This window comes from Mameliella sp. LZ-28, from assembly GCF_012274245.1.
Classification (GTDB): Bacteria; Pseudomonadota; Alphaproteobacteria; order Rhodobacterales; family Rhodobacteraceae; genus Antarctobacter; species Antarctobacter albus.
Genome location: NZ_JAANYX010000035.1, coordinates 1 through 55,533 on the forward strand (window position 1 = coordinate 1; position 55,533 = coordinate 55,533).

55 protein-coding genes and 1 pseudogene (1 of these 56 only partly in view) are annotated in these 55,533 nt (G+C 67.4%); 24 read left to right on the top strand and 32 right to left on the bottom strand.

Features of this window, described 5'->3' with window-relative positions; translation table 11 throughout:
• The 4 genes and pseudogenes from glyA to G9Q80_RS22245 all read left to right on the top strand — a co-directional run.
• Positions 1-357 (top strand): annotated as a pseudogene (glyA, locus tag G9Q80_RS22230) (serine hydroxymethyltransferase); the annotation flags it as partial.
• A gap of 89 nt (positions 358-446) precedes the next feature.
• Positions 447-983, top strand: a complete 537-nt coding sequence (locus tag G9Q80_RS22235; RefSeq protein WP_198549995.1) for an RNA 2'-phosphotransferase — start codon at positions 447-449, stop codon at positions 981-983.
• Between the two features lie 75 nt (positions 984-1,058).
• Complete coding sequence (locus G9Q80_RS22240; RefSeq protein ID WP_074622722.1) at positions 1,059-1,466, top strand: (R)-mandelonitrile lyase; 408 nt, start codon at positions 1,059-1,061, stop codon at positions 1,464-1,466.
• A 145-nt stretch (positions 1,467-1,611) separates the two neighbouring features.
• Positions 1,612-2,508, top strand: a complete 897-nt coding sequence (locus G9Q80_RS22245) for a DUF817 domain-containing protein (RefSeq protein ID WP_088715711.1) — start codon at positions 1,612-1,614, stop codon at positions 2,506-2,508.
• On the opposite strand, the gene G9Q80_RS22250 is transcribed toward G9Q80_RS22245, so the two are convergent.
• Genes G9Q80_RS22250 through G9Q80_RS22260 form a run of 3 tightly spaced genes read right to left on the bottom strand, consistent with a single transcriptional unit; the run spans position 2,438 to position 4,490 of the window.
• Positions 2,438-3,337, bottom strand: coding sequence for an EamA family transporter (locus G9Q80_RS22250; protein WP_088715710.1), 900 nt, complete (start codon positions 3,335-3,337; stop codon positions 2,438-2,440). The two genes, G9Q80_RS22245 and G9Q80_RS22250, sit on opposite strands and share 71 nt — an antisense overlap.
• Before the next feature lie 57 nt (positions 3,338-3,394).
• Complete coding sequence (locus tag G9Q80_RS22255) at positions 3,395-4,294, bottom strand: fatty acid desaturase (protein ID WP_088715709.1); 900 nt, start codon at positions 4,292-4,294, stop codon at positions 3,395-3,397.
• Positions 4,287-4,490, bottom strand: coding sequence for a DUF2061 domain-containing protein (locus G9Q80_RS22260; RefSeq protein WP_074622719.1), 204 nt, complete (start codon positions 4,488-4,490; stop codon positions 4,287-4,289). Before G9Q80_RS22260 ends, G9Q80_RS22255 begins: the two co-directional genes overlap by 8 nt.
• Before the next feature lie 106 nt (positions 4,491-4,596).
• Here G9Q80_RS22260 and G9Q80_RS22265 point away from each other — a divergent pair, with 106 nt between their 5' ends.
• Positions 4,597-5,460 carry a helix-turn-helix domain-containing protein gene (locus tag G9Q80_RS22265; RefSeq protein ID WP_074622718.1) on the top strand — a complete coding sequence of 288 codons (864 nt, stop codon included), beginning with the start codon at positions 4,597-4,599 and terminating at the stop codon, positions 5,458-5,460.
• Positions 5,461-5,538: 78 nt separating this feature from the next.
• Positions 5,539-6,264 carry a hypothetical protein gene (locus tag G9Q80_RS22270; protein ID WP_133066424.1) on the top strand — a complete coding sequence of 242 codons (726 nt, stop codon included), beginning with the start codon at positions 5,539-5,541 and terminating at the stop codon, positions 6,262-6,264.
• A gap of 22 nt (positions 6,265-6,286) precedes the next feature.
• Here the strand turns inward: G9Q80_RS22270 and G9Q80_RS22275 are convergent, their stop codons facing one another.
• A complete protein-coding gene (locus G9Q80_RS22275) occupies positions 6,287-7,333 on the bottom strand; it encodes an aldo/keto reductase (protein ID WP_088715707.1) in 1,047 nt (348 codons plus the stop codon).
• A 155-nt stretch (positions 7,334-7,488) separates the two neighbouring features.
• On the opposite strand from G9Q80_RS22275, the gene G9Q80_RS22280 reads away from it, so the two are divergent.
• Both G9Q80_RS22280 and G9Q80_RS22285 read left to right on the top strand, forming a co-directional pair.
• Positions 7,489-8,085, top strand: a complete 597-nt coding sequence (locus G9Q80_RS22280) for an ImuA family protein (RefSeq protein WP_088670241.1) — start codon at positions 7,489-7,491, stop codon at positions 8,083-8,085.
• A gap of 79 nt (positions 8,086-8,164) precedes the next feature.
• Positions 8,165-9,400: an MFS transporter gene (locus G9Q80_RS22285; RefSeq protein ID WP_088715706.1), complete on the top strand. Its 1,236-nt coding sequence runs from the start codon at positions 8,165-8,167 to the stop codon at positions 9,398-9,400.
• Here G9Q80_RS22285 and G9Q80_RS22290 read toward each other — a convergent pair.
• A complete protein-coding gene (locus G9Q80_RS22290) occupies positions 9,388-10,665 on the bottom strand; it encodes an MFS transporter (RefSeq protein WP_088715705.1) in 1,278 nt (425 codons plus the stop codon). The genes G9Q80_RS22285 and G9Q80_RS22290 overlap by 13 nt on opposite strands.
• 189 nt (positions 10,666-10,854) lie before the next feature.
• Here G9Q80_RS22290 and metG point away from each other — a divergent pair, with 189 nt between their 5' ends.
• Positions 10,855-12,567 carry a methionine--tRNA ligase gene (metG, locus tag G9Q80_RS22295; protein ID WP_088715704.1) on the top strand — a complete coding sequence of 571 codons (1,713 nt, stop codon included), beginning with the start codon at positions 10,855-10,857 and terminating at the stop codon, positions 12,565-12,567.
• 9 nt (positions 12,568-12,576) lie between these two features.
• Here the strand turns inward: metG and G9Q80_RS22300 are convergent, their stop codons facing one another.
• The gene (locus G9Q80_RS22300; protein WP_168246582.1) at positions 12,577-13,530 is read right to left on the bottom strand and encodes a quinone oxidoreductase family protein; all 954 of its coding nucleotides are present in this window, start codon (positions 13,528-13,530) and stop codon (positions 12,577-12,579) included.
• Positions 13,531-13,616: 86 nt separating this feature from the next.
• Between G9Q80_RS22300 and truB the strand changes: the two genes are divergently transcribed.
• Positions 13,617-14,528, top strand: coding sequence for a tRNA pseudouridine(55) synthase TruB (gene truB / locus G9Q80_RS22305; protein ID WP_088715702.1), 912 nt, complete (start codon positions 13,617-13,619; stop codon positions 14,526-14,528).
• Positions 14,529-14,629: 101 nt separating this feature from the next.
• On the opposite strand, the gene G9Q80_RS22310 is transcribed toward truB, so the two are convergent.
• Both G9Q80_RS22310 and G9Q80_RS22315 read right to left on the bottom strand, forming a co-directional pair.
• The gene (locus G9Q80_RS22310) at positions 14,630-15,460 is read right to left on the bottom strand and encodes an alpha/beta fold hydrolase (protein WP_088715701.1); all 831 of its coding nucleotides are present in this window, start codon (positions 15,458-15,460) and stop codon (positions 14,630-14,632) included.
• Positions 15,460-16,137 (bottom strand): haloacid dehalogenase type II, encoded by a 678-nt coding sequence (locus tag G9Q80_RS22315; protein WP_069208755.1) that lies wholly within the window; start codon positions 16,135-16,137, stop codon positions 15,460-15,462. Before G9Q80_RS22315 ends, G9Q80_RS22310 begins: the two co-directional genes overlap by 1 nt.
• A 212-nt stretch (positions 16,138-16,349) precedes the next feature.
• Here G9Q80_RS22315 and G9Q80_RS22320 point away from each other — a divergent pair, with 212 nt between their 5' ends.
• The 9 genes from G9Q80_RS22320 to G9Q80_RS22360 all read left to right on the top strand — a co-directional run bounded on the left by G9Q80_RS22320 (position 16,350) and on the right by G9Q80_RS22360 (position 25,236).
• Positions 16,350-16,778, top strand: coding sequence for an FKBP-type peptidyl-prolyl cis-trans isomerase (locus G9Q80_RS22320; RefSeq protein WP_043141858.1), 429 nt, complete (start codon positions 16,350-16,352; stop codon positions 16,776-16,778).
• A gap of 78 nt (positions 16,779-16,856) precedes the next feature.
• Positions 16,857-17,963, top strand: a complete 1,107-nt coding sequence (locus tag G9Q80_RS22325; protein WP_088715700.1) for a hypothetical protein — start codon at positions 16,857-16,859, stop codon at positions 17,961-17,963.
• 63 nt (positions 17,964-18,026) lie between these two features.
• Complete coding sequence (gene pcaD, locus G9Q80_RS22330; protein ID WP_088715699.1) at positions 18,027-18,818, top strand: 3-oxoadipate enol-lactonase; 792 nt, start codon at positions 18,027-18,029, stop codon at positions 18,816-18,818.
• 1 nt (position 18,819) lies between these two features.
• Positions 18,820-19,536, top strand: coding sequence for an alpha/beta fold hydrolase (locus tag G9Q80_RS22335; protein ID WP_088715698.1), 717 nt, complete (start codon positions 18,820-18,822; stop codon positions 19,534-19,536).
• Between the two features lie 11 nt (positions 19,537-19,547).
• Positions 19,548-20,879 carry a lyase family protein gene (locus G9Q80_RS22340; RefSeq protein WP_088715697.1) on the top strand — a complete coding sequence of 444 codons (1,332 nt, stop codon included), beginning with the start codon at positions 19,548-19,550 and terminating at the stop codon, positions 20,877-20,879.
• Between the two features lie 113 nt (positions 20,880-20,992).
• Positions 20,993-22,081: an alcohol dehydrogenase catalytic domain-containing protein gene (locus tag G9Q80_RS22345; RefSeq protein ID WP_088715696.1), complete on the top strand. Its 1,089-nt coding sequence runs from the start codon at positions 20,993-20,995 to the stop codon at positions 22,079-22,081.
• A gap of 109 nt (positions 22,082-22,190) precedes the next feature.
• Positions 22,191-23,426 (top strand): mandelate racemase/muconate lactonizing enzyme family protein, encoded by a 1,236-nt coding sequence (locus G9Q80_RS22350; protein WP_088715695.1) that lies wholly within the window; start codon positions 22,191-22,193, stop codon positions 23,424-23,426.
• A 57-nt stretch (positions 23,427-23,483) separates the two neighbouring features.
• Positions 23,484-23,819, top strand: a complete 336-nt coding sequence (locus tag G9Q80_RS22355; protein ID WP_043141849.1) for an ArsR/SmtB family transcription factor — start codon at positions 23,484-23,486, stop codon at positions 23,817-23,819.
• Positions 23,806-25,236, top strand: a complete 1,431-nt coding sequence (locus tag G9Q80_RS22360; protein WP_088715694.1) for an amidase — start codon at positions 23,806-23,808, stop codon at positions 25,234-25,236. The genes G9Q80_RS22355 and G9Q80_RS22360 overlap by 14 nt, the downstream gene beginning before the upstream one ends.
• 3 nt (positions 25,237-25,239) lie before the next feature.
• On the opposite strand, the gene G9Q80_RS22365 is transcribed toward G9Q80_RS22360, so the two are convergent.
• A complete protein-coding gene (locus G9Q80_RS22365) occupies positions 25,240-27,141 on the bottom strand; it encodes an acyl-CoA synthetase (RefSeq protein WP_088715693.1) in 1,902 nt (633 codons plus the stop codon).
• Between the two features lie 210 nt (positions 27,142-27,351).
• On the opposite strand from G9Q80_RS22365, the gene G9Q80_RS22370 reads away from it, so the two are divergent.
• The 3 genes from G9Q80_RS22370 to G9Q80_RS22380 all read left to right on the top strand — a co-directional run bounded on the left by G9Q80_RS22370 (position 27,352) and on the right by G9Q80_RS22380 (position 29,601).
• The gene (locus G9Q80_RS22370; RefSeq protein ID WP_088715692.1) at positions 27,352-27,654 is read left to right on the top strand and encodes a DnaJ family domain-containing protein; all 303 of its coding nucleotides are present in this window, start codon (positions 27,352-27,354) and stop codon (positions 27,652-27,654) included.
• A gap of 93 nt (positions 27,655-27,747) precedes the next feature.
• Positions 27,748-28,941 (top strand): class I SAM-dependent methyltransferase, encoded by a 1,194-nt coding sequence (locus tag G9Q80_RS22375; RefSeq protein WP_088715691.1) that lies wholly within the window; start codon positions 27,748-27,750, stop codon positions 28,939-28,941.
• A gap of 3 nt (positions 28,942-28,944) precedes the next feature.
• Entirely contained in the window at positions 28,945-29,601 is a 657-nt protein-coding gene (locus tag G9Q80_RS22380) for an SOS response-associated peptidase (protein ID WP_088715690.1), read from the top strand.
• 9 nt (positions 29,602-29,610) lie between these two features.
• Here G9Q80_RS22380 and G9Q80_RS22385 read toward each other — a convergent pair whose 3' ends face one another.
• From G9Q80_RS22385 to G9Q80_RS22460, 16 genes are all read right to left on the bottom strand, one after another.
• A complete protein-coding gene (locus G9Q80_RS22385) occupies positions 29,611-31,806 on the bottom strand; it encodes a type I secretion protein (RefSeq protein ID WP_088715689.1) in 2,196 nt (731 codons plus the stop codon).
• Positions 31,807-31,887: 81 nt separating this feature from the next.
• Positions 31,888-32,976, bottom strand: coding sequence for a methylglyoxal synthase (locus G9Q80_RS22390; protein ID WP_088715688.1), 1,089 nt, complete (start codon positions 32,974-32,976; stop codon positions 31,888-31,890).
• 3 nt (positions 32,977-32,979) lie between these two features.
• Positions 32,980-33,780, bottom strand: coding sequence for a bifunctional hydroxymethylpyrimidine kinase/phosphomethylpyrimidine kinase (locus G9Q80_RS22395; RefSeq protein ID WP_088715687.1), 801 nt, complete (start codon positions 33,778-33,780; stop codon positions 32,980-32,982).
• An 8-nt stretch (positions 33,781-33,788) separates the two neighbouring features.
• The gene (locus G9Q80_RS22400; protein ID WP_088715686.1) at positions 33,789-34,484 is read right to left on the bottom strand and encodes an SDR family NAD(P)-dependent oxidoreductase; all 696 of its coding nucleotides are present in this window, start codon (positions 34,482-34,484) and stop codon (positions 33,789-33,791) included.
• A 75-nt stretch (positions 34,485-34,559) separates the two neighbouring features.
• Positions 34,560-35,489: a 3,5-dioxohexanoate:acetyl-CoA acetone transferase gene (gene kce / locus G9Q80_RS22405; RefSeq protein ID WP_088715685.1), complete on the bottom strand. Its 930-nt coding sequence runs from the start codon at positions 35,487-35,489 to the stop codon at positions 34,560-34,562.
• Positions 35,490-35,504: 15 nt separating this feature from the next.
• Positions 35,505-36,437 (bottom strand): 3-hydroxyacyl-CoA dehydrogenase, encoded by a 933-nt coding sequence (locus tag G9Q80_RS22410; RefSeq protein WP_088715684.1) that lies wholly within the window; start codon positions 36,435-36,437, stop codon positions 35,505-35,507.
• Between the two features lie 29 nt (positions 36,438-36,466).
• Positions 36,467-37,231 (bottom strand): hydroxypyruvate isomerase family protein, encoded by a 765-nt coding sequence (locus tag G9Q80_RS22415; protein ID WP_088715683.1) that lies wholly within the window; start codon positions 37,229-37,231, stop codon positions 36,467-36,469.
• Positions 37,228-37,878: a 3-oxo-tetronate 4-phosphate decarboxylase gene (gene otnC, locus G9Q80_RS22420; protein WP_088715682.1), complete on the bottom strand. Its 651-nt coding sequence runs from the start codon at positions 37,876-37,878 to the stop codon at positions 37,228-37,230. Before otnC ends, G9Q80_RS22415 begins: the two co-directional genes overlap by 4 nt.
• Complete coding sequence (gene otnK, locus G9Q80_RS22425; protein ID WP_088715681.1) at positions 37,875-39,140, bottom strand: 3-oxo-tetronate kinase; 1,266 nt, start codon at positions 39,138-39,140, stop codon at positions 37,875-37,877. Before otnK ends, otnC begins: the two co-directional genes overlap by 4 nt.
• 118 nt (positions 39,141-39,258) lie before the next feature.
• The gene (locus tag G9Q80_RS22430) at positions 39,259-39,531 is read right to left on the bottom strand and encodes an amphi-Trp domain-containing protein (RefSeq protein WP_074622692.1); all 273 of its coding nucleotides are present in this window, start codon (positions 39,529-39,531) and stop codon (positions 39,259-39,261) included.
• 18 nt (positions 39,532-39,549) lie between these two features.
• Positions 39,550-40,854 carry a metallophosphoesterase gene (locus tag G9Q80_RS22435; RefSeq protein ID WP_232788237.1) on the bottom strand — a complete coding sequence of 435 codons (1,305 nt, stop codon included), beginning with the start codon at positions 40,852-40,854 and terminating at the stop codon, positions 39,550-39,552.
• Between the two features lie 39 nt (positions 40,855-40,893).
• Positions 40,894-41,580 (bottom strand): histidine phosphatase family protein, encoded by a 687-nt coding sequence (locus G9Q80_RS22440; protein WP_088715680.1) that lies wholly within the window; start codon positions 41,578-41,580, stop codon positions 40,894-40,896.
• Positions 41,573-42,646, bottom strand: coding sequence for an HprK-related kinase B (locus G9Q80_RS22445; protein ID WP_088715679.1), 1,074 nt, complete (start codon positions 42,644-42,646; stop codon positions 41,573-41,575). Before G9Q80_RS22445 ends, G9Q80_RS22440 begins: the two co-directional genes overlap by 8 nt.
• Positions 42,643-43,524 (bottom strand): GAK system ATP-grasp enzyme, encoded by an 882-nt coding sequence (locus G9Q80_RS22450; RefSeq protein ID WP_088715678.1) that lies wholly within the window; start codon positions 43,522-43,524, stop codon positions 42,643-42,645. The genes G9Q80_RS22445 and G9Q80_RS22450 overlap by 4 nt, the downstream gene beginning before the upstream one ends.
• Positions 43,517-45,148 carry a phosphotransferase gene (locus G9Q80_RS22455; RefSeq protein WP_088715677.1) on the bottom strand — a complete coding sequence of 544 codons (1,632 nt, stop codon included), beginning with the start codon at positions 45,146-45,148 and terminating at the stop codon, positions 43,517-43,519. Before G9Q80_RS22455 ends, G9Q80_RS22450 begins: the two co-directional genes overlap by 8 nt.
• Entirely contained in the window at positions 45,135-45,590 is a 456-nt protein-coding gene (locus G9Q80_RS22460) for an NUDIX domain-containing protein (RefSeq protein WP_088715676.1), read from the bottom strand. Before G9Q80_RS22460 ends, G9Q80_RS22455 begins: the two co-directional genes overlap by 14 nt.
• Before the next feature lie 71 nt (positions 45,591-45,661).
• On the opposite strand from G9Q80_RS22460, the gene G9Q80_RS22465 reads away from it, so the two are divergent.
• Positions 45,662-46,843, top strand: a complete 1,182-nt coding sequence (locus tag G9Q80_RS22465) for a GAK system CofD-like protein (protein WP_043141797.1) — start codon at positions 45,662-45,664, stop codon at positions 46,841-46,843.
• Positions 46,844-46,851: 8 nt separating this feature from the next.
• Here G9Q80_RS22465 and G9Q80_RS22470 read toward each other — a convergent pair whose 3' ends face one another.
• The 7 genes from G9Q80_RS22470 to G9Q80_RS22500 form a co-directional block, all read right to left on the bottom strand.
• Positions 46,852-47,859 (bottom strand): phosphotransferase family protein, encoded by a 1,008-nt coding sequence (locus tag G9Q80_RS22470; RefSeq protein WP_088715675.1) that lies wholly within the window; start codon positions 47,857-47,859, stop codon positions 46,852-46,854.
• Positions 47,856-49,070 (bottom strand): acyl-CoA dehydrogenase family protein, encoded by a 1,215-nt coding sequence (locus G9Q80_RS22475; protein WP_088715674.1) that lies wholly within the window; start codon positions 49,068-49,070, stop codon positions 47,856-47,858. The genes G9Q80_RS22470 and G9Q80_RS22475 overlap by 4 nt, the downstream gene beginning before the upstream one ends.
• A 108-nt stretch (positions 49,071-49,178) precedes the next feature.
• Positions 49,179-49,466, bottom strand: coding sequence for a hypothetical protein (locus tag G9Q80_RS22480; RefSeq protein ID WP_088715673.1), 288 nt, complete (start codon positions 49,464-49,466; stop codon positions 49,179-49,181).
• Between the two features lie 60 nt (positions 49,467-49,526).
• Positions 49,527-50,504: a TAXI family TRAP transporter solute-binding subunit gene (locus tag G9Q80_RS22485; RefSeq protein WP_157903847.1), complete on the bottom strand. Its 978-nt coding sequence runs from the start codon at positions 50,502-50,504 to the stop codon at positions 49,527-49,529.
• A gap of 35 nt (positions 50,505-50,539) precedes the next feature.
• On the bottom strand, positions 50,540-52,654 hold the full coding sequence (locus G9Q80_RS22490; protein ID WP_088715671.1) for a TRAP transporter permease: 2,115 nt from the start codon (positions 52,652-52,654) through the stop codon (positions 50,540-50,542).
• The gene (locus tag G9Q80_RS22495; RefSeq protein ID WP_088715670.1) at positions 52,644-54,317 is read right to left on the bottom strand and encodes a sulfatase-like hydrolase/transferase; all 1,674 of its coding nucleotides are present in this window, start codon (positions 54,315-54,317) and stop codon (positions 52,644-52,646) included. The genes G9Q80_RS22490 and G9Q80_RS22495 overlap by 11 nt, the downstream gene beginning before the upstream one ends.
• Positions 54,318-54,413: 96 nt before the next feature.
• Positions 54,414-55,334 carry a LysR family transcriptional regulator gene (locus G9Q80_RS22500; protein WP_069208724.1) on the bottom strand — a complete coding sequence of 307 codons (921 nt, stop codon included), beginning with the start codon at positions 55,332-55,334 and terminating at the stop codon, positions 54,414-54,416.
• A gap of 122 nt (positions 55,335-55,456) precedes the next feature.
• Here G9Q80_RS22500 and G9Q80_RS22505 point away from each other — a divergent pair, with 122 nt between their 5' ends.
• Positions 55,457-55,533, top strand: the 5' end (the start) of a protein-coding gene (locus tag G9Q80_RS22505) for a SulP family inorganic anion transporter (RefSeq protein WP_088715669.1). The gene runs 1,696 nt beyond the window's last position; 77 of the gene's 1,773 nt are visible here — the first part of the coding sequence; its start codon is at positions 55,457-55,459; its stop codon lies beyond the right edge, outside the window.

The following is a 55,533-nucleotide window of genomic DNA, read 5'->3' on the forward strand; positions in this document are numbered from 1 at the left end:
GACACGGTCACGCATGGCACCGACACGCATGTGGTGCTGGTCGACCTGCGGCCCAAGGGCGTCAAGGGCAACGCCACCGAAAAGGCCCTGGGCCGGGCGCATATCACCTGCAACAAGAACGGCGTGCCCTTCGATCCGGAAAAGCCGACGGTGACCAGCGGCATCCGCCTCGGCAGCCCGGCGGGCACCACCCGCGGCTTCGGCGAGGCCGAGTTCCGCCAGATCGCGGACTGGATCATCGAGGTCGTCGACGGCCTGGCCGCCAACGGCGAGGACAACAACGCCGCGGTCGAGGAAAAGGTCAAGGCTGAGGTCGACGCCCTCTGCAAACGGTTCCCGATCTACCCCGAGCTCTGAACGCGCACGCAGGCCGGGGATCACCCCGCCGCCCTAGGTCAGGAAAACCGCCGTGGACTTCTCCACGGCGGTTTTTCATATCCATGGACATGGCAAGCGACCGCGACATATCGAAATTCCTCTCCTACGTGCTGCGCCACGCCCCGCAGGAGATCGGGCTCACGCTCGACGCGGGCGGCTGGGCGACGATCGACGACCTGCTGGACCGCGCGCCCATGCCCCTCACCCGCGCGCGGCTGGAGCAGGTCGTCGCCGCCTCCGACAAACAGCGCTTCGCGCGCTCCCCGGATGGCAGCCGTATCCGCGCCAACCAGGGCCACTCGATCCCGGTCGATCTGGGCCTGACGCCGCTCGCCCCGCCCGAAACGCTCTATCACGGCACCCATCCCGGCGCGCTCGACGCGATCCTGGCCGAGGGTCTGCGCCCCATGTCCCGCCATCACGTACACCTGTCCCCGGACGTCGAGACCGCCAAAAAGGTCGGTGCCCGCCGCGGCAAGCCGGTCATCCTTGCCGTCGCCGCCGGAGAGATGGGCCGCAGCGGCATGCTGTTCTTCCGGTCGCTGAACGGTGTCTGGCTTGTGGACCATGTCCCGCCCACACGGCTCGAACGCCTGCCGGACTGAGACCATCCGCCCGGGCTTCCCCCGCACCCGGAATCGCCTAGGGTAGGCATGTCGCCAACAACCACGAGGCTCACCATGCAGATCCATCGCGCCGGTTCCCGCCCTTCCGTCACGCCGAACCCCGACTATTTCACCGGCACCGTCCGCTTCGATCCCGTCATCGCGGCGCCGGACCCGGCCCGCGTCCACGCCCTGATCGTCACCTTCGAACCGGGCGCCCGCACTGCATGGCACACCCACCCGCTTGGCCAGACCCTGCACATCCTCTCCGGCCTCTGCCTTGCGCAGAAAGAGGGCGACCCGGTGCAGGAACTCCGCCCCGGCGACACGGTCTGGTTCGCCCCCGGCGAGAAACACTGGCACGGCGCCGCCCCCGATGTCGCCATGTCCCATCTCGCCATCCAGGAGGCCCAGGACGGCGGCGCCGCCGACTGGCTGGAAAAGGTCACGGACGCCGATTACAGCGGCCCCCGCGCCCCCTGACGCCCCGCCCCTGGCTTCTTCTTGGCCAAAATACACCCGGGGGAGTCGACCGAAGGGAGACGGGGGCAGCGCCCCCGCTCCCCAGCAGCCAAAAGGTCAGGCATCCCTGACTGGCGTGCCCTCCCCCAAGGGGCCACAAGACGCCATGATCACGACCAGACGCCTCGAACGCGCGCTCGGGGATTTCACCCGCGCGCATCTCCCCACCGGCCTTGCCGATCTCCTGATGTTCCTGCTCAAGCAGGGCTGGGCCTGCCTCTTCGGCTTCCTGATGCTGGGCGGGCTGATCCTGTCGGACCGCATCTGGCAGGACGACTGGGCACTTCATCGCTACGACGGGCTCTTCCTCTATGCCCTCACCCTGCAGCTCTCCTTCCTTGCGCTGAAACTCGAAACCCTGACCGAGGCCAGGGTCATCCTGCTATTCCACCTCACCGGCACGGCGATGGAACTGTTCAAGGTCAACGCAGGAAGCTGGGCCTATCCCGAGGACGCGCTTCTGAAGATCCACGGCGTGCCGCTCTTCTCCGGCTTCATGTACGCGGCGGTCGGCAGCTACATGGCTCGGGTCATCCGCATCTTCGACATGAAATTCGCGCCCTACCCACCGTTCTGGACCAGCGTGACGCTGGCCGTGGCGATCTACGTCAATTTCTTCGCCCACCACTACCTGCCCGACGCGCGCTATGTCCTGATGGCCGCCACGGTGCTGCTCTTCGCCCGCACCCGCGTCTGGTTCACGATCAACCGTACCCGCCGCTGGATGCCGCTGCCCGTGGCCGCTTTCCTCACCTCGATCTTCCTCTGGATCGCCGAGAACGTGGGCACGAATACCAACACATGGCTCTACAAGGGCCAGACCACCCTCGACCTCGTGCACCTGTCCAAGATGGGCTCGTGGTATCTTCTGCTTTACGTCAGCTTCACCACCGTGACGCTGGTCCTGCGCGACGCGCTCTCGCGCGCGCCGCTCACAGCCCCAGAACCAGAACCAGGATCGAGGCCGTCAGCACCGCGATCCCCAGCACCTCCCGCCGCGTGACGGTTTCCCGAAAGAACAGCACCGAGGCCGCCAGCGACAGGATCAGCTCCACCTGGCCCAGCGCGTAGACATAGGCCGCCTTCTGCAGCGTGAAGGCGGTGAACCAACCCATTGTTCCGGCCATCGAGGTCAGCCCCAGCCAGGCCGCCCGGCCTCGCGCGGCCCAGACGGCGGCAATCTGCCCCGGCTCGCGCCAGCGCAGCCAGAACGCCATGCCCAGGGTCTGCATGGCCGTCACGCAGACCAGCGAAAGGGCCGCGCGCAGCACAGGGTCCTCGCTGGGCACTTCCAGCGTCGTGGCGCGATAGCCCACGCCCGCGACGGCAAAGAAAAAGCCCGACCCGACGCCCAGCAGCACCGCGCGGCTGCGCAGCCCGCGCCACAGCCCCGCCGCATCCGGCGTCTTGGACAGCATCAGCACGCCCACCAGCCCGATCCCGATCGCCAGCCAGCCAAGTGGAGAGATCGCCTCGCCCAAAAGGACGAACCCCATCAGCGCGGTCTGGATGACCTCGGTCTTCTTGAAGGTGATGCCCACGGCGAAATTGCGCTCGCGGAAGGCCAGGACCACCAGCACGGTGGCCAGGATCTGCCCCAGTCCGCCGACCACCGCCCAGGGCCAGAAGGCAGGCGCGGGCATGGGCAGGCTGGTCCCGGTCAGGCCCAGGTACAGCAGCAGCACCACCAGTCCCGCCGGCATGGCATAGGCAAACCGCGCAAAGGTGCTGCCCGTGGCGCTGATGTCGCCCGTCGCCAACAGCTTGTGCAGCATGAAACGCGCGGTCTGAAAGGTGGCCGCGCAAAGGGTGGCAATGATCCAGAGGTCCATGCCGCCATTAGCGGCAGCGGGCCGGCAGGTGCAAGCGCAACCCGCCCCGGGACAGGGTCAGCCCCGCGGCCAGAGCGGGTGCGGCACCGGGTCCTTGGCACGCAGGAAATAGCGCCGGAACACCTCGCCGTAAGAACGATAGCGGTAGTCGCCGTTGCGCGACAGGTAGCGCTGCGGGTTGCGGCGGTACATCACCGGTAGCCGATACCAGGGCACCATCGCGTGCATGTGGTGCACCACATGCAGGTTGTTGTTGAGAAAGATCAGCGCCAGCGGCCCGCGATCCTCGATGATCACCGTCCGCCCCCGCGCGTCCTCATGCGCGCGGTGCTCCAGGAAGGTGCGGATCTTCAGGATCGCCAGCGCCGCATAGGTGCTGAGCAGGAAGGCCCAGGCCGGCATCCGCCCCAGCGCCAGCATCCACCAGACCACTACACCCACCGCCGGCACATGCAGCGCCCACCCCAGCAGCACCCGCCGGTCCCCGCGCCTCGCCGCGCGCAGGTCCGACAAGGTAAAGACCAGTGTCCCCAGCAAGGGCCCCAGCAACATCCGCCCTGCCAGCGTGTTGTTCACCCGCATCACCATCCGCGCCGCGCGCGGCAGGCGGTGCCAGACCTTGGGGTCCAGGAAATTGCTCTCGGGGTCGTCGTAGGGATCGGTCAGGATCGAGTCCCGGTGATGCGCCAGGTGCGTGTCCTTGAACCGCAGGTAGGGCACCACCAGCGACAGCGCCGGAAACACCAGCGCCCCGTTCCAGAACCGCGACCGGAACGGATGCCCGTGCAGCATCTCATGCGTCAGAGAGGAATGCAGCGCCGCGCCCAGCGTCACCAGGATCATGCCCAGCGGCAGCCAGACCGCCGCCGCCCATGTCGTCCCCAGTGCCCAGAGGGCATAACACCCCGCCAACAGCAGCAGCGTCGGCCATTCCAGCCCGCGCAGCCGCTCAGACATGCCGGCCCCAGCGGATACCCGACCAGACGCGCTCGTAGACCAGGTAGGACAGAAAGCCGATCACGGCGTTCACCACCGCCATCCCGCCCCCGACCGCCAATGAGCCGGTAAAGGCCAGGCCCACCCCCGCCATCGACACCAGTCCCAATGCCGTCCACAGTACGGATTTCACAAGCGTGCGCGCCCGCGTTTCCATAAAACCTCCGAATGTTCTGAACTCGGGGCCAGGGTAACGGACGCGTGAGCGGGGTGGCATCCTGTCTATGGTTCACATTTCTCGCGTCATGTGATAAAAATCACCAATGAGCAAAATTATCGACAAGCGGGTGCGCGCGGACCTGCTGCGCAAACGGCTGACAGAGGCGATGCAGCGGGCGGGGTCGAACCAGACCGCGCTGGCACGGGCCGTGGGCGTCGACCGCTCGACCATCTCGCAACTGCTCAAGGACACCGGCGCGCGCCTGCCCAATGCCCAGCTTGTCGGCTCCTGCGCGCAGGCGCTCGGCGTGTCGTCGGACTGGCTCCTGGGCCTCTCGGATCGACCGGAATCCGCCGCCGACCTGCTGGCCACCTCCCTGACCCTGACAGAGGCGCCCCGGGCGCTGGTGGACGAACAGATCTTCCGCTGGCACCGCGAGGCGGAGGGCTACAAGATCCGCCACGTTCCCGCCGCGCTGCCCGACATGCTCAAGACGCGCGCGGTGCTGGAATGGGAATACGGGCCGCATCTGGGCCGCACCACCGAACAGGCGATCAACGCGTCCGAGGACCGGCTGGACTGGATGCGCGCCTCGAAATCCGACTATGAAATCGCCCTGCCCCTCTACGAGGTCGAAAGCTTCGCCGAAGGCGTGGGCTATTACGCCGGCATTCCGGCCGATATTCGCCGCGTGCAACTGGCGCAACTGGCGGACCTCAGCGCCACGCTCTACCCCCGGCTGCGGATCTATCTCTTCGATGCCCGACGGCTCTACTCGGCGCCGGTCACGGTCTTCGGGCCGCTTCTGGCGGTGCTCTACATGGGCCGCAACTACCTGGCCTTCCGCGACACCGAACGCGTGACCGCCATCACCCGTCATTTCGACCACCTGGTGAAAGAGGCCAGCATCACCGCCCGCGCCCTGCCCGACCATGTCAGGGCGCTGGAGGCAAAGGTGAGGGGATAGGGGCAACACCCCGGCCCGAAGTCCGCCAGCACCATAATTCCGCCGCATTCAACATTACCCTGAAGGGGCGCAAACGGGTTGAACGATGTCCTGCCTTTTGCGCGGCCCAGGTCTTTGAAAAAGACGTTCCAGGAAAGTTGGGAAGGCAGAATGCGAAAGGCCCCTCATCCAGACACCCCATCAGCAGACGCGTATTGTGACGGGTCCGCCGATCCGGATCTTCTGGCAATTCGAACGATGCTGGACCAGCATGAGGACACGCAATCACCGTCGGAACAACCGGCCCGGCAAAGGCGTCGCCGGCGCAGCATCCCTCAAGGATCACCTGCGCAGGATCATGCGCCTGCGGTCGCGGCAGGGGCCCAGCCGTCCGAACGCAGCGGCAAAAAAGGACCTCCGCTGCAATGGCTCCGCACGCGGGCCCGGGCTTTCCTGCGGCGCCCGGACGCGCCAAGGATCCTCTCGCTGCTGCTCCTGCTGACGCTTGTCATCCTGAAACCGGGCTTCGTGGTCTTTCTTGCGGTGATGAGCCTCGTGGCCGCGCTCGTGCTCTACTTTTCCATTGGCCCCGACCGCGTCCAGGCCTGGGTTGCCGGCCGGTACGACCGCCTGCGTGACCGCGACCCGGATGCCGCGGACCGGCTGCGCAAACGTGCGGCCGCCGCCAGAAAATGGCTTGCGGTAGTGATCGACAAGCTGCCCGAAAGCTGGACTGCGGGACTTTACCTTCCGGATTTCGACGCCCCGGCAGAGCCGCATGCCAAGTTGGAACGCGATCCCTTCGAGCGGCTGGCCCGGCAATGACGCGCCGCCCGGAGGGGCCGTCTCAATAGGGCATCGGATGCGCCTTGTGGACCTCGTCCAGGCGCGCCAGCAGGTCGTCGGAGAGCACCAGGTCGCTGGCCCCCAGCAGGTGGTCCAGCTGCTCCATCGTGGTCGCGCCAAAGATCGAGGACGCCACGAAAGGCCGCCGCGCCGACCAGGCCAGCGCCATGTGCACCGGGTCCAGGTCAAACTCCCGCGCCACGCCAAGATAGGCCTCGACCGCCTCGAAGACACGCGGGCTCAGCCGCCCGCCCATCGTCTCGTTCAGCGACATGCGCGAGCCCTCGGGCACCGCGCCGCCCTGGTACTTGCCGGTCAGGAACCCGGCGCCCAGCGGCGAGAAGGGCAGCAGGCCCACATCCTCGTAGACCATCAATTCCGCAAGGTCGGTGTCCGCCAGCCGGCAGAGCAGCGAGTATTCGTTCTGGATCGAGGCCACGCGCGGCCCGCCCACGCGCTCCGCCGCCTCCAGCCACAGCGCCGTGCCCCAGGCGCTTTCGTTCGACAGGCCAAAGGCGCGGATCGTGCCCCGCTCGACCTCGGCCTGCAGCGCGTGCAGGCAATCCTCCATGTCCGCCACCACCTGCGCGCGGGTCCAGCCCGATTGCGAGGGGTCATAGCGCCAGTTCTTGCGGAACATGTAACTGCCCCGGTTCGGCCAGTGGAACTGGTAGAGGTCGATGTAATCGGTCTTGAGGCGCTTGAGCGAGGCCTCGACCGTGTCACGGATCGTCTTCGAGGTGATCGGCGCCCCGTCGCGCGCCATGCTGCCCTCGCCGGAATGCTTGGTGGCCAGGATCCATTCGGATCGGCGGCCAGAGGCGGCGTTCCAGTCGCCGATGATTTCCTCTGTCCGGCCATAGGTTTCGGCCCGGACCGGGTTCACCGGGTACATTTCGGCGGTGTCCATGAAATTGATCCCGGCCTCCAGCGCCCTGTCGATCTGGCGGTGGGCCTCTGCGGGCGGGGTCTGGTTGCCGAAGGTCATCGTGCCCAGGCACAGTTCGGACACCATCAGGCCGGTGCGGCCCAGCGGGTTCATCTTCATGGGAAAGGCCCTTGTCTGAAATCGTCGGTCGGGCGCCAAGATGACAGGCCCAGCCGGGATGGCAAGGGGCACCGGTCCCGGCGCTTTTCCGTCGGGCAATCCGAACTCCACGCTTGAGAACAAAATGGGAACACGCTAATCTTGCCCTCATGACGATGGCCTCTGCCCTGCTCACGCGCCGCCCCCATGCGCCGCCCCCCGCGCTGGTTCTGTGGCGTGACATCCTGCTGCCGCATGCCCGCGTGCACGAACTCTGCGGTCAGGCCCGGCGCACGCTGGCGCTGCATGTCGCGGCACAGGCGGGCGGGCCGGTGATCTGGATCACCCGCCGCCACAGCCCGGATCAGCTCAACCCCTGCGGCATGCAGGCGATCCTGCCCCCGGGAGAGGTGATCTTCGTCGCCACCGACCGCCCCGTCGACAGCCTCTGGGCGATGGAAGAGGCGCTGCGCAGCGGCGCGGCGCCACTGGTGGTCGGGGACCTGGCAGAGCCGCCCCCCATGACCCCTGTGCGCCGGCTGCACCTTGCGGCAGAGGCCGGGGCGGGCATGGGGCACTGCCGTCCGCTGGGGCTGATCCTGACGCCGGGCGCGGGCGGCGCGCCGGGGGTCGAAACGCGGTTTCGCTGCGATCCCGTCCATGCACCGGACCAGACCGCCTGGCGCATAGACCGGCTGCGCGCCCGGATGCAGCCGCCCCGGACATGGCGTCTGGAGGCGGGAAAGCTGCACGACTGGCCCACCCCCGGCTGAGCGGAGGCCACGGCCGAAACGACAAGAATATGTCGCGAAGCCACCTGACTTCTGCCGCCCGAGCGGGCAGAAACACGACATGCGCCTGTTCATCTCCTTTGCCTCGCTCTTTCTTTCGGTCATCCTGCTACAGCTTTCCTCGGGCAGCGTCGGCCCGCTCGACGCGCTGTCCGGGCTGGCGCTGGACTTCACGACCACGCAGATCGGCCTCTTGGGCTCGGCGCATTTCGCCGGGTTCTTCATCGGCTGCTGGTGGGCGCCGCGCCTCATGGGATCGGTGGGCCATTCACGCGCCTTCGCCGCCTTCACCGCCCTGGGCACCATCGGCATCCTGGGCCACATCCTGGTCGAAAACCCCTATGCCTGGGCCACGCTGCGGATCGGCCAGGGGCTCTGCGTGGCGGGCTGTTACACGGTGATCGAGGCCTGGCTGCACGCCAAGGTCACGAACGAGACCCGGGGCCGCGCCACCGGCGCCTATCGCCTCGCCGACCTCGGCGCCTCGCTGAGCGCGCAGCTGATGATCTCGATCCTGCCGCCGGCGCATTACGTCAGCTACACGCTGCTGGCGCTGCTCTGCACCGCCGCCCTGCTGCCGCTGACGCTGAGTCGCCTGCGCCCGCCGGAAACCCCCGATGCCCCGCGCCTGACACCGGGCCTGGCCTGGGCGCGTTCACCGCTGGCGGTGGCCGGGGTGCTGGTGGCCGCGCTGTCCAGTTCCTCGTTCCGGATGGTTGGCCCGCTCTACGGCACCGGCGTCGGGCTGGAGACCGCGCAGATCGCGTTCTTCCTGGCCTCCTTCGTGGCGGGCGGGGCGCTGGCGCAATACCCGGTCGGCTGGCTGGCCGACCGCTATGACCGGCGCTGGGTGCTGGTCTGGCTGTCGGTCGCGGCCATCGCCAGTTGCACGCTGACCGCGCTGGCCACCGGCCTGCCCACCCTCGGGATCATGCTGACCGCCGCCATCTTCGGCCTGACCACCTTTCCGATCTTCTCGATCGCCGCCGCGCATGCGCATGACTTTGCCGCCAGCGACGAACGCATCGCGCTTTCGGCGGCGCTGATGTTCTGGTTCGCCGTCGGCGCCATCGCCGCGCCCTGGTTCGCCTCGGCCCTGATCGAGCTTTACGGCCCGCCCGCGCTCTTTGTCATGATCGCGGCGGGGCACGCGCTGCTGGTGGTCTTCGGCCTGGTCCGGATGCGCAAGCGCCGCGCCACGGAAACCCGCACCCGCTACATCTACACGCCCCGCTCGACCTTCCTTGTGGGCCGCCTGCTGTCGGGCATCCGCGAACGCTCCAATCAGGAGGACTGAGCCTCCGCCCGCTCGCCCTCTGCCTCTGCCTCTGCCTGGTCGATGGCCCAGGCGCTGGCCGCTTCCAGAGCCACCGGGGACGAGGTCGGCAGGATGCCGAGGTAGCTGTCGGTCTCGTCCACCGGGACACCGGCCCGCTGCGTCATGCGGTACAGCGCGTACAGCCCGATGGCACCAAAGGTGCCGGACATGAACAGCCAGAAGGCCCCGGGCCCAAAGACCTGCATCGCCCAGCCCGTCGCCAGCGGCCCCGCGATGGCCCCCAGTCCAAAGGTGAACACCAGCCCGCCCGAGGCCGCCGCCATGTCCTCGGCATCGAGGAAGTCGTTGGTATAGGCCAGGAACAGCGCATACAGCGGCGCCGACACGCCGCCTGCGAAAAAGGCCGCGCCGGTCAGCAGCCAGAACCCGCCACCGGAAAACCAGCCGGCCACGGCGGCAACCCCGCCGATCACCGCCGCCCCGAAAATCAGCTTGCGCCGGTCCACCCGGTCCGACAGCCAGCCAATGGGGTATTGCAGGAACAACGCCCCTGCAAAGAGCGTCGCGATGAAGGTTGCGATCTGGTTCGTGCTCAGCCCGATCTCGGTGCCATAGACCGCCCCCATGCCGGATTGCGTCGCATAGACCGTGCCCAGCAGGAAGATCCCGACCGTCCCCAGGGGCGAGCTGACAAAGAGCCGGTGCAGCGGCATCGGCCGCGCCACCTCTGCCGCCGGCACCGGCACCGCCGACAGCAGGATCGGCGCAAAGGAGATGGACACCAGGATCGAGGCACCGATGAACAGCACCGAGGTCGCCGCATCCCCCAGCGTCAGCAGCCCCTGCGCCCCGATCAGCCCCAGCGTCTGCGCGATCATGTAGGCCGACAGAACCTTGCCGCGGGTCTCGTTGGTGGCGGCATTGTTCAGCCAGCTTTCGGCGGTGACATAGACCCCCGACATGCAGAACCCGACGACGATCCGCAGCACCGTCCAGACCCAGGGATCGGCGGCCAGCGGAAAGGCGATCAGCCCCGCCGACATGAAACTGCCCAGCGCCGCAAAGACCCGGACATGGCCCACCCGGCGGATCATGCGCGGCGTTAGCTGCGCGCCCGACAGGAACCCCACGAAATAGCCCGAGGTGACAATGGCCAGTTCCGCCGCCGAAAACCCCTCGATCCCGCCGCGCAGGCCGATCAGGGTGAAATGCATGCCATTGCCCAGCATGATCAGGACAATGCCGACAAGCAGGGCCCAGACCCCTGAAATCACCGAGTTCATGCGATGTCCTTTCGTGCTGTGCGGGATGGCGGTTCCGCTCCGCGCCGCCTCGCACGCGGCAGGCCGCGCTTCCCGTGCCGCACCGCCGTCTTTCGGCCCGTTTGCGACAAAGCGGGGGCGCCCTCTGGTCCTCGGGCCTCTTGGCCGCTAAACCGGGCGCAAACCCCGCATCTGACAGAAGCGCACATCATGGCCCGACACCTTATCACCTCTGCCATTCCCTACATCAATGGCATCAAGCACCTGGGCAATCTCGTCGGCTCGCAATTGCCCGCCGACCTCTATGCCCGCTACCTGCGCGCCCGCGGACACGAGGTGCTGTATCTCTGTGCGACCGACGAACATGGCACCCCCGCCGAACTGGCCGCCGCAAAGGCGGGCAAGCCCGTGGCCGACTACTGCGCCGAGATGTGGGAAGTGCAGTCAAAGCTGGCCGAGGGCTTCCGGCTGTCGTTCGACCACTTCGGGCGCTCCTCGTCCGAGCAGAACCGCAAGCTGACCCAGCATTTCGCCAAGGTTCTGGACGACAACGGGTTGATCCGCGAAGTGTCCGAGACCCAGATGTACTCCAAGGCGGACGGCCGCTTCCTGCCCGACCGCTACATCGAGGGCACCTGCCCCAACTGCGGCTTCGACTCGGCCCGCGGCGACCAGTGCGACAACTGCACGAAACAGCTCGACCCGGTCGACCTCATCAACCCGCATTCGACGATCTCCGGCTCGACCGACCTGGAAATGCGCGAGACGAAACACCTGTATCTGCGCCAATCCGCGATGAAGGACCAGATCGAGGAATGGATCGACACCCGTGTCGGCTGGCCCGTCCTGACCACCTCGATCGCCAAGAAATGGCTGAACGATGGCGACGGGCTGCAGGACCGCGGCATCACCCGTGACCTCGACTGGGGTGTGCCGGTGCAAAAGGGCGACGATCCCTGGCCCGGCATGGAGGGCAAGGTCTTTTACGTCTGGTTCGACGCGCCCATCGAATACATCGCCTGCGGGCAGGAATGGGTCGACGCGGGCAAGGGCGATGACTGGGAACGCTGGTGGCGCACCGACAAGGGCGCGGACGACGTGCGCTATACCCAGTTCATGGGCAAGGACAACGTGCCTTTCCACACCCTGTCCTTCCCGGTGACGATCCTGGGCAGCGGCGAGCCCTGGAAGCTGGTCGACTACATCAAGTCCTTCAACTACCTGAACTACGACGGCGGCCAGTTCAGCACCTCGCGCGGGCGCGGTGTCTTCATGGACCAGGCGCTGGACATCCTGCCCGCCGACTACTGGCGCTGGTGGCTGCTGAGCCACGTCCCCGAAACCTCGGACAGCGAATTCACCTGGGAGAGCTTCCAGTCCGGCGTGAACAAGGACCTTGCCGACGTGCTGGGCAACTTTGCCTCGCGCGTGACCAAGTTCTGCCGCTCGAAGTTCTCCGAGGCGGTCCCCGAGGGCGGCACACCTGGCGCGGCCGAGGCAAAGCTGATCGCTGACCTGACCGCCAAGGTCCGCGAATACGAGACCCACATGGAGGCCATCGAGATCCGCAAGGCCGCCGCCGCCCTGCGCGCGGCATGGGTGCTGGGCAACGAATACCTGCAAGAGGTCGCCCCCTGGACCACCTTCAAGACGGACCCGGACCAGGCCGCCATGCAGATCCGGCTGGCGCTGAACCTGATCCGGCTCTACGCGGTGATCTCGGCGCCCTTCATCCCCGACGCCTCTGCCGACCTTCTGAAGGCCATGCACGCCGAGGATGCCGACTGGCCCGATGACGTCGAGGCGGCTCTGACCGCCCTGCCCGTGGGTCATGCCTTCGACGTGCCAGACGTGACCTTCCGCAAGATCACCGACGCCGAGCGCGAGGAATGGCAGGAACGCTTCGCGGGCAAGCGGGACTGACAACAGGGGTCAGGGGCATATCACCAGTTTGCCCCTGACCTCTCCCTGCCCGGTCCGCCGCAGCGCTTCGGGCACCGCGTCCAGTGGCAGGACCGCTTCCAGATGCGGCGCGATGCGCCCCTCCACGGCCATGCGCAACACGCGTTCGGTCAGGGCCCGCCCCGAGGGCACCATCAGCATCCCGATGGACTTGCCCGCCAGCCGATAGGCGAAACCGCCAAACACCAGCGACAGCAGCACGCCAACCTCGCCGCCCACGGCGCGGTAGCGCCCGCCCGGCGCCAAGGCCCGCGCAATCCGCCCCGGTCCGCGTGTCGCCACCATGTCAAGAATGCGGTCCCAGCACGCGCCGGTCCCGGCAAAGTCGGCCTCTCTGTAATCCATCGCGGCATCGACACCGAGGGTCTTCAGCCATGCCACCTTGCCCGCGTTGTCCACCACGGTCACATGCGCCCCGGCGGCCTTCGCCAATTGCAGTGCCATCGTCCCGGATCCGCCACCCGCGCCGTTGATCAGCAACCGTGTCCCCGCGTTCAATCCCTCGGTCCCGGCCACGGCGATTCCCCCGGCCTGCGGAAGGCAGGCGGCGATCACGTCCGACAGCGCCTCCGGCACGGTCACCGCATGGTCCGCTGGCACGCAGACATATTCGGCGAACCCGCCCCGCGTCATGACGAAATCTCCGGCAACGCGCTGCCCCAGGCCGATCCCCGTCACGCCCTCTCCCAGCGCATCCACCAGTCCGACGATGTCCGATCCCAGCACAGGCTGTTTCGGGCGGAACAGCCCGCCGACCATCCGCGCGTAAAAGGGATTGCCGGTCAGGTATTCCCAGTCGGACAGGTTCACCGCGCAGGCCGACACCTTCAGACGGATCTGACCGGGCACCGGCTCTGGCACCGGCAGATCCGCGATCCGCAACCGCTCCGGCCCGCCGTATACGTCCTGAACAACCGCTCTCATCTGACACGCCTCCATGAGCGTCCGCCTGCAATTGACAGGGCGGACGCCGCTTGCTACCTCGCGCGCCTCATCCAAGAGGACACGTTATGGCACGCAGGCGCAAGGGACGCGACATTTCCGGTTGGCTGATCGTGGACAAGCCCGCGGGCCTGACCTCGACCGCCGTGGTCAACAAGGTCCGCTGGGCGCTGGAAGCGAAAAAGGCCGGCCATGCGGGCACGCTCGACCCCGAGGCCACCGGCGTGCTGGCCGTGGCCCTGGGCGAGGCGACCAAGACCGTCCCCTACATCACCGACGCGCTGAAGGCCTACCGCTTTACCGTGCGTTTCGGACAGGCCACCAACACCGACGACGCCGAGGGCGAGGTGATCGCCACCTCCGAGGCGCGCCCCTCGGATGACGAGATCAAGGAGGCGCTGCACGGTTTCGTCGGAGAGATCATGCAGGTGCCGCCGCAGTTCTCGGCAGTCAAGATCGACGGCGAACGCGCCTACAAGCGCGCCCGCGACGGCGAGGAGATGGAGATCGAGGCCCGGCCGCTCTGGGTCGAGGAACTGCTGCTGACCGACCGCCCCGACCCGGACACCGCCGTTCTGGAAATGACCTGCGGCAAGGGCGGCTACGTCCGTTCCATTGCCCGCGACCTGGGCAAGGTTCTGGGCTGTCACGGCCATGTCGTCACCCTGCGCCGCCTCTGGTCCGGCCCCTTCGAGGCCGAGCAGGGCATCACGCTGGACCAGATCGACGCGCTGGCCCGCACGCCGGAACTGGACGCCCACCTGCTGCCGCTGGAGGTCGGGCTGGCCGACCTGCCCGAGCTGAAATGCACCGCCCAGGGGGCCGCGCGTCTGCGCAACGGCAACCCCGGCATGGTGGTGCCCGGCGACGTGGAATACGGCGACGAGGCCTGGGCCAGTTTCGAGGGCAAACCGCTGGCGGTGGGCCGCTTCAAGGCGGGAGAACTGCACCCCAGCCGGGTCTTCAACCTGGCCGACTGAGGGCTGCGCCCGAACACGCCTTGCGGGGCGGGTTAACGGATCCTTGCCGCTTTGTACAAAACGCTGGAAACGGCGTACAAAACGTACGTTTTGTACAAACCTCAGCCGTCCCGGCGCAGCCGCGCCAGCCAGCCTTGCAGGGCCTCCAGCGCCTCGGGTTCGTCGAGGAAGGGGATATGCCCGCGCCCCTTGACCTCTGTCGCGATCATGTCGGGCCGCCGCCGGCGCATCTCGGCAAAACACTCGGGCGTCAGCAGGTCGGAATTCTCGCCACGCATCGCGCACAGCGGCAACCCCTCCAGCGCGTCGAAAAGCGGCCAGAGATCCGGCGCGGGCTGCGCGCCGCCCCCCAGCACCGCGTCGCGTAACTTGGGGTCATAGGTCAGCTCAAGCCCCTGATCCGTCTGGACAAAAAGCCGCTCCGCCTCTTCCATCCAGCGCGCCTCGGAGACGCCGACAAAGCCGGTCATGACCTCGGCGCGCCGCTGCGCCACCTCGGCTAGGGTCTTTTGCGGCGGCTTGTGCCCAAGGTAGCCCTCGATCACCTTCAGCCCCGGCCCGGCGATCTCTGGCCCGATGTCGTTCAGCGCCACGCCCAGCAGTCGGGCCTTCGCCGTCGCCGCCAGCACCATCGCGATCAACCCGCCGCGCGAAGTGCCCAGAATCGCAGCCTTTTCCAGCCCCAGGTGATCCAGAAGCTCCAGCGCATCGCGCCCCTCGACCGGGATCTGGTAGGTGTCATGCGGCGCCCAGTCCGACTGTCCGCGCCCGCGGTAATCCAACCGGATCAGCCGCACGCCTTCCAGGTGCGGGGCGACGAAATCGAAATCGCGCCCGTTCCGCGTCAACCCCGCAAGGCAGAGCAGCGGCAGCCCCTCCCCCTCGTCGCGGTAGAACAGGGAAATCCCGTCGGAGGTCTGGAGTTTCGGCATCACACAAGTTCCGGAATGGTGGTCAGGTCGGTCAGGACGTGTTTCGGCCGGGCCATCAGGCGGTCCATCGGCAGGCCCATGCGGTTCACCCAGGCGGTTTCGAACCCGTAGGCCGCCGCCCCCGCAGCATCCCAACCGTTCGAGGAGGCGAACAGCACCTCTTCGGGCGCGCAGCCGAATTCGGCCCCGACGAGGTCATAGACCACGCGGGCCGGTTTGAAGATGCCCACCTGTTCGACCGACAGCACCGCGTGCAGGAATTCCCCGATACAGGCGCTGTCCACCGCGCCGTCCAGCATGTCGCGGTTGCCATTCGACAGGATCGCCGTGCTCAGCCCCTTGGCCTTCAGCTGCGCCAGCATCTTCGGCACTTCCCGGTAAGCGGGCAGTTCCCAGTAGAGCGCCAGCAGCCGTTCGCGCAGCTCCATGTCATCGAGGCCGGCGCGGTCCATCGCCCAGTCCAGCCCGTCCTTGGTCACTTGCCAGAAGGGAACGTAATCACCTGTCACCGCGCGCAGCCAGCTGTATTCCAGCTGTTTCGCGCGCCAGTCGGCAGCCAGTTGCGGCCAGACCTCTGCCAGGGCCCCGCGACCCGGTTCCTCTGCCGCGACCCGCGCCGCGGCGGCCACGTCGAACAGCGTGCCATAGGCATCGAACACGCAAACCTTGATCGCCATTGACCGCATCCCCCTTTGCAACCGGCGTCACCCTGACACGGGCCGGGACGCTGGAAAACCCCGATCCGAGCGTCTTTTACACGGTTTTGGGCCGTTCTGACCCAAGAAGCCGGTTTGCAAACCTGTGCAGGCGCGCGTAGGCTGTGCCAAATCCGAGCACCCGGGACGGACCCGGCCTCACCCAATCACCCCCTGACAGACAGAGGTTTCCCATGACGCAGGTCAAGACCGGCGACACCGTGCGCATTCATTACACCGGCACGCTCACCGATGGCTCCACCTTCGATTCCAGCCAGGGCCGCGACCCGCTGGAATTCACCGTCGGCTCGGGCCAGATCATTCCCGGTCTCGACAAGGCGATCCCAGGCATGGAAGTGGGCGACAAGAAGACCGTCCAGGTTCCCGCCGAGGACGCCTATGGCGAAACCAACCCCGAGGCGCGCCAGGACGTGCCGCGCGCCGAGATCCCCGACGACATCCCGCTGGACCTCGGCACTCAGCTGCAGGTGCAGGCACAGGGCGGCCAGGTGCTGCCGGTGACCGTCGTCGCCGTGACCGAAGAGGTGGTGACGCTGGACGCCAACCACCCGTTGGCCGGCAAGGACCTGACCTTCGACATCGAGCTGGTCGAGATCGCCTGAGCCTTCAGGAAATCATTGCGCCGGGGGCCTGTCCCCCGGCATTCTGGGCCTGTCGTTTTCAACAGACAGGCCCTTTTCATGTCCGCTTTGCTTCGCGCCCTCGCTGCCCTCACCTGCCTGACCCTCGCCGCCCCTGCCTGGGCGGGCGAATGGACCCGGCTGGACCCCGCGGGGTTCGGCGATTGCAACCTGCGGTTCGACGGGGTGATCGAACCCGGCGACTTGATGCGCGCCACCCAAGAGGACGTGCTGGGCGGTTTCAACGCCCGCATCTGCCTGAACAGTCCCGGCGGCTCGCTGGCGGAGGTGCTGAATTTTCTCAAGGCCGCCAACAGCGACACGGGCGGGTTCTTTTTCGGCACCCGCGTTCGGACAGGCGACGCATGCCTGTCCTCCTGCGCGATCCTCTTTATGTTCGGCCAGGCCTTTGGCGCCAACAGCCCCTACCCCAGCCGCCAGCTGGAACCGGGCGCGCGGCTGGGCTTTCACTCTCCCTTCATCCGCGACGGTGCCAATCCCGCCGCCTCCGACGCCGAGGTCTTTCGCGTGGCCCTGCAGGTCGCCAAGCTGCTGGCCGACAGTTCCTACAAGGCGCTGACTGCCTCCGGCCCGGCACTGCCGCCCGAACTTCTGGCCATTGTCCTGGGCACACCCTCGGCCGACATGCGCTATGTCGACACGATCGCCGAGGCCAAGCTGATGGACATCGAGCTGACCGAAGACCTGGAATACAGCACCGTCTTTCCCGACACCCGCGCGAGTTTCGACCAGATCTACCGTCGCATCTGCATAAGCACCCACACGCTGACCTACCGCCAGCATTTCGTGCGCGAAGGCTATGACTTTGCCGATCTGGTCGCCCGCACGGCGGACCCCACCTACCAGGGCGCCGATTACGCCATCCATGTCAGGGAGCGCGATCCGGCCCAGGGCAGCAGCCCCGAACGCCGCCGCGCCCTGCTGACCGGGCCAAGCTACAGCGTCCCCGGCTGGTTCAGCGCCGGTGCGCAGCAGTACTGCCGCGTCGACCTGTCAGTCGAACCGGCGCCGGGCGGGCTGCGCGTGATCTCCTATTCCGTCGATTTCGGCGCCGCCATCAGTGCCGACCTCACCCGCATCCCCGAATGGCGGGGCGAGGTGCAGGTGACACGCGGCGGCCTGCGCCCTCTGGACACCCGGTACTGAGCACGCCCCCTTCCGGTCCCCTGCCCCACACGCTAAACCATGCGCCAAAGGGAGGCACGACCCATGCAGATGGCTCAAATCGGCGATCTTCGCCTGCACTACAGCGTCACCGGTCCCGAGGAAGGCACGCCCATCGTCTTTGGCAACTCGCTGGGTACGGATTTCCGGCTCTGGGACGAGGTGCTGCCGCTCCTTCCCGCCGGCCTGCGCATCCTGCGCTATGACAAGCGCGGGCACGGGCTGTCGGATACGCCTTCCGGTCCCTACAGCATGGGCGCGCTCATCACCGACGTGGAACGGCTGATGGATCACACGGGCTTTTCCAACGCGATCTTCGTCGGCCTGTCGATCGGCGGCATGATCGCCCAGGGGCTTGCGGCCAAGCGGCTGGACCTGGTGCGCGCGATGGTCCTGTCGAACACCGCCGCCAAGATCGGCACCCGCGACATGTGGGCCGACCGGATCGCCGCCGTGGAAACCGGCGGGTTGGAGAGCATCACCGGCCCGACGATGGACCGATGGTTCTCGAAACCTTTCCATGCCGCCGAAGAGTTCCCCGGTTGGCGCAACATGTTCCTGCGCACCCCCGCGGAAGGCTGGACCGGCTGTGCCGCTGCAATCGCGGGCACGGATTTCCTGTCGTCGACCAGTGGCTTGCGCCTGCCCACGCTGGCCATCGCCGGGTCCGAGGACGGATCGACGCCGCCCGACCTGGTCTTCGAGACCGCCGACCTGATCCCCGGCGCGCAAAAGGAACTGATCCGCGGGGCAGGCCACCTGCCCTGTGTCGAGAAACCCGGCGAATACGCCGCGCTCCTGACCGCCTTCCTCAAGGCGCAGGGCGCGGCGGGCTGACATGGCGCGTTTTTTGCTGATCCACGGCGCCTCGCACGGGGCCTGGTGCTGGCGCGACGTGGTGCCCGCGCTGGAGGCCCACGGCCACGAGGTCATCGCCATCGATCTGCCGTCACACGGCGACGACGGGACGCCGGTGGGCGACGTGACGCTCGACCTTTACGCGCAAACCATCATCCGCCACCTGACCGTGCCCACGATCCTGGTCGGGCACTCGATGGCCGGTTTCCCCATCACCCGCGCCGCAGAACTGGCGCCCGGGATGATCGCGCGCCTCGTCTACCTGTGCGCACACACGCCCTGGCCCGGCAAGACCATGTCCGAGATGCGCTTTCTCGGCGCAACGCAGCCGCTGGTTGCCGCCATTCGCGTCTCTGACGATGGGTTGTCGCACAGATTCGACCCGGACATGGCGCCGGGCCTCTTCTACCAGGATTGCCCGCCAGAGACGGTGGATTTTGCCCTGCCTCGGCTCACCCCGCAGGCGCAGGCACCCGGCAAGACCGTGGTCGAGCTGACCGCGAATTCGCAGGACAAACCGCGCAGCTACATCCTCTGCCGCAAGGACGGAGCGATCCCGCCCGACCTGCAGGAAAAGCTCGCCGCCCGTTTCGCGCCCGGCGAGGTCTACGAACTGGACAGCGGCCATTCGCCCTTCTTCTCCATGCCCGGACGGCTGGCCGACCTGCTCGACCGAATCGCCGCCAAGACCCCCTGACAGGACAGCCCATGCCCGCAACGCCCTTTGACAGCGCCCACCTGCACCGCCTCTTTCCCACCGGGGACACGGCGCGGCTGTTTTCCGACAGCGCCGAGATCCGCGCCATGATGCTGGTCGAGGCAGCGCTTGCGCAGGCGCAGGCGGCACAGGGCGTTATCCCCGAAACCGCCGCCGCCGCGATCCAGCGGGCCAGCCTGGAATGCCAGATCGACCCGGCCCAGCTGGCCGAGGCCACGGGCCAGAACGGCGTCACGACCCCCGCTTTCGTCGCCGCCTTTCGCCAGGCGATGAGCGCGCCAGAACATGCGCAATACCTGCACTGGGGCGCCACCTCGCAGGACATCCAGGACACCGGGCTGATGCTGCGCCTGCGCCAGGCCCTTGCCCAGCAAGAGAACCGTCTGCGCGCCACTTTGACCGCGCTGGCCCGGCTGGCCAGCGATCACGCCGAAACCCCGATGGCCGCGCGCACCTATGGTCAGCACGCCACGCCCACCAGCTTTGGCGCGCAGGCCGCCGCCTGGGGCTGGCCCCTGATCGAGGCGCTGGAGGCCCTGCCGACCCTGCGGGCCCAGGCCCTGCGCGTCTCGCTGTCCGGTGCAGCCGGCACCGCCTCGGCCCTTGGTCCCGATCCGGCAGCCCTGCGCGCGGAAATGGCGGAAAAGCTGGGCCTGGCCGACCCCGGCCACAGCTGGCACAGCGACCGCACCCCGATCCTGACCATCGCCGACTGGTTCACCCGCACCGCGCTTGCATTCGGCAAACTGGGAGAGGACCTGGTGCTGGCCACGCAAAGCGGCATCGCCGAGGTCCGCCTTGGCGGCTCTGGCGCCTCGTCGACCATGCCGCAGAAACAGAACCCCGTGGCGCCTTCGGCCCTGGTCGCGCTGGCACGCCACGCACAGGGGCTGAACGCCACGCTGCAGGGGGCGGCCCTGCACCGGCAACAACGCGACGGCGCGGCATGGTTCACCGAATGGCTGTGCCTGCCGCAACTGGTGCTCTCCGCCGCGGCCGCCGCGACGCAGGCACAATCGCTGGCAGAAAGCCTCACCCCGGATGCAGAGGCCATGAAGGCGACTTTGGACGCCACCGGCGGGCTTCTCATGGCAGAGGCGCTGTCCTTTGCCCTGGCGCGGACCATGCCCCGGCCAGAAGCACAAGCCGCCTCCAAGGTGCTGTGCACGCAGGCACGCGACAGCAGTCAGACGCTGGAACAGATCGCCCGCGCCGCGCACCCCGACCTGTCTGCAGACCTGTTCGACCCCGTCCACCAGATGGGCACCGCACCGGACGAGGCCCGCGCCTTTGCCGCCAGAGTCACCAGCCTGGCAAGCTGACCCGACCTGCCGTCACGTCACGCAATGCAAGCGACACCGCCAATGTCGCTTTCGGAACAGCCGCCCGCTTGTCTGCCCGCGCACCCTGCCCGGAAGACACCGGGGAGGAACCCATGACACGCATCCGCGCGGCGGTCTGCACCGCCTTCGACGCGCCCCTGCAGATCGAAGAGCTCGACCTCCGCGCCCCCGGCGCCGGAGAGATCGAGGTCACGCTGGAGGCCGTCGCCATCTGCCATTCCGACATTTCCTATGCCACCGGAGCCTGGGGCGGCGCACTTCCGGCGGTCTACGGCCATGAGGCGGCGGGCCGCGTCACTGCCCTGGGCGAGGGCATCAGCGGCTTGCAGACCGGCGATCGTGTCGTCGTCACGCTGATCCGCGCCTGCGGCACCTGCCCCACCTGTGCTTCGGGCCGCCCGACCATCTGTATCGGCGACCGTGATACCACGCCCGTCCTCACACGGCCCGACGGCACAAAGGTCATGTCGGCCATGTTCTGCGGCGCCTTTGCCGAAAAGGTCGTCGTCGATCAAAGCCAGGTTGTCGTCCTGCCCGACGACATGCCCCCCGAGGCCGTCTGCCTGCTGGCCTGCGGCGTGATCACCGGCATCGGCGCGGTCATCAACGCCGGCAAGATGCGCCCGGGCGACGACGTGGTGGTGATCGGCGCGGGCGGCGTGGGCCTGAACGCGATACAGGGCGCGCATATCGGCGGCGCCCGCCGCATCGTCGCCGTGGACATGAGCGAGGAAAAGCTGGACATCGCCCGCGCCTTCGGCGCCACAGACGGGATCCTTGCCACGCAGGACGCGCCCTGGGAGGCAGCCCACACTGCCCTGGGCCGGGGCGCCGACGTGGTCGCCGTGACCGTGGGCGCGATCCCCGCCTACGAACAGGCCATGCGCTACCTCGGCTGGGGCGGACGCATGGTGATGATCGGAATGCCGCATTCCGGCGCGATGGCCACCTATGAACCCGTCGTGCCCGCCTTCATGGGCCAGGAAATGATCGGCTCGAAAATGGGCGACGTGGTGATTCAGCGCGACATTCCCTGGATGGCGGACCTCTACCGGCAAGGCCGGCTGAAGCTCGACGAGCTGGTGTCGGGCCGCTGGCGTCTCGACCAGATCAACGAGGCCATCGCCGACACGATGACGGGCGGCGCCCGTCGCAACGTGATCCTCTTCGACAGCCATTGACCCCGGCGCCACGCCCGCTGTTTCTTTGGGCTGAAAATACTCTCGGGGGAGTCGACCAAAGGGAGACGGGGGCAGAGCCCCCATCCCCCGCAAGCCACAGGAACAGGCCATGAAACTCCAGGACCTCGACGTGATCGTCACCGCGCCGCCCGCACCGGGCTGGGGCGGGCGCTACTGGATCCTCGTCAAGCTGACCACCGACGACGGCATCACCGGCTGGGGCGAATGCTATGCCTCCTCGGTCGGGCCGGAGACGATGCGCGCCGTCATCCAAGATGTCTTTGCCCGCTATTTCCAGGGCGAAAACCCCGAGAACATCGAACGCATGTTCCGACGCACCTATTCCTCTGGCTTTACCCAGCGCCCGGACCTGACGGTCATGGGGGCCTTTTCCGGCCTGGAAATCGCCTGCTGGGACATCCTGGGCAAGGCGCGCAATCGCCCGGTCTGGGCATTGATCGGCGGCATGATGAACGAACGGGTGCGCGCCTATACCTATCTCTACCCGCTTCCGCAGCACCGGATGGACGACTTCTGGACCTCGCCCGAACTGGCGGCTGAATCGGCCATCGACTGTGTCGAGCGCGGCTATACGGCGGTGAAATTCGATCCTGCCGGCCCCTACACGATGCGTGGCGGACACCAGCCGGGTATGCGCGACATCGCCATGTCCGTCGCCTTCTGCAAGGCCATCCGCGAGGCGGTGGGCGACCGGGCCGACCTGCTGTTCGGCACCCACGGCCAGTTCACCACCGCAGGCGCCATCCGCCTGGGACAGGCGATCGAACCCTACCTGCCGCTCTGGTTCGAGGAACCGGTGCCGCCGGACAACCTGCTGGAATTCGCCGAGGTGGCCCGCGCGGTGCGCGTACCCGTCGCCACCGGCGAACGCCTGACCACCCGCGCCGAATTCGCCACGCTTCTGCGCAGCGGCGGGGCGAAGATCCTGCAACCGGCGCTGGGCCGGGCAGGCGGCATCTGGGAGATGCGCAAGCTGGCCGCGATGGCCGAGAGTTTCAACGCGGAAATGGCGCCGCATCTCTATGCCGGTCCGATCGAATGGGCGGCCAATATCCAGCTTGCGGTCTCGATCCCCAACCTGTTGCTTGCCGAAACGATCGAGACTCCGTTCCACGCGGCGCTCATCAAGAACACGATATCGCTTGACAACGGTTTCATCCCCGCGCCCACCGCCCCCGGTCTGGGCATCGAAGTGGACGAGGATCTGGCCCGCGCGCACCCCTACACCGGGGGCGATCTGCACCTGCAGATGCAGGACGCGCCCTGCGATTACGCCCTTGGCAACGCCTTCCAGGGCGGCGCGCCGCCCCTGACCGAATCATGATCTGGTCTTTCCCGAACGGAGGGCTATATTAACTCAACTGATCAAGACGCGAGTCACATGGAAGACCAGACAAAACTGCCGCCTCCGCCGGAGGAAATGCAAACCAACGCGCAGCACGCCGCGGCCTTTCTCAAGACGCTGGCGCATGAGGGGCGGCTGATGATCCTCTGTCACCTCGGGTCGAGCGAGAAATCCGTGGGTGAGCTGGAAGAGCTGCTGGGCATCCGGCAGGCAGCGGTCAGCCAGATGCTGGCGCGGCTGCGCGAGGAAGATCTGGTGAAGACCCGGCGTGACGGCAAGACGATCTACTACAGCCTTGCCAACGAAAACACGAGCCGGGTGATCGGGCTACTCTACGACATATTCTGCGCACAGCCCGATGGCGGCTGCTGATCCCGGCTTTTCCGGCCCCGACCTCTGTCGTCTGACTGCCTGCGAAGCGGTCGACCTGCTGAAACGCGGCAAGGTCAGCCCGGGCGAACTGCTGGATGCTAGCCTGGCCCGGATCGAACAGACATCCCCGGCGATCAATGCCCTGGTGACACCCTGCCCCGACCGCGCCCGCGACGCCGTGGGCAAGGCCTCGACGACCAGCCTGCTGGCTGGCCTGCCCATCGGAATCAAGGATCTGACACCGGTCGCCGGGGTGCGCACCACCTATGGCACGCCCGGCCTTGCGGATTTCGTGCCCGACGTCTCGGACCCGATGGTCACGCGGTTGGAATCCCGCGGCGCCGTTGTAGTCGGCAAGACGAACACGCCCGAGATGGGCGCCGGTGCCAATACCTTCAACCCGGTCTTCGGCGCCACCCGCAATCCCTGGAACACGACGATGAACGCAGGCGGCTCCTCGGGCGGGGCCGCCGCTGGACTGGCGGCTGGCGAGGTCTGGCTCAGCCAGGGGTCCGACCTGGGCGGCAGCCTGCGCACACCCGCCAGCTTTTGCGGTGTCGTCGGCCTGCGCCCCTCCCCCGGCATCGTCGCCAGCCCGGGCGGCGACGGGTTCAACCCTTTCGGCGTCGAGGGGCCGATGGCCCGCACGGTCGAGGATTGCGCGCTTTTCCTTGATGCCATGAGCGGCTTTGACCCGGTTTCGCCAATTTCCTTCCCGCCCGCCGCCGGGGGCTACCTGGACAGCTGCCGCCGCGATCCCGGCCCGATCCGCATCGGCTTTGCGCCCGATCTTGGCGGGCTGGCGCCGGTTGAACCGGAGATGGCGCAGATCCTTTCCGCCGCGCTTGCCAGGGTGCAGGCGCCCGACGTCGATGTCGTGGAGGACACGCCCGACCTGCCGGGGATCGAGAGCACTTTCCGCACCTTTCGCGCGCTTGGCATGTGGACCGGCTTTCGCGCCACGCCCGAGGCGATCACCTCGCGCTATAAGCCCACCCTGCAGGCGAACATCGCCCAGGGCGGCAAGCTGACGGTGGATCAGATCGCAGATGCCAACCTTGCCCGCGCGCGCCTGTACGAGACGATGCGCCAGTACCTGGAACGGGTCGACGTTCTGGCCTGCCCGGTGACCGGCATAGGGCCGCTTCCGGTCGAGATCGAGTATCCGCCAGAGATCGCAGGCATCGCCAGCACCGATTACCTCGACTGGCTGCGTTTTGCCTTCCTCGCCACGCTTTGCGGGTTGCCCGCGCTGTCACTACCCGTGGGCCGCGATGCGTGCGGGTTGCCGGTGGGCCTGCAATTGATCGGCCCGCCCCGGGGCGAGGCGCGGCTTTTGCAGATCGCCCGGCGGCTGGAGCAGGCCACCGAGGTCAGCCGCACGCCGATCGACCCCGTCGTGACCCACACCGCCTGACGGTCAGACAGCGGCTGCCGTGCCCCGTCCGGCCTTTTCCCAGGGCCGGGTGAACCCGCCCAGAACCTCGCCGATCTGCGCCTCGTCGGCGCCATTGGGGTCGACCTGCGCCACCAGACCGCGGCTCTTGTCGTCGATCACCGAGACGACGCGCGCAGCACAGCCCGCCTCTTCCAGCGCGCCGTTGTAGACCCGCGTGATCGCGTGTTTACGCAGGTCGGGTTTGAACACCTTGCCCACGGCGGTCTTGGGCAGTTCCGGCAGGATCGTCATGTGCTTGGGATGGGCGGCGCGTTCATGCACATGCACCCGCGCGTGTTCCAGCAATTCCGCCTCCGTCACCTTGGCCCCGTCCGCCAGTTCGACAAAGGCACAGGGCAGCTCTCCGGAATGCGAGTCCGGCTGGCCGATGGCGCCCGCAAAGGCCACCGCCGGATGCGCCAGCAGCGCCTCTTCGATCTCGGCCGGGTCGATGTTGTGGCCGCCGCGAATGATCAGGTCCTTGGCCCGCCCTGTGATCCACAGGTAGCCATCGGCATCCATGCGGCCCAGGTCGCCGGTGCGCAGATGGGTGCCATAATGGAACAGGTCGACGTTCTTGGCCTCTTCGGTATAGGTCTTGCCGGCGTAGACGCCGGGGTTGGACACGCAGATCTCTCCGATCTCGTCGACGCCGCATTCCACCGGTTCGCCATGCGCCACCTTGATGATCCGCACATCAGTATAGGGAAAGGGAATCCCGACCGATCCCACCTTCTTGGCCCCGTCGGGCGGGTTCACCGCCACGAGGCAGGTTGCCTCGGTCAGGCCATAGCCTTCGCAGACCGTGACGCCACAGGCGCTTTCGAACCGCTTGAACAGCTCCATCGGCATCGGGGCAGACCCGGAAAAGGCGGTCTTGATGCTGGTGATGTCGGCATCCACCTTGCGCTGCATCAGCGCCGAGACGGCAGTGGGCACTGTGATGACAAAGGTCGTCTTCCAGCGCTCGCAGAGCTTCCAGAAATTGTCCATCACGCCGTCGCCGCGATAGCCCGCAGGCGTCGGGAACACCACATGCGCGCCGGAAAAGACCATCGCCATCAGGATCACGTGGCAGGCAAAGACGTGGAACAGGGGCAGCGGGCACATCACGCTGTCTTCCTCGGTGAACAGCAGCCTGTCCCCCAGCCAGCCGTTGTATAGCATCCCCTCGTAGGTATGCTGCGCCACCTTGGGCATGCCCGTGGTGCCGCCGGTATGGAAATAGGCCGCGACCCGGTCACCCGCGCTGTCGGCAAAGCTCAGCGTCCTGGGTTGCTTGGCCATTTCCTTGCGGAAATCCTTGACGTCGGCGTGATGATTGCCCGGGTTCTTGGGCCGCACCAGCGGGACGATCCAGCTTTTGGGCGGGGTCAGGTAGCGGTTCAAATCGACCTCAAGCACCGTGTGCACATGCGGCGCGTTGCGCACGGCCTCGGCCATCTTCTGGGCGATGTCGGTCTTTGGAAAGGCCTTGAGCGTGACCACCACCTTGGCATCGGTTTCCCGCAGGATGGCGGCGATCTGTTCAGCCTCCAGCAGCGGGTTGATCGGGTTCACGATCCCCGCAACGGCGCCACCCAGCAGGGTCGAGATGGTCTCGTTGCAGTTCGGCAGCACGTAGGCGACCACATCGTTTTCGCCCACGCCCAGGCTGCGGAAGAGGTTGGCGGCCTGGGCCGTCTGGTCCCGCAGCTGCGACCAACTCAGCGTTTCCGCCTTGTCCTGTGGGCCGGACAGCAACTGGTAGCTGACCGCGGGCCGCGACGGGAAACGGTCGGCCGTGCGCGAAAGCTGCCCCCAGAGCGTCGGCGGAATATCCCGGTCCGCCCAGGGCATCTCCGCCTCGATTGCGTTGCGATCCTCCACGCCCGCATAGGTCATCTCCGCCACTCCTCCCCAAAGCGTTTTCGTTGCCGCACAGTGTGTGAGGCTTTCACGCCCCGCGCAAGAGTCACCGACGCAGCGGCAGTTCCTCGATGACGCCGCGTTCCGGGACAATGGTTAACGGATGGTTAGAATTGCCGCGATAATCCGGCGCCCTGCCGGCCTCGGCCACTTTGCCGACCCTCCGTTTGGGGGTATCATCCTCACATGGACCACCCGCTGATCGACCTCATCAATTCCCGCATCGCCGCGGCGGAACGCGACGGCGCCTTTGACAACCTCGAAGGCGCGGGGCGCCCTCTGCCCCGCTGCGGCGATCCCGACGGCGCGGTGATGACCCGTATCCTCAAGGAAAATGGCGCGGTGCCGGAGGCGGTCTCGCTGACCCGCGACCTGGCCCAGCTGCGCGAGACATTGCGCGACACCGCCGACCGTGACGCGCGGGCCCTGCTGATCCGCGAAATCGCGCTGCTGGAAACCCGGCTGGAAATCGCCCGGCGGCGCGGCTGAGGCAGGTTCCGCCGCTATGCGCCCCGGCATATCCGGGCTTGTTCCCCGCGCGCCTTTTGGGCAAACCCTTGTCCCGAGGTCACGGAGGCGCGCATGGTATCGGTCAAGGAACAGTACGAAAGCTATCCCTACCCGGAAAGGCGCCCGGAGGATGAAAAAAAGCGGCTGATCACCGGTTCACCCTCGCACCCGCTTGAAATCGACCACTATCTTTTCGGCGGCCAGCGCGACTGGTCGCAGCCTCTTCGCGTGCTGGTGGCCGGGGGCGGCACCGGCGATGCGCTGATCCAGATCGCCCAGATGATGACCAGCGCCCGCGCGCCCTACGAGATCACCTATGTCGACCTTTCCACCGCATCGCGCGAGATCGCCGAGGCACGGGCCAAGGCGCGCGGACTGACCGGCATCACCTTCGTCACCGGCAGCCTGTTGGACGCGGCAGAGCTGGGCCAGTTCGACTACATCGACTGCTGCGGCGTGCTGCACCACCTGCCCGACCCGGACGCAGGTTTTGCCGCGTTGCGGGCCGCCGTGGCGCCGGGGGGCGGGATGGGGTTCATGGTCTATGCCCCCTATGGCCGCTCAGGCATCTACCAGCTGCAAGAGGCCTTTGGCGCGCTTTTCGACGGCATGGCCCCGCAGGCACGTCTGGCAAAGGCGAAAAAGATCGTGGCCGGGCTGCACAAGGGGCACCCCTTTGCCGCCAACATCAACGTCACCGACCACGAACAGAGCGACGCGGGCTTTTACGACCTGCTGCTGCACGGGCAGGACACGCCGTTCGACATTCCCCGCCTGATGCGGACCCTGGACACCACCGGCTGGAAGCTGCAGGCGCTGCTGCAACCCGGGCTGTATGACCTGGCCCGCATCACCGAGCGCCCCAAGGGCATGGACGACGCGACCGCGATGGCCCTGGCCGAGAAACTGCGCGGCACCATGAAAAAACACCTGGGCTACCTCGTTCCCTCGGATGAGGACCGCCCCATCGCCCGCGGTTCACGCCAGAGCCTGATCCCCCGTTCCCCCACCAGCGACATGCGCCGCCCGGCGCAGGCGATTGCCCAGGGCCGCCCGCTGCCGATCACGCTGAAAGAGGCGGACATCCAGATCCGCCTGCCCCGTGAATGCGCGCCGCTCATGGCCGCCATCGACAACCGCCGCAGCATCGCCCAGATCCAACAGGTTTCAAAGCTCGACCCGCTGCGCTTTGCCGACCTCTGGGGCCGGCTGGAACGAGAGCTGACCGCCTGGGGACTGCTGCATTACTCGCGCTTCGGGCTCTAGGCCATGTGCGGGCGGTTCGCGGTCACCCTGCCCCCGGACGCGATGGCACAGCTGTTCGACGCGGTGCCTGCCAACAACCTGCCCGATGTGCCCAATTACAACGTCTGCCCGACCAACGACATTCACGTGGTGATGGAGGATGCCGGGCGGCGGCTGGTCTCGATGCGCTGGGGATTCCTGCCGCATTGGTACAAGGCGCCCAACGGCGGCCCGCTGCTGATCAATGCCCGGGCCGAGACGATCGCCGAGAAACCCGCCTTCAAGGCGGCCTGCCGCGAGCGCCGCTGCCTGATCCCCTGCACCGGCTTCTACGAATGGACCAAGGACGCCGATGGCAACCGCCTGCCCTGGTACATCCACCCCGCTGACGATGGCCCGCTGGTCTTTGCAGGGGTCTGGCAGGACTGGGAACGCGACGGGCTGGCCTATCGGACCTGCGCCGTTGTCACCTGCAGCGCCAACACGGCCATGTCACGGATTCATCACCGGATGCCCGTGGTGCTGGATCCGCAGGATTGGGCCAAGTGGCTGGGCGAAGAGGGGCATGGCGCGGCCACCCTGATGCAGCCCGCGCCAGAGGACGCGCTGGCGTTCTACCGGGTCGGCACGACGGTGAATTCGAACCGCGCCAGCGGGCCAGAACTGATCGAGCCGATCTGAGCGCCCGGTTCAGCCCAATCCGGCCGCCGCCAGCAGCGGCATGACCGACAAGGCCCAGCCAAGCCCCATGTCGTCCGCCGGTCCGCCATGATCCTCAGGCGGGTCTTCCAGGTCAGGCAGATCCGCGAACAGCCCGTCGCCCAACGGGTCCGGTCCGCCGGTGTCACCGCCGGAGGGGGCAAACCCCATGAGGCGCAGCAATTCCTGGGCCGTTTCGCCGGGATCGGCGGCCGTCGGCCCCGCATGGCCACTTGGACCATCCGCGCCGTCGCCACGGCCCGGGGACAGGAACCGCTCCGGCACACCCGAAAACAGCTGGTCCACCTCGGCCCGCCCCGTGTCAGGCCCCGCAGCGGCGGGGCGGGCCGGAAACCCGACACCCCATGAGGGAACCGGCGCCTCTGGTGTATCGTCGGGCATCGCCCTCTGATCGCCAGACGGCTCGACCCGGGGCAAGACGGCCCCCCAATCCTGCGTCGGGTCGGGCACCTCCGGCTGGGGGTCGCGGGCGGACTCGGAAAACCCCAGGACCAGGGACAGTTCCTCCGGAGCTTCTGGCGCCGGGGCTTCCGCCGGCGCAGGCGCGGAAGACCGCCCGCCCGGGTCGGGCAGGTCGGTCGCGCTGTTACCGACCTCGATCTCCTCATCGTCCAGTAACACGTCCTCGATGGCCCCCGCCCCCGGAGCGGTGCTGACGAAGACCGGGGCAAAACCCGCCGTTGGGGTCACGTCGATCAGGCGAACCTGAAGGATTTCCCCCTCTGCCAGAAGGACATCCACCTCGCCCTCGTCCCAGACATCTTCCGGCTCCAGCCGTTCAAGAACCGCCTCCGAGGCATTGTCCCCCGGCGCCTGTCCCGGCGCCACGCCAAGAACCACCGCCTCTACCCTGCCCACATCCGCGACAAGCCCGCTCAGGTCGACGCTGCTCTGGACGAAACCACCGCCCTGCGGCGCCATGATGTAAAGCAGCATGTCCGATCCGTCGGAAAAACCATGCACCTCCAGCCCCGCGCCTTCGAATTCGGTTTCCCGCGGATCGGAGGGCGCGAAATCCAGCATGGTCATGCCGGGGATGTTGGCCGACATCAGGGCGAACATCTCTCCCGGCGGGGTGCTGCCGGACCACGCCTGTCCCAGGCCCAGCGCCGAGGGCGTGTTCTGGATCAGCGGCCAGACCTGCGCCGCATCCACGCCTGCGGCCAGGAAGGCCTCGACCTGCTCCAGCATTTCCTGCGCCTGGAACAGCCCATAATCCCGGTCATCGATCAGGCTGTCCGAGTTCGAGCGCAGGTTCCACTCGGTCACGTGGATTTCCAGGTCGGGGTTTTCCTCGAACCAGGTGTCCTGGATCTGGTCCAGCGAGAAATAGCGGGTATGCGGCATGTCGGCGCCGCGCGAATAGACATGCGCGATCACCCCGTCCACCGCCGCCAGCTCCTGCGGATCGAATTGCTCGATCACCAGCAGGTTGTTGAACTCGGTCCAGTCGACGCCACGCCCCGGCGGCAGATCCAGCCCGTAAGTGGCGTTCAGATCGGCGATGATCTCGAGGTTGGACATGCCGTCATAGGCCTCGTCCAATGAGGATTCCCCGAAGTTCGTGCCCATCTGTACCAGGATGCCGATCTCTGCCGCGTCGGGATACAACGGCGCCAGCGCCTGCAGCTCGGCATCGATGATGCGGGTCATCTCGGCCGCGACGCGGCCGTATTCCACCGCGTTCATCCGGCCCGAACCCCAATATTCATTGCCGATCTCGAAGCCCGCCACCGGGGCGTCGCCGTATTCCCCGGTGACGACGTCGCGCACGAAGCCACGCAGTTCCGCCTCGTCCACGTCGGCATAGCGGTCGCCATTGTCGTCGAACCGGGCGGAAACCTGTTCCCGCGTGGGCAGCACGATGGTCACCGCCCTGCCCGTCTCATCGGCATATGCCATCACGTCCGAGAGCGGCATGAACGCCTGCCGTTCGCCGGTCTCGTTGTGCACGACCGTGGTCGCATCGGGATCGGAGAGGTCGAAGTAGCTTTCGGTCAGTGACCCGCCGGGATAGCGCAGGCCGGTGACGCCCAGTGCCTCGACCGCCTCGGCATAGCTGCCCGGGCCGGTCATGGGCGCGCGGGGCGCAAGGATGTTGCCGCCGAACAGCCAGGCGGTCGCAGCCTCGCCGGCACTGGCGAAGGGCATGGGAAGGATGGGCATGATCGCCTCTGCCTCGGGAAGAACGCGAGGTCAGATTGGCGCCGAAACGGAAACGAAGTGTCTACGCCTCAGGGAGAATGATTACAGTTGTAAGGGCTCTCGGGCCGCCGACAGCAATGCGGCGGCCAGCATGTCCGCCGCCGAGGTGCTGAGCGCCAGCGGCACGTCATGCAGCATCGCCAGCCGGGTCAGCGCCTGCAGGTCGGCGTCCCCGCCATGCGGCACCGTCGGATCGGCGAAAAAGATCGCCGCGTCCAGCTCTCCGGTCGCCACCAGGGCGCCCAGTTGCTGATCACCCCCCCGGTCGCCGCGCTGCAGGCGACGGATGTCCAGTTCGGGTGCCAGTTCATGCAGCATCCGGCCCGTCCCGCCGGTGCAGATCAGCCGGTGCCCCGACAGCGCCGCCCGGTGTCGCAGCACCCAGGCGCGCAGCTGCGCCTTGCGCGTGTCATGCGCCACCAGTGCCAGCCGCCGCGGCGCCGTGGACACGGCCCGCGCCCGCGCGGTGATCGCCAGGATCGACCGGACCTGGGCCGCGAAGCCCTGGCTTTCCGCCGGGAACACGCCGGACAGCGCCGCCGTACCCACGGTGAACCCCGCCGCGCCGGCCTGCGCACAGGCGGCCACGCGCTCTTCGCTGTCGATGCTGCCCGCCATGATCACCGGCTTGCCCACTGCGGCGCAGACAGAGGTCATCAACTCCGAGACGTCGCCGTCAAAGCGATAGGCCAGCAAGTCCAGCCCATGCACATGCTCATGATCCGCCAGCCGCCGGGCGGAGGTCACGATCTCCTCTGCCGGGCCCTCCAGCACGCTGGGGTGGCCGGTGATCCGGCCCGGAAAGGGATAGTAGCGCAGCGGATGGTTGCGCGTGACCTCGGTCACATCCTGCGCCCGCGTTCCGCCCAGCAGGCAGTCCACGTCGATTTCCACCGCCGCCCGGGCCGAGGCCAGCTCGCTTTCCGCATCCAGGCTGACGACCTCCAGGTAGGACCGTCCCCCGGCGCTGCGGATCGCCGCCGCCAGCCCCTTGAGCTCGGACAGCGGCAGGCCGATGTCCTTGAAACCGATGTGCCGCACGCCCCCTTCCAGCGCCTCTTCCAGCCGCGCGCGGGCGTCGGGGATGGTGCGGTCATTGGCTGTCAGCATCAGGATGAAGTCAAAGGCCATCGGTCAGATCTCCGTCGGGGTCAGGGCGGCGGCCCGGGTCCAGTTCGGGGCCGCCGGGGCGATGCGCAGGTGCGGCGCGTGCAGGCTGGCGTCGATCAGGGCCGACAAATGCCCCAAGGCTTGGCCGGGCGACAGCCCGCCCGCCACCAGGGCCGAGAACACGTCCCCCACACCATGCGGCACGCCCCTGCGCAGCGCCACCGGAAAGACCTGCGTCCCCTCCGGTGAAACCCGCAACAGCCCGGTGGTCCCCGGCCCCACGGGCGCGGATGTCACCAGAACCTCGTCCGCCGTGTCCAACAGGCCCGATGCGGCGGTGCATGCCTCTGCCAATGTCGCCATCCGGGCGCCCGTCAGCCAGCCCAGTTCGAACAGGTTGGGCGTCAGCACATCGGCCAGTGGCACCAGGTCGTCGCGCAGCGCACACGCCACCTCCTGCGATACATAGAGCCCGCCGGGCAGGTCACCCAGCACCGGATCGACGACCACGCGCACCCCGGCCTCGCGCATCCGCCGCGCAAGATCAGCGGCAAGCGCGACATGATCGGACGAAGGCATATAGCCCAGCAGCAAGGCGTCCTGCGCCATCAGCCAGCCGTTTGCGTCCAGCGCCTCGATCATGCCCCGGATCTGGTCGACCGGCACCGGCGCCCCGGCCACATGTGGCCAGCCCGGATGATTGGACAGGACCGTGGTGGGCAATTGCGTGACCTCGTGGCCTAGCGCCTGAAGCGCGGGCACTGCCGCCGACAGGCCCACATGGCCATGCGCGACCCAGCTGGACAGGATCAGGACGCGCGTCATGGCCCTTTTCAGAACCGTTCGACCCAGGGACGCAGGCTCAGTTCATGCGACCAGGCGCTGCGGTCCTGTTCGATCAGGTGGCGATAGCTGCGGGCGATCGCCTCGGGGCGCAACATCGACGAAGGCGCCTCGTCCGGCTCGCTGCGGCCCGGGTTCAGGATCGCGCCGTCGATGTTGACCCAGGCGACATGGATGCCCTGCGGATGCAGCTCGCGCGCCATGCTTTCGGCCAGGCCCCGCTGGGCGAACTTGCCCATCGCGAATGGCGCCGAATTGGGAAACCCCTTTACCCCCGCCGAGGCGCCGGTGAAGAGGATCGTGCCACGCGTGCCTGCCACCGGGTCGGCCTCCAGCATCCGGCGCGCCGCGTGTTTGCCGGTCAGGAAGGCACCGATGGCCGTCACCTCGACCGCCGCGCGCACCTCGTCGGCGTCCAGTTCCGCCACCGGGCCGCGCACCCGGGCAGAGGGGTTGTAGATCACGACCCGGGGCACCGCCGGCAGATCGTCGAACAGCCGCACGACGTCATGTTCGTCCGTGGCGTCCAGCAGGACGCGGCGGGCGCCGGTCTCTTCGGCCACGGCGCGCATTTTCTCGCCGCCACGGGCGGCCAGCGTCAACGCGTGATCCCGCGCCAGTTCCCGCGCCAGTGCCGCCGACAGCCCCTCGCCCGCGCCGATGATCACCGCATGTGCCTTGGTCATTCCATTCCCCTCACGCCGTCCCGGCGAAACCAGCCTAGTGCCATTTCCCCGGCGCTCCAAGCGGTGGGCGCGCCTTCAGAACCCCACCTTGTCGGCCCCTTTCAGGGCCAGCATCTCGCGCGCCTCGTCCGGGCTGGCCAGGTCCAGGCCCAGTCCCTCGACGATCTGGCGCGCCTTGCCGACCTGCTCGGCGTTGGTCTTCGCCAGCACCCCGGGGCCAAGCCAGAGCGAATCCTCCAGCCCCACGCGGACATTGCCCCCCATCGCGGCGGCCATCGCGGCAATCGGCAACTGGTTCTTGCCCGCGCCCAGCACCGACCAGCGGTATTGATCACCGAACAGCCGGTCGGCGGTGCGTTTCATGTGCTGCACGTCCTCGGGATGCGCACCGATGCCCCCCATCAGGCCGAACACCGTCTGGATGAACAACGGCGGTTTCACCAGCCCCTCGTCCAGGAAATACCGCAGGTTATACAGGTGCGAGGTATCGTAACACTCGAACTCGAACCGCGTGCCCGAGGCGCCCAGCGTGGTCAGGATGTATTCGATTTGGCCGAAACTGTTGTTGAAAATGATGTCCTTGTTGCCGACGTAGTCGCGCTCCCACTGGTGGGAGAGATCCGGAAAGCGTTTCAGCATGGGGAAGAGGCCGAAATTCATGCTGCCCATGTTCAGTGAGGCGACCTCGGGGCGATGGGTTTCCGCTGGGCGCACGCGTTCCTGCACGCTCATGGTGGGCGCGCCGCCGGTGGTGATGTTCACGACGCAGTCGGAGGCCTGCTTGATGACGCCCAGGAAGGGCGTGAAGGCCTCTGGCGTCTGGTCCGGGCGCCCATCCTGCGGGTCGCGGGCGTGCAGGTGGACGATGGCGGCACCGGCCTTGGCCGCGCCAATGGCGGCCTCGGCGATCTCCGACGGGGTGACGGGCAGGTGTTCCGACATGGACGGCGTGTGAATGGCGCCGGTGACGGCACAGGTGACGATCACCTTGCGGGGCTTGGCCATGAGGGTCTCCTTGGATCAGTCGGTGTCGGACATCAGGTGGCGGCGCAGGCCGGCCAGGCGGCGGTCACGGCGGTCCTGCCGCGCGCGGATGCTGTCGGGGCTGCGGTCCTGCGGCCAGGTTGCGGCGATCTTTTCGGCGGTCTCGACCGAAAACACCTCTGGCCCCGGCGGTGTCTCTGCCAACCCGGCAAAGAACGGGCCATAGCGCGTCGCATAGTCGATCAGACCGCCCGGAGCGTTCAGGTCGATGGTCTCGATGGGCCCCATCAGCGTCCAGCGCAGGCCCAGCCCGTCCTTGATCGTGGCGTCCAGCCCCTCGACGCTGACCACACCTTCCCCCAGCAGGCGCAGCGCCTCGGCGAGGAGCGCCCCTTGCAGGCGGTTCAGCACAAAGCCGTCGCGTTCCGCTCTCATCCGGACGGGCACCTGGCCGATCCGCGTGTAGATCGCCTCGGCCCGGTCCATCGTCTCTGCCGTGGTCCAGGGGGCGGGGCACAGTTCGACCACCGGCACCAGGTGCGGCGGGTTCACCGGATGGCCCACCAGACAACGCCCCCGGTGGTCAAGCCCCTCGGTAAAGCGTGACGGCACGATGGCAGAGGTCGACGAGGCCAGGACCGCCTCCGGCGGCGCGGCCGCGTCCAGCCGGGCAAAGAGCGCCTCTTTGACCTCGATCCGCTCCGGCCCGTTTTCCTGCACGAAACTGACGCCCGAAACCGCCTCTTCCAGCGTCGGGCAAGTGCGGACGCGAGCCAATGTCCCCGCCCGGTCTTCCAGCAGCTCCTCGGCCTGCAGCGTGTCACAGAGAGTCGCAAAGTCCCGCGGAAACCGCTCCAGCACGGCGGGATCGACATCCCAGACCTGCACATCGTATCCGGCGCGCGCGAACAGCACGCTCCATGACCGCCCGATCAGGCCCGCGCCGATGATGGCGATTGTCTCTGTCATCTCATCCCCTCCCCGGCCAGCGGCCCCTGTCACCCGCGATACCGGGCCATCCAGCCCAGGCTGTCATCCGTCGGTCCCTGGGGCCGGTATTCGGCCCCGATGGGCCGGGTCCATCCCAGTTGCCCGATCCGATCCAGCACGTGACCATAGTCAAGCTCGCCATGATCCGGCGGCCCCCGGTCGGGAACGGCGGCGATCTGGATATGACCGACCAGCGGCAGCAGCGCCTCCAGCCGCCGACAGACATCCCCCTCCATGATCTGGACGTGGTAGCAGTCGAACATCATCTTGAGGTTGGGCCTCCCGACCTCGCGGATGATGGCAGCGGCCTGCGCCGAGGTCGACAGGAAATAGCCCGGCGCATCGTAGTGGTTGATCGGCTCGATCAGGATGGTGATCCCCTCGGCCGCCGCCGCATCGCAGGCATAGGCCAGGTTTTCGCAATAGGTCGCTTGCGCCCTTGGGCCACCGGAAAAGCCCGACATGACATGCACCGACAGCGTTCCGATCGCGCGCGCATAGGCCAGCGCCTCGTCGATGGCGGCGCGCGCCTCGTCCTCGCGGCCCGGGATCGCGGTCAGCCCGTTATCCCCTGCCGCCACGTTGCCGCGCCGGGCGTTCAGGCCCAGCATCTCCAGCCCGGTTTCCTCCAGCGCGGCGCGAACATCCGCCGGCGGCACATCATAGGGCCAGTGGCATTCGACCGCGTCGAACCCCGCCGCCCTTGCCGCCCGGATCGCGTCCGGCAAGGACAGGTCCGTCCAGAGAAAACCCAGGTTTGCAGAGAACTTCATGTGTCCCACTCGATGTTGAAATGCGTGACGACGTCTTGCACCTGCGCCTCTGACAGCGCGCGCGGCGACAGGCCCCGCGTCAGCATTGCCAGCCGCGCGGTGGCCTCCAATTCCTCGATGGCGTTGCAGGCGGCCTCGACATCCTTGCCCGCCACCACCGGCCCGTGGTTCGCCAGCATGACCGCCGAGCGTTTGCCCGCCAGCCCGCGCACCGCCTCACCCATCGCGGGATCGCCGGGGCGAAAGAAGGGCAGCAGCCTGATCCGGCCAAGCTGCATGATCCCGTAGGGCGTGAGCGGCGGCAGGAAATCCTCCGCGTCCACATCCGGCATCATGGACAGGGCGACCGCGTGACAGGAATGCAGGTGCACCACCGCCCCGGCCTGGCTGCGCGTGTCGTAAAAGGCCGAATGCAGGGGCATTTCCTTGGTCGGACGGTCGCCATCCACATGGCGCCCCTCGGCGTCGAACCGGCTGAGCCGCGCCGGGTCCAGACGCCCGAAACTGGTGCCCGTGGGCGAGACCAGCAGCCCCCCGTCCGGCGTGCGGGACGATATGTTGCCCGTCGATCCGCCGGTCAGCCCCCGGTCGAACATCGACTTTGCCAGCGTGCAGATCTGCTCTCGGAGGCGGGTTTCCTCGGTCATCGGTCCAGCATGTCCAGCGCGTCGGTGAAAAAGCTCTCGGCGCCGAAATTGCCCGATTTCAACGTCAGCGCGATGCGCTTGCCCCCGCTTTCGGCAAAACACCAGGGCACGCCCGGCGCGATCTCCCGGCCCACGTCCAGCCGGGTGACGCCCAGCGCCTGCGTCACCGCGCCGGAGCTCTCTCCGCCCGCGACGACAAACCGGCGCCGCCCCATGTCGCGCGCGGCGATGGCGCAAGCCGCCAACGCCTCTTCGACGATCGCGCCCGCACGGGCGGCGCCCAGCCGTTCCTGGGTGGCCCTGACAGAGGCCGGATCGGCAGTGGCATAGATCAGCGGCGCGGCCTCGGCGGGCACCTCACGCAGCCAGTCAATCGCAGGCGCCGCGCCACGGTCCGCCAGTTCCAGCGGGTCCAGCTGAAAGGCCGGGGCGCCCGTTGCGCGATAGGCGGCCACCTGCGCGTTGGTCATCGCCGAACAACTGCCCGACAGGACCACCGCCCCCGGACCGACCTCGGGCGGTGACTCCGCCTCTGCCTGTGACAGCAGCCCGTCAGCCTGCCAGAGACCGGGCAAGGGCATGGCCACGGCGCTGCCGCCGGTCATCAGCGGCATGTCGCGGCAGGCCTCGGCGATGATCTGCAGATCCTCGTTCGCCACCGCGTCCACGACCACATGCGCCACGCCCTCGGCCCGCAACTCTGCCAGCCGCGCGGTCAGCGCATTGGCACCGCGCGCGACGGTCAGCCGGTTGGCCAGCCCCACCGGCTGCGTGACCTGCGGCGCCAGCAGGCGCATCAGGTTCGAATCCCGCATCGGTGTCAGCGGATGATCCTTCATCGGGCTTTCGCCCAGCGGCTGTTCCCCGACAAAGAGAGTACCCATGAAGATCGACCGGCCGTTTTCCGGAAAGGCCGGGCAATAGATGGTCTGCTCCGCGCCAAGGTCACGCATCAGCGCCTCGGCCACCGGGCCGATATTGCCCTCGGGCGTGGAATCGAAGGTCGAGCAGTATTTCCAGAAGAACCGCTCTGCTCCGGCCCGCCGCAGCCAGTCCAGCGCGGCGCGCGCCTCGGCCACGGCGTCATCAACCGGCGCGGTCCGGATCTTGAGCGCGATCACCTCGAAGGGCGCCGGATCGGCAGGTGGCCCCTCCGGCACGCCCATGCGCAGCGACACCCGGACACCGGATCGCGCCAGCAACCCGGCCAGGTCCGTCGCACCGGTAAAATCATCGGCAATCGCGCCGAGCACTGTGGTCACCTGTCGTTCCTCCCCTCGCGCGCGCCCTTGGGGACGGCGTCGCTCCTCCGACACCATCCTTCACGAGGTCCCCTGTCCATTCAAGGCGAATGACCGACGTCCCGGCTGTGCGGGGGCCTCAGCTGTCGATCCGGGGCTTTTCCTTGCGCGTCGCGGGTTCGGCCGGATCGGCCCAGGTCACCCGCAGGCTGACCTCGCACTGGCCGTCCTGGCGTTCGCCCTTGATGCGGACATTCATCAACCCGGCGGTCTTCAGGACCAGTTCGTCGTCCTCGTCGCCCAGCGTCATCTCGCCCTTGGAAAACCCCTTGGCCAGCGCGGTCAGAAGGGTCTTGATCGTCTTCGCATCCTGCAGGGATTCATGTGAGAAACGGCCTTTTTCGTCGCTCATGCCGACCCTTTCGCTGTCTCAGCTCATGCGTTCCGGGGCAAAGTGCTTTGCCGACGGATAGTCACGGCTCAGCCCGATCACATCTCCGGAGGGAAAGATCAAGGTCGCGCCCGCGCCGATGCCTTCCAGCCCCTCCAGCGCGCGAGACGCCCGGTCCAGCGTGATGTCCCCTTCGAGGTGCAACAGCCCGCGCTTGGCCAGCAGGCGCTGGCCGGCGTGGTTGTTGACATGTCCCTGGACGACCATGTGAATGCCCGCGCGGTGCAGCGCCCCAACCCCGCGATCCGTCAGCGCACAGTCCGAGGCGCGGTATTTCGTCCGCACAAGGTTCGCCAGCGGGCCGAAATAGAACCCCAGGGAGGCATCCTCTGCCGCCGCGCGATAGCGCGCGTTGACCGCCTCCGGCCCCTCGTTTACCAGCACATCGCACATGCTGTCGCAAAGGCCCGCATGCACGAACAGCAAGGACCCGCTGCGCGCCACCACGTCCATGCCGTCATAGAACCAGGCATAGGCGCCTCCCGGTTCAAAAAAGACCTGGTGACATTTCAGCGCCGCGGCCAGGATCTCGCGGCAGGTCATCCCCGACCGCGCGCATTCCGCATCGAATTTCTCCAGCTTGGCGCCCAGCTTGGCGGTCTCCTTGGCGATGACCTTGGGGCGCAGCTCGGCACGGGCCGCGCGTTCGAACCGTTCCGCCCAGTCCGCACGCGGCAAGAGCCGGGCCTTGCAGGCGGCCTCGTCCGGCAGGGCGTCCAGGTCGGCCTTGGTGACGAACCGTTCCAGCACTTCGCGCAGGGCGGGCAGGATCTTGCGGCCCATGCGGACGAACAGGTGTTCGCGCAGGGCGGACCGAGGCCCGCGCAGGGCGGCCACGGCCATGCGCATCCGCAGGTCGTGGTTGCCCGCGAGGATATGAACATCCGCCCGCGTGGCGCGCAGCGCGGCAATCGCATCCAGCAGGGCCAGGTTGCTCGGCCCCTTGTCCAGACTATCGCCGCCCAGCACGATCCGCGCCCGCTGGCCGAAGCCTGTCAGCCCGATGCGCCCACCGGCGCGATGGATCACCCCGGCGGCAGTCAGCGAGCGCAGGAACCCCTCGGCATCCGCATGTGGATCAGAAACGAAGACGACGGGCCGGGCCGGCCAGCGCCAGCCACCATGCGCCCGCGCCCGATCCAGACAGCGGGCGATCTGCGGCTGCGTCCCGGCCCCGGGCCAGGGGATGACACTGCGCGGCAGGTCCGGCAGGCAGGCATCCCCGTCAAAGACCTGCGGCAACAGGATGGACTCGCTGCCGATACTGTCCTGGATTTGCGCCACGTTTCGGTCCCCCCTTGCCACGGCCGGGCACTCAGGGGCTCAATCCTTGGGGTCGCCCCCGGGTTCCCTGATCTTCCACGCTCCGGCCAAGTGGGACCACCTACCACCTGCATCATGACAGATCAGTGACGGTCGGGCATGAAACATCGACAGGCGGGCAATTTCCGCCCGATCGAGGATGCCAAGGTGATGACAGGCATGGCGAAAGGACGCCCCGTGCCCGACATGGACGGTCAGCCAGCCGGGCCGCGCCGTGGCCGCCAGGTGATCGGCCACCCGCCGCCCCGCCATCATCAGGCTTTCGGCCCCTTCCAGAGGCAGGCGGTAATCGCTGTCGGATTTCCAGCCCGGCGGCGGCGCGTCATGGCGCGGATCGTCCCGCAACGCCGCCTCGATTTCTGAAGCCGTCAGGTTGGCGGCGCTGCCAAGCCCGCGCTCGGCCAGCGCGGGGGTTTCCTCGACCGCCTCTGTCGCATGTCCCAGCTCACCCAGCCGCGCCGCCACCTCCTGCGCCGTTTGCCAGGCCCGCAACTGGTGCGAGGCATGGATGACGGGGGACAGGCGCAGCCCGTGTTCGGCAATCATCGCCGCCAGCAGATCCGCTCCGGCGCGGGCCTGCGCCCTGCCCTCATCGGTCAGCGGCCAGGGCTGCCGGGCCGAAGGCACGCCATTGCGCTGGTGATAGGCCCCGTGGCGCAGGATGGCGACATAGGCGCGCTCAGCCATCGAAGAGCCGCCGCCCCTCCGCCGCCAGCGCGTCGAAATCCACCCGGCCCGAAACCTCGCAGACCCGAACCCCGCGCAGCGCCTCAAGATAGGGGGCGGGATCGGGCGCGGTGCCATTCGGTTCGAAACTGCCGTCAGGGTGCTGGTAGAACGGACCGGGACTTTTCATGATCGCCCCCAGCAGGTCGGGGCGCTCGGCCAGGGTGACCTCTGCCACCTGCGTCGGCGCATCGGTGCCATGTTCCCAGTTCAGCACCCAGAAATCGGTCAGGGCGCCTTCGAACCGCAGGCGATCGGCGCCATAGACCTCTCCGATGATCAGGTCGTGCTTGTCCTCCAGCGCCCAGAGGTCGGCGGCGGGCATCGCCTCCAGCTCGGCCCGCCGGGCCGGGGTCAGCATGTCCCGCAGGCGCGGGTTGCCAAGGATCGTGCCCGGGTTGATGCGCGGCTGCTTGGGGATGCCGAGCGCACGCGGCGGGCGGCCCGCGCGCACCAGCACCCGGTCATTGCTGAGGAAACACATCCCCTCCATGTCCATCATCCGCAGGATCGAGGTCGATTTGCCGCCGCCCGACAGACCGGAGATCGCCAGCGTGCGCGGCCCCCGTGTCACCGCCGCCGCGTGACACAGCTGCCAGCCCTCGCGCAGGCCGGTGTTCAGGATCTGCGTGTTGATGAAATTGATGACCGTGCTTTCATTCTCGGCCAGCGGCCCAAACGCCACCGCCACGCCCGGCGCCTGCAAAAAGGTGACGCCGCTGCGGACCTTGCGGATCAGCCGCGCACCGGCCAGGTCGCGGATCGCATCCTTGCGCCCGGCCTTGCCGGGTTCGCGCTGCCAGTCGGTCCACTCCGGCTCGGGCGTCAACACCTGCCCCGGCAGCAGGTGCACCGTAATCTCACCCGGCGTTTGCGTCAGCGCCCCGACGAAGTAGGCCATCAGGGACGCGCGCAAAGGCTCGGGTGCCAGCACGGTGACCCCGACATGACCCACCCCCAGGTGAAAGGGCTGCGTCCCGGCAGCCCCCAGGTCCAGCTGCGTCAGCACATCCTCGGCGGTTCTCATGCGGACACCTCTTGCAGGACGTGATCGGCCACCAGAGCGGCGGCGTCGATGCCGCAGCCCTTCAACGCCCCGCTGTAGCCGCCAAAGGCCGAGACCTCGAAGACGATGGGGCCATCGGGCGTCAGCGCGATGTCGACCGTTGTGAAGGTCAGGCCAAAGGGCGCCTGCGCGCGCCGGCCCAGCTCGATCAGTTCGGGCGAAGGATCATAGGGGGCGTATTTCCCGCCCGAGTGGATCGTCGTGTTCCAGCTGTCTGTCTGGCTGACCCGGGCATAGGTGCAGACATAGGCGCCGTTCAGAAAGACCATGCCCAGGTCATGCCCCGACAGGTCGGCCTTCTGCTGGATATACATCACCGGGTTGGCGGCCTTGAAGGCCGCGATCTGCGCCTCGGCATCCGGTGCATCCGAGTCCAGCAGGACCATGCCGCGCGCCTTGGTGGAAAACAGCGGCTTGAACACCGCCGCGCCATAGCGGTCCAGCGCAGCACGAGCGGCTGTCACGTCCTCGGTGATGGTGGTCGGCGGCATGGGAATATCGGCCCCCCGCAGCGTCACGGTGCAGGCCAGCCGATCCATCAGGCGGATCACCCGTTCGGCAGGGCTGAAGATGTGCACGCCACGGGCCTCGGCCACGCGCAGCAGTTCCAGCCGGTCCAGCGCGTCGGGGCTGTATTCCTCGGCGACCTTCTTCAGCACCAGCCCGTCCAGCGCTGTCAGGTCCACCCCGTCGCAGACCAGTGTCCCGGCATCCAGATCCAGAACCGCGCGGGCCATGTCGATCACTTGCCGAAACCCGGTCCGCTCCCCGAAAGCATCCGCAAGCGACTCGGTCGACCATTTTCCGGGGGTCCCGATCACCCCGATCCTCTTAGTCACTGAACAATTCCTTCATGGGCAATCTGAACCGCGCCTCCTTGCCCTCGGGCACGGCCAGCGCGGATTCAAGGATGTAGCGCGCCCGGACCAGCATCCGCCGGGCGTGTTTCTCGTCGACGACAAAGCGGGTCGAACTGGCAAAGGACCGTGCCAGCCCCAGAGCAAGCCGATACTCGAATGTCGGATCCTTTTGCTGCCGGGCGAATTTCGCCGCCATCGCGTGCATGTCAGTCGCCACCGCAGCGATGCGCGCCCGCGTGCCCGCGTCCAGCACCTGCAGGCGATAGTTGGACACCATGAAGACCGACACGTCCTGCACGTAGTCCATGTAGCGCGAGCGGTGCAGGTCGATGAAACGGATCTTGCGGCCCACCGCGTCGTAAATCACGTTGTCGAGGTTGAAATCCCCGTGGATATAGACGGAAAACGGCGCCGCGATCCGCGCCTCGCGCGCTGCCGCAGCGGAAACCAGACCGTCAAAGCCCATCACGGCCAAGCCATTCACGCTTTGCGGCCCGCGCACAAAGCGACTGTGCAGCCGATGAACATCCTTCATCCGCTTGGCCAGCTGTTCCATCGCCTTCATCTCGGCGGGCTCGTCGGTGCGGGTCTGACGCCAGATGTCGCGCACGGTCTTGTGCAGCGCCTTCTGCGCCTCGGCCAGCGCCTCGTCGGTGGCGCCCAGAACGATGTCCTCGAAGGTCTCGCCCTCCAGGTGCTCGATCAGCAGGGCGGCGGACTTGCCGCTTTTCTCGTAGGACAGGATCTCGGGCGCAAGGCCGGGATAGACCGAGTTCCAGCTTTTCACGCCGACGCGCTCTTCCTTGACCTTGCGGCGGTCCCCGTCCTTGAAGACGGCGGCCACGGTCTCGCCCTTGGCGCCGCGCAGGTTGACGCTGGAAATGGCAGAGCCGGAGCGGGTCTCGGCCAGCGGCTGCAGGGTGATCTCCTCGTCCCGCGCCACGCCCGCCAGCACGCTGCGCAGGGTGAAATAGCGTTCGAACTGCACCGACTGGCCGATGTTGATCGACAGGATCGCCTCGGAAATCGTCTGCAGCGCCTCGCCCATGCGCGTGACCTCATTCAGGCACAGCAGCCCATAGGCCAGGTCCTCGGTGTGCTTGGCGCCCTGCATGTCGCGGGTGTAGGTCCGGAACAGCTGGTCGTGAAAGCTGCCCATCTCCGTGCGGGCCTGCCCGATCTCGACCGCCAGCTTGCTGTCGCGTGCCTCCAGCGCCTCGTTGATGCGGGCCACGGTCCTGCGCACCCGTTTCAGCGGCGCACCATAGGTATCGGCCCGCAAGAGTTTCTGCCGGTCGACCCGTTCCGCCTGTTCCACCGCCCGGCGCCCGAGGCGCGAAATCAGGTCGAGGTTGCGCGCGATGGTGTCGATCCCCTGCAGGCGCAGCTGTGTCGCCTCGGACTTCTTGCCCCGCATCATGCCCGCAAGGCAGGCCTTGCGCACGCGCACCGACAGGTTGTGCGAATAGCCCGCCCTTTGCACCAGTTGCAGCGCCGTTTCGGTCCGGGGATCGTCGAAATAGGCGATCAGCCGGGTCAGCTGGCCGTCCAGTTCGGCCAGCAGGAACGACATGTTCTCGGCGATCGGGTCAGGGCGTGGCACAGTCCAGCCTCCCTAGGTGAACCGGCGTGTCCCCGCGCATCAGCGCCAGGTCGTAGCGCGGCAGAAAGGGTGCCTCCGGCCGGGCCGGATCGGCCCAGATCGTGGCCACCTGGCGCTTGTCCGGACGCGCGCCAAGGACAGGCACATAGGCATCGGGCACCGCGCAGTCGAACAGCACCTCGATCAATTGCCGCACACCGCCGGCGCGCTTGCGAAAGACATCCGCGACATGGCGCACATCGCCAACCTCCGGTGCCACCCCGATCTCTTCGAGGCATTCGCGCATCAGGCAGTGCTGCATGGTCTCTCCCACCTCCTGCCGGCCGCCCGGCAGGGTCAGGTAGCGTTGCCCCGAGGCCGCTTGCTTGACCTGCACCAGCACAAGGTTTCCCTTGCGGATGACAGCGCGCACCGTCGGACGTATGAGGTCGTCGTTGTCCATGCGGACATATGGGCCGCCAGAGGCATGGATGCAAAGCCGGAATCGGGCAGGATCGGAGAGACGGACAGGAAATGACCGCGATCAACGTCGAAAGAGAGGCCCGCCTGCCCGACGACCTGCGCGTCGCCCGCGCCGAAAGCGCGCCGCACCTTGGCCCACGCATCCTGTTCTTCAGCGGCGGCAGCGCGCTGAACGGCATTTCGCGACGGCTGAAGCGCTATAGTTTCAACTCGATGCACCTGATCACGCCCTTCGACAGCGGCGGCAGTTCGCAGGTGCTGCGCCGGGCCTTCGACATGCCCGCCGTGGGCGATCTGCGGTCGCGCCTGATGGCCCTGGCGGACGAATCGGTGCTGGGGCAACCGGATGTCTACGCCCTGTTCAGCCACCGCCTGCCCAAGGATGCCCCGCAAGATGCGCTGCGCGCCGAGATCGGGCGGATGGTGCAGGGCAAGCACCCGCTGATCACCGCCATTGCCAAGCCGATGCGCCAGCTGATCCGCATCCAGCTGCGCCGCTTCGCCGACCAGGTGCCCGAGGATTTCGACTATCGCAACGCCAGCATTGGCAACCTGATCCTGGCGGGCGGCTATCTCGGCAATGGCCGCGCGCTGGAACCGGTGCTGTTCCTTATGTCCAAGATGGTGGACGTGCGCGGCACCGTCCGCGCCATCGTCGACGAGAACCTGCACTTGGGCGTCGACCTGGCGGACGGACGCCGGATCATCGGCCAGCGCCGGATCAGCGGCAAGGAGGTCGCCCCCGTCGACGCGCGCATCACCCATTGCTTTCTCAGCGACGGCAAGGCCGAACTGGACCCCGCGCAGGTGCCCCTGCCCAAGCGGAACCGCAAGCTGATCGAGCAGGCCGACGTGATCTGCTATCCCCCCGGCAGCCTCTATTCCAGCGTCGTGGCCAACCTGCTGCCTGCCGGCGTGGGCCGCGCCGTTGCCGCGCGCCGCGTGCCCAAGGTCTACCTGCCCAGTCTCGGAACCGACCCCGAGGCCCTGGGCCACGACCTTGCCGACCAGGTGGCGGCGATCCTCGCGCCGCTCCTGCGCGATGCCGGGCCGGACACGCCGCCGACCGCGCTGATGACCCATGTGATCTGCGATGAAAGCTGGCCCGAGGCAGCCTGCCGTTCCGTGACCGCGCACCACGGCATCCCCTGCCACCGCCTGCCCGCGGGCGCCTCGTCCTCGGCCCGCTACGACGAGGACGGGGTGGCCCGCCTGCTGGTTTCGCTGGACTGACTGACCGCCTAGTCCGGCAACAGCTCCAGCCCCCGCCGCCCCAGCGCCTGCGCCAGCGGCGCCAGTTGATCGGCATTGCTGCCCGCCGCCGTGCCCGCGCGGGCGCGGTCGGCGATGCCGACAAAGATCACGCCGAAACGGAACAGCGAAAAGATGACGTGGAAATCCGTCAGGCGGCCGGTCTGCGCCTGCCCCTCGTAGTGGCGCACGAACTCTTGCTTGGTGGGGATGTTCAACGCCGCCAGGTCCAGCCCCCGGATGCCGCCGTATTCCTGCGGCGTGGTGTGCCAGGTCATGCAGCAATAGCCCAGGTCGGCCAGCGGATGCCCCAGCGTCGACAACTCCCAGTCCAGGATCGCGATCACGCGCGGCTCTGTCGGATGGAACATCAGGTTGCCCAGCCGGAAATCGCCGTGCGCGATGCGGCTCTGGCCGTCATCCTCAGGCAGGTTCGCGTTCAACCACTCCGATAGGCGATGCAATTCCGGGATCGGCGCGCCGGTGGAGCCGTGCAGCTGTTTCGTCCAAAGCCCGACCTGCCGGGCAAAATAATTCCCCGGCTTGCCATAGTCGCCCAGCCCGATGCCTTCGGGATCGACCGAATGCAACCTTGCTAGCGCATCAGCCATACCGAGGTAGATCTGCCGCCGCTCCTCGGGGTCGATACCCGGCAGGCTGCAGTCCTCGAACACCCGGCCCTCCAGCCGCTCCATCAGGTAAAAGGGCGTGCCCAGCGCCGCCGGGTCATCGTGGAACAGCACGGCCTTGGGCACCGGCACCCCGGCCGGGCCCAGCGCCTGCATGACCCGGTATTCCCGGTCGATGGCATGGGCGCCTTTCAGGATCTCGCCGTTGGGCTGCTTGCGCAGCACCATGCGGCGCCCGCCGTGGGTGACGAAATAGGTCGGGTTCGATTGCCCGCCCGAAATGCGCGCCAGCTCCGTGACCGGTGCCGCCCCCAGGTGCGCGTCCAGCACCGCATGCAGGCGGGCGGGGTCGAAATCCGTCTCGCTCATCCCGCCTCCGCGGCCACGTCCCAGCGCCAGAAGTCGCGCCCCTCGCTGCGCAGCTCGCGGCTCAGGACCATGCGGTGCACCTCGTCCGCGCCATCGACCAGCCGCGCCTGACGGGCATAGCGATAGATCCATTCCAGCACCGTGTCCTTGGAATAGCCCCGCGCCCCGTTGACCTGGATTGCCACGTCGGCGGCATCGTGCAGCACGTTCGCCACCTGGATCTTGGCCATCGAGATTTCCTTGCGCGCGAACCCGCCCCGGTCGATCTCTTGCGCGGCCTTCATCACCAGCAGGCGGCCCACCTCGATCCGCATGGCGATGTCGCCCAGCATCTGCGCCACGCTCTCGCGTTCGATCAGCCGCTGGCCGAACCCCTCACGCTGCTCGGCGTAATCCGTCGCGATCTCCATGCAACGCTTGGCCAGTCCCAGCCATCGCATGCAATGGGTCAGCCGCGCGGGGCCAAGCCGCGTCTGAGTGACCTTCATGCCGCGCCCTTCTTCCAGCAGCACATTCTCGGCCGGGATTTCCAGCCCGTCAAAGATCAGCTCGCAATGGCCGCCGTGTTCCTCCGGTCCCATGATCGGAATACGACGTTCGATCCGCCAACCGGGATCGTCGCGGTGGAACAGGAAAGCCGTGTGCCCGCGCCGCGCATCGTCGGAGGTCCGCGCCACCAGGATGAAATGCGCCGCCTCCGCCGCGCCGGTGATGAACCACTTGCGCCCGGTCACGATGTAACGGTCGCCACGTTTTTCGGCCCGGGTCTGCATCATGCCCGGATCGGACCCGCCTCCGGGGTGCGGTTCCGTCATGGCAAAGGCCGACCGCACCGCGCCCGACATGATCGGCATCAGCCAGCGCTCGCGCTGCGCCTCTGTCCCCAGCGCGCCCAGCACCATCATGTTGCCATCGTCCGGCGCGGCGGAATTGAACACCACCGGGCCAAAGATCGAGCGGTTCATTTCCTCGTAGACAACGGCCATCCCGGCCTTGCCCAGCCCGCCGCCCCCTAGTGCGCGCGGCATCTGCAGGCACCACAGGCCCGCCTCGCGCGCGGAGGCGCGTTCGCGGTCCAGCACCTCCAGGGTGATGTTCTCATGATCGTCGTAATTGGCGCGGTCCGCCTCCAGCGGCAGCAGCCTGTCCTCGACAAACCGCGCGACGCGGCGTCTCAGGTCCTCCAGCTCCGGCGAGATGCTGAAATTCATGGCAAGGCTCCTCCGCAAACGTATCCGCCCCCCTCATATGAGGCCGGCACGGTCACAGTCATGCAGGAGCACGGGCCAGAGGCAAGTGTCCGTCGCCCGAAGGGGCGTTCAGGCGCCTTCCCAGAAGCTGACCCCGGCGGTCTCGACCACCGGCGGCGCGGTCATCTGCCCGGCGCGGCGATCCCATTCGGCGCGGATGCGCGGCGCGGCGGCCATCGCCTCGACCTTGGTTTCCCACAGCGCGACGACGGTCCAGCTGCCATCGTCGTTGGGCACATGCGCGGTGCTGATCAGCCCCTCGATCTCATGCGGGCGGATGCTGTCGCGCATGTCGCGCTCGAACGCCGCCTGATCGGTTCCGGGCGTCAGGCGATAGGTGGTGCGGCGGATGAACATGGCCGGTCTCCAGAGTGCTTGCGAACGAAAGGCCGGGGCACAGCGCCCCGGCCCCGATCCTCATTTCAGCGCGCCGACCTCGCGGTAGTACCGCTCTGCCCCCGGGTGCAGCGGCATCCCGGCCAGAGATTGCACCGCGAACTCGATGCTCAGCGCCTTGGCCCAGGGCGCGTCAGAGGTGATGCTGTCCACGTTGTCCCAAAAGGCCTTGGTCACCTGGTAGACGGTTTCCTCGTCCAGGTCCGCGCGCAGCCCGATGCCCACGGCGGTGTCATTCGACATCACCGGGCCGTCGTTGACCTGGTTGCCGTAGATGCCGGCGGGCACCTCGGCCAGGTAGCGGAAGTTGCCAAGGAACTTGTCGACGGCCTCGCCGGTGTGATCTTCCGGCCCGATGAACCGCAGGCTCTCGGTCTCGGTGAACTGGATGAACTGCTGGCAGGGGTCGATGCAGCCGTTGACATACATGTCGATCTTGCCGTCCAGGAAGGACTGAAAGCCGGTCGCCCAGTTGGCGGTGATCGCCTCGTAATCCTCGCCCGCGACCAGCCCCGTGGTGGCCTCGATCCAGCCCTTGGCCGCGTTGAAGGCGCCGCCCCCGGCAGGACCAAGGAAGACGGTCGCGCCCTCGATGTCGTCGAGATACTCGATGTCGCTGTCGCCGCGCACGGCATAGTGGTACTGGCCGTAGGGGAACCACATCAGCAGCGCCAGGTTTTCCGACACTTCGGCGGCGTCGGGCTGGTTGGCGTACATCGCCTTGCCGGTCGACATGAAGTTGTAGATCGTCGGCGATACCATGTACATGTCCAGGTTGCCGCGCGCAGCCTCGATCTGGTGCAGGGTGGCGGCCCCGCCCCCGGCGACCTCGATCTGGATGTCGGACAGTTTGCCGTTCACCACGTTGGCAAAGGTCGCCATCGTGATCGCTTGGCCCAGGCTGGGTTCGATCGTGGCCATTTTCAGTGTCTCCTGCGCCAGGCCCGCGGTGGCAGAGACGGTCAGGGCAGCAGCGGCTGCAAGTGTCAGGTGTCGCATCGGATTTCCTCCCTGTTCGGTGCGAATGTCGAAAGTCATGTAGTGGCCGCGCCGGGCCGACCGGCCAGGCGCGGACTGATGAAGAGAAGCGCAAGCCCCAGCACCGCCGCCGGACCGGCAAGGATCATCTGCGGCAGCAGGACCGCGCCGCCCAAGGCAACGCGCAGCAGGCGTTCCACGGGTGCGATCCGTGTCCGGTCATAGCCCGCCAGCGCCGAGGCGATCAGCCACATCGCAAGGGTGAAGGCGGCAATGATCCAGAAGAACTCGAACCATGTGACCGTGGCAATGTCGATCATCGCGCGCGAGTCGACCCGATCCTCGCCGAACCATTCGAACACCACCTGCAGTTTATACAGGACCGCGGGGTGATAGACGAAGACGAAGGGGATCAGGAAACCGGCCAGGGCGATCTTGGCCGCCTCGAACCCCGTCTTGATCGGGTCGGCCCCGGCAATGGGCGCGGCGGCAAAGGCGGCCAGGGCCACAGGTGGCGTCACCGTCGACATCATGGCGAAGAAGACCACGAAGAGGTGCAGCGTCAGCGGCGCGATACCCACCGTATCGATGCCCGAGCTGAGCGCGATCACGATGATGAAATAGGTCGCCCCCGGCGGCAGCCCCATGCCCAGGACGATGGCGCCAAAGGCCACCACGATCAGCACCAGCGGCAACGGCCCGCTTGCGGCTTCGGCCAGCAGCTGCGACAGCCGCCCGGAAAAGCCCGAGGTCTGGATCAGCCCGACGATCAGCCCGATGGCGGTCACGATCACCACGATCGACCCGGCCATGCGGCCCGCGTCGACAAAGGCGTGCCAGATGCGGCTGGCGGACCGGAACTCGCGGAACAGCACCGCCGCAGCCACCACCGCAACGACCAGCCCGTAAAACCCGGCCTTGGGCACCGAGGGCTGCGCGAAAAGGAAGTAGGACAGCGTCCCCAGCGGCAGCACGAAGACCAGGCATTGCACCCATTCCCCGCGTGTCAGTTTCGGCCGCGCCTCGGGGGGCAGAGCGCCGACACCCCGCTTGCGGGCCTCGAAATAGACGGCAAGGAAGGTGCCCAGGTAGAAGAAGGCGGCCGGCAGGATCGCGGCGACCACGATATAGCGGTACTCCAGCCCAATCTGCCCGGCGACGAAGAAGGCGACGACGCCCATGACCGGCGGCATGATCTGCCCCCCGGTCGAGGCGGCGGCCTCGACCGCGCCGGCAAAGGCGGGTTTGAACCCGGCCCGGCGGATCACCGGGATCGTCATCACCCCCGTGGACACCACGTTCGAAATCGCCGCACCGCTCAGCGTGCCGAACAGCGCCGAAGAGGCGACAGAGGCATGGGCTGCCCCGCCGGTCATGCCCCCGGTCAGCCGGTTGGCGATCTTCATCAGCAGGTCCCCCGCGCCCGAGGCCATGAGCACGGCGCCGAAGACGATGAAGATCAGCACGTTGCCCGTCACCACCTGGATCGGCTGGCCGAACATGCCGCCCGTCTGGGCCCAGAACTGCAGCACCATCTGGCGCAGGTTCTGCGCCATCGTCGATTCCGACCCGGCCAGGATGCCGGTCCATTCCGGCAGCCAGCCCTTGGCAAAGAAATAGATCACCCAGAACAGGCAGAAGGCGACGATGAACCCTCCGAACAGCCGCCATGTCAGGTAAAGCGTGATCGCCGTGGCCAGCGGGAACATGACGAAGTCGATGGGCCGCGCCACCGGCAAGGCACCCGCGTCCGAAGCGAAGATGGCGATGATCCAGCTGCTGAAAGCGACAACCGCCAGCACCGTCAGCCCCCAGTTGATCCCCCGCTGCCCCGGCTTGCGGTGCAGCGTCAGCAGGGTGATGGCAAAGCTCATCACGATGGGCAGACCGATGATCAGCCCGGTCGGCAGCAGGAACGACTGTTCAAAGCTGCGATAGGCCGCCCCCAGCCAGTGTTCGCGCAGGAACACCCGCTGGTCGCGGCGGCTCATCTCGTCGAAGGCCGGTGTCGTCGTCTCGATGAACCAGCGGACAAACTCGCTGATCGGACCGGAGGCCGAGTAGAGAACGATGACAAGGGCAAAGGCCACCGCAACCACGTCGGCCAGGTGCTTGTCGAACAGGGCGCCGCCGCGATCGGGCGCGGGCGCTTCCGTATCTTCAGACGTCATGGCTCTCCTCCTTCGCCATAGGTGTCTTTGCGTGGACCTGGCGGGCGGGACCGCGGTATTTCACGGTCAGCTCCTCCGGAACCTCGCTGCCATCGGCCAGGAAGGGCAGGATGCCCCGCCGCATGGACCGGCCTCGCGCCGCGCGCACGTCGTCATCCGACATGGTCACGCGCTGCGCCATGCGGCGCCCCCATTGCCCGAGGCAGTCATACAGCCGGTCGACCTGTGCCTGATACGCGGGATCATCGCCCAGGTCGGCGAACTCGTGCGGATCGGTTTCAAGGTCGAACAGCATCGGGCGGAAACCGCCCTCGAAGTGGATCAGCTTCCAGCGCCCGTCAAAGACCATCATCATGCGCGCATCGCGGGGCTGGACGCCCAGGGCCTCGGCCCGTGGCGTAACGGAATAATCATACTCGCTGATGACGAATTGGCGCCAGTCCTTTGGCGCCTCGCCGCGCAGCCAGGGCATCAGCGACCGCCCCTCGATGATGTGATCCGGCACCGCGCCGCCCGCCGCCTCGACAAAGGTGGCGGCCAGGTCGATGCCCTCGACCAGCGCATCGCAGGTCGTCCCGCGCGTCGCATCGGCGCTGGTGCGCGGATCGCAGATGATCATCGGGATCTTGACCGAGGCCTCGTGGAAGAAATCCTTTTCCCCCAGCCAGTGATCGCCCAGGTAATCGCCGTGGTCCGAGGTCAGGACGATCATCGTGTCATCCAACTGACCCGTCGCCTCGAGGTGGTCCAGCAGCCGGCCCAACTGGTCGTCGCATTGCTTGATCAACCCCATGTAGGCCGGGATCACCTTGTCTCGCACCTCGTCGCGCTGGAACGCCTGCGCCACGCGGGCGTCATGATAGGCGCCCAGAACCGGGTGCGGATCGTCCAGCTCGACCGGGTGGCGCAGGGGCGGCTGAATCTGGTTGTGACCGTACATGTCGTGATAGGGCGCGGGCACGATGTAGGGCCAGTGCGGCTTGATGAAGCTCACATGCGCGCACCACGGCCCCTTGGCCTGGTCGACAAAGCGGATGGTTTCCGAGGTCAGCCAGGGCGTCTCGCTGTCCTCTTCGCGGATGTTGGCCGGCTTGTCGGCGTTCATGAACATCCAGCCACTGGCGATCTCTCCGTCGCTGACCCCTGCGTTCGCGTAATCGGCCCAGGGGTTGTCCCCGTCATAGCCCCGCGCCTTCAGGTACTCGTTGTAGGGAGAGCGTTTCTGGTCATAGTCCCCGTCCGGTCCCGATCCCCAAAGCCCGTCATCCCGCGCCCAGGCGTCGAACCCGCAATCGGCCTGCCGTGCGCCGATCAGGCTGTCGGGCGCAAGACCCAGCCGTTCCATGCCCTTGGCATCCGCCTTCATGTGGGTCTTGCCCAGCAGCCAGCAGTCCATGCCCAGCGCCCGAAGGTGATCGCCCAGCGTCACCTCGCCCACCCGCAGAGGAAAGCCGTTCCACTGCGCCCCGTGGGACGAGACATAGCGCCCGGTGTAGAAACTCATCCGGGAGGCGCCGCAGATCGGCGATTGCACATAGGCATTGGTGAACCGCACGCCGCGTTCGGCGACACGGTCGAAATTCGGCGTATGCAGATGCGGATGCCCGGCACAGCTCAGGTAATCGAACCGCAACTGGTCATACATGATGAAAAGGATATTCATCGTGCCCCTCCTCCCTTGCCGGGGACAAAGGCACACCCCGGACAAGAGCGGAGTACAGCCGCCAAGGCAAGTCAGGGAGACCCTGAATGTTGATGGCTATAACTTTTTGGCATCCCCCGGGCCGAAGAGGTTGCTGGAGACCTGCTGCACGCAGTCCACGAAATATTGCAGCGCGGGTGTCGGCGGACGCTCGGAAGAAGTGATGACGGCGATCCGGGCCGAGACCAGCGGCGGGTCCACCTCCAGCGCCGCGATGCGCCAGCGCGCGGCGGTCTGTTCCAGGATGCGGCCGGGGTAGGTGCAGAGGTAGTCGCTTTCCTCGATCAGGGACAACACGCTGAAGATCGAATCCGACGTCACCTTGGGGTCCGGAGGCTCCAGCCCCAGCTTGGTGAAGTGGCGCCGCAGATAGGGCAGCCGCGCGCGCGTTCCGATCATCAGCCAGTCGCCCTTGGCCAGCTCCGACAGCCGTGTTTCCCCCACCCAGCGCGAATTGCGCCCGGTGATCACCGAGATCGGCGTTTCGATCAGGAAACTCGTGCTCAGCCCCGCCACGTCCGCGGCTTGCGGTTCGGGGCCGATCACGATGTCCACCTGCCCGTCGCGCACCGGGCCGAAGGCGATCGGTTCGTGCCCGCCGCTGATCTGCACATGCACGTTCGGAAACCGCCGCTGAAACCGTTTCAACGTCCCGCTGATCAGCCGCGTCGCCGCCAGCGGCGAGACGGTCACGTTCAGCCGCCCGGTGCCCAGCCCGCGCCGCTGATCCACCTCTTCCTGCATCTTGCGCAATTCCGACTGGATCACCCGCGCCCGGCGCAGGATCGGCTTGCCGTCCTCGGTCACCACAACCCCGCTGGGCGCCCGCTTGAAGATCGCGGCGCCCAGTTCCGCCTCGGCCTGGCGCAGCGCCTTCGTCACCGCGGGCTGGGTCTTGCCCAGCATCTTGGACGCGGCGCGAATGCTGCCCGCACGTTCGACCGCCAGCAGCATCTCGATATGCTGGATCTTGATCATGCGGCCCCCTCCCCCCGGCTGCCTCACCCTATTCCCAAAACTTATACCCTGAAATTTTCGATAACTAGCCCAAAGCCAGGTTTCCCGGTAGCCGCCGGGCATCACGCACAGGAGGGGACGGCATGAGGGCGGCGACGGAACGGGCCATTTCGGCGGCATTCTCCGCGCTGCGCCCGGATTGGACGGCACGGATCACCCC

Bases quoted from the DNA above. Each gene is read 5' to 3' on its own strand.
- G9Q80_RS22235 (WP_198549995.1), top strand. From the start codon at position 447: ATGGCAAGCGACCGCGACATATCGAAATTCCTCTCCTACGTGCTGCGC.
- G9Q80_RS22240 (WP_074622722.1), top strand. From the start codon at position 1,059: ATGCAGATCCATCGCGCCGGTTCCCGCCCTTCCGTCACGCCGAACCCC.
- G9Q80_RS22245 (WP_088715711.1), top strand. From the start codon at position 1,612: ATGATCACGACCAGACGCCTCGAACGCGCGCTCGGGGATTTCACCCGC.
- G9Q80_RS22250 (WP_088715710.1), bottom strand. From the start codon at position 3,337: ATGGACCTCTGGATCATTGCCACCCTTTGCGCGGCCACCTTTCAGACC.
- G9Q80_RS22255 (WP_088715709.1), bottom strand. From the start codon at position 4,294: ATGTCTGAGCGGCTGCGCGGGCTGGAATGGCCGACGCTGCTGCTGTTG.
- G9Q80_RS22260 (WP_074622719.1), bottom strand. From the start codon at position 4,490: ATGGAAACGCGGGCGCGCACGCTTGTGAAATCCGTACTGTGGACGGCA.
- G9Q80_RS22265 (WP_074622718.1), top strand. From the start codon at position 4,597: ATGAGCAAAATTATCGACAAGCGGGTGCGCGCGGACCTGCTGCGCAAA.
- G9Q80_RS22275 (WP_088715707.1), bottom strand. From the start codon at position 7,333: ATGAAGATGAACCCGCTGGGCCGCACCGGCCTGATGGTGTCCGAACTG.
- G9Q80_RS22280 (WP_088670241.1), top strand. From the start codon at position 7,489: ATGGCCTCTGCCCTGCTCACGCGCCGCCCCCATGCGCCGCCCCCCGCG.
- G9Q80_RS22285 (WP_088715706.1), top strand. From the start codon at position 8,165: ATGCGCCTGTTCATCTCCTTTGCCTCGCTCTTTCTTTCGGTCATCCTG.
- G9Q80_RS22290 (WP_088715705.1), bottom strand. From the start codon at position 10,665: ATGAACTCGGTGATTTCAGGGGTCTGGGCCCTGCTTGTCGGCATTGTC.
- metG (WP_088715704.1), top strand. From the start codon at position 10,855: ATGGCCCGACACCTTATCACCTCTGCCATTCCCTACATCAATGGCATC.
- G9Q80_RS22300 (WP_168246582.1), bottom strand. From the start codon at position 13,530: ATGAGAGCGGTTGTTCAGGACGTATACGGCGGGCCGGAGCGGTTGCGG.
- truB (WP_088715702.1), top strand. From the start codon at position 13,617: ATGGCACGCAGGCGCAAGGGACGCGACATTTCCGGTTGGCTGATCGTG.
- G9Q80_RS22310 (WP_088715701.1), bottom strand. From the start codon at position 15,460: ATGCCGAAACTCCAGACCTCCGACGGGATTTCCCTGTTCTACCGCGAC.
- G9Q80_RS22315 (WP_069208755.1), bottom strand. From the start codon at position 16,137: ATGGCGATCAAGGTTTGCGTGTTCGATGCCTATGGCACGCTGTTCGAC.
- G9Q80_RS22320 (WP_043141858.1), top strand. From the start codon at position 16,350: ATGACGCAGGTCAAGACCGGCGACACCGTGCGCATTCATTACACCGGC.
- G9Q80_RS22325 (WP_088715700.1), top strand. From the start codon at position 16,857: ATGTCCGCTTTGCTTCGCGCCCTCGCTGCCCTCACCTGCCTGACCCTC.
- pcaD (WP_088715699.1), top strand. From the start codon at position 18,027: ATGCAGATGGCTCAAATCGGCGATCTTCGCCTGCACTACAGCGTCACC.
- G9Q80_RS22335 (WP_088715698.1), top strand. From the start codon at position 18,820: ATGGCGCGTTTTTTGCTGATCCACGGCGCCTCGCACGGGGCCTGGTGC.
- G9Q80_RS22340 (WP_088715697.1), top strand. From the start codon at position 19,548: ATGCCCGCAACGCCCTTTGACAGCGCCCACCTGCACCGCCTCTTTCCC.
- G9Q80_RS22345 (WP_088715696.1), top strand. From the start codon at position 20,993: ATGACACGCATCCGCGCGGCGGTCTGCACCGCCTTCGACGCGCCCCTG.
- G9Q80_RS22350 (WP_088715695.1), top strand. From the start codon at position 22,191: ATGAAACTCCAGGACCTCGACGTGATCGTCACCGCGCCGCCCGCACCG.
- G9Q80_RS22355 (WP_043141849.1), top strand. From the start codon at position 23,484: ATGGAAGACCAGACAAAACTGCCGCCTCCGCCGGAGGAAATGCAAACC.
- G9Q80_RS22360 (WP_088715694.1), top strand. From the start codon at position 23,806: ATGGCGGCTGCTGATCCCGGCTTTTCCGGCCCCGACCTCTGTCGTCTG.
- G9Q80_RS22365 (WP_088715693.1), bottom strand. From the start codon at position 27,141: ATGACCTATGCGGGCGTGGAGGATCGCAACGCAATCGAGGCGGAGATG.
- G9Q80_RS22370 (WP_088715692.1), top strand. From the start codon at position 27,352: ATGGACCACCCGCTGATCGACCTCATCAATTCCCGCATCGCCGCGGCG.
- G9Q80_RS22375 (WP_088715691.1), top strand. From the start codon at position 27,748: ATGGTATCGGTCAAGGAACAGTACGAAAGCTATCCCTACCCGGAAAGG.
- G9Q80_RS22380 (WP_088715690.1), top strand. From the start codon at position 28,945: ATGTGCGGGCGGTTCGCGGTCACCCTGCCCCCGGACGCGATGGCACAG.
- G9Q80_RS22385 (WP_088715689.1), bottom strand. From the start codon at position 31,806: ATGCCCATCCTTCCCATGCCCTTCGCCAGTGCCGGCGAGGCTGCGACC.
- G9Q80_RS22390 (WP_088715688.1), bottom strand. From the start codon at position 32,976: ATGGCCTTTGACTTCATCCTGATGCTGACAGCCAATGACCGCACCATC.
- G9Q80_RS22395 (WP_088715687.1), bottom strand. From the start codon at position 33,780: ATGACGCGCGTCCTGATCCTGTCCAGCTGGGTCGCGCATGGCCATGTG.
- G9Q80_RS22400 (WP_088715686.1), bottom strand. From the start codon at position 34,484: ATGACCAAGGCACATGCGGTGATCATCGGCGCGGGCGAGGGGCTGTCG.
- kce (WP_088715685.1), bottom strand. From the start codon at position 35,489: ATGGCCAAGCCCCGCAAGGTGATCGTCACCTGTGCCGTCACCGGCGCC.
- G9Q80_RS22410 (WP_088715684.1), bottom strand. From the start codon at position 36,437: ATGACAGAGACAATCGCCATCATCGGCGCGGGCCTGATCGGGCGGTCA.
- G9Q80_RS22415 (WP_088715683.1), bottom strand. From the start codon at position 37,231: ATGAAGTTCTCTGCAAACCTGGGTTTTCTCTGGACGGACCTGTCCTTG.
- otnC (WP_088715682.1), bottom strand. From the start codon at position 37,878: ATGACCGAGGAAACCCGCCTCCGAGAGCAGATCTGCACGCTGGCAAAG.
- G9Q80_RS22430 (WP_074622692.1), bottom strand. From the start codon at position 39,531: ATGAGCGACGAAAAAGGCCGTTTCTCACATGAATCCCTGCAGGATGCG.
- G9Q80_RS22440 (WP_088715680.1), bottom strand. From the start codon at position 41,580: ATGGCTGAGCGCGCCTATGTCGCCATCCTGCGCCACGGGGCCTATCAC.
- G9Q80_RS22445 (WP_088715679.1), bottom strand. From the start codon at position 42,646: ATGAGAACCGCCGAGGATGTGCTGACGCAGCTGGACCTGGGGGCTGCC.
- G9Q80_RS22460 (WP_088715676.1), bottom strand. From the start codon at position 45,590: ATGGACAACGACGACCTCATACGTCCGACGGTGCGCGCTGTCATCCGC.
- G9Q80_RS22465 (WP_043141797.1), top strand. From the start codon at position 45,662: ATGACCGCGATCAACGTCGAAAGAGAGGCCCGCCTGCCCGACGACCTG.
- G9Q80_RS22470 (WP_088715675.1), bottom strand. From the start codon at position 47,859: ATGAGCGAGACGGATTTCGACCCCGCCCGCCTGCATGCGGTGCTGGAC.
- G9Q80_RS22475 (WP_088715674.1), bottom strand. From the start codon at position 49,070: ATGAATTTCAGCATCTCGCCGGAGCTGGAGGACCTGAGACGCCGCGTC.
- G9Q80_RS22480 (WP_088715673.1), bottom strand. From the start codon at position 49,466: ATGTTCATCCGCCGCACCACCTATCGCCTGACGCCCGGAACCGATCAG.
- G9Q80_RS22485 (WP_157903847.1), bottom strand. From the start codon at position 50,504: ATGCGACACCTGACACTTGCAGCCGCTGCTGCCCTGACCGTCTCTGCC.
- G9Q80_RS22490 (WP_088715671.1), bottom strand. From the start codon at position 52,654: ATGACGTCTGAAGATACGGAAGCGCCCGCGCCCGATCGCGGCGGCGCC.
- G9Q80_RS22495 (WP_088715670.1), bottom strand. From the start codon at position 54,317: ATGAATATCCTTTTCATCATGTATGACCAGTTGCGGTTCGATTACCTG.
- G9Q80_RS22500 (WP_069208724.1), bottom strand. From the start codon at position 55,334: ATGATCAAGATCCAGCATATCGAGATGCTGCTGGCGGTCGAACGTGCG.